The organism is Variovorax sp. 54, assembly GCF_002754375.1.
Lineage (GTDB): Bacteria > Pseudomonadota > Gammaproteobacteria > Burkholderiales > Burkholderiaceae_C > Variovorax.
The window spans coordinates 4,455,693-4,512,090 of sequence record NZ_PEFF01000001.1; the positions used below are offsets into that span (position 1 = coordinate 4,455,693).

At 63.1% G+C, this 56,398-nt stretch carries 53 protein-coding genes and 1 tRNA gene (2 of these 54 only partly in view); 41 read left to right on the top strand and 13 right to left on the bottom strand.

Annotated elements, in window-relative coordinates; genetic code table 11:
• From CLU95_RS20545 to CLU95_RS20570, 6 genes are all read left to right on the top strand, one after another.
• Window positions 1-217, top strand: partial view of a hypothetical protein gene (locus CLU95_RS20545; RefSeq protein WP_099795305.1) — the 3' portion only. Its footprint begins 164 nt before the window's first position; 217 of the gene's 381 nt are visible here — the last part of the coding sequence; its start codon lies beyond the left edge, outside the window; it ends in the stop codon at window positions 215-217.
• Window positions 214-1,329, top strand: a complete 1,116-nt coding sequence (gene hisC / locus CLU95_RS20550; RefSeq protein ID WP_099795306.1) for a histidinol-phosphate transaminase — start codon at window positions 214-216, stop codon at window positions 1,327-1,329. The genes CLU95_RS20545 and hisC overlap by 4 nt, the downstream gene beginning before the upstream one ends.
• Entirely contained in the window at window positions 1,326-1,943 is a 618-nt protein-coding gene (gene hisB / locus CLU95_RS20555; RefSeq protein WP_099795307.1) for an imidazoleglycerol-phosphate dehydratase HisB, read from the top strand. Before hisC ends, hisB begins: the two co-directional genes overlap by 4 nt.
• Window positions 1,944-1,962: 19 nt before the next feature.
• Window positions 1,963-2,622 carry an imidazole glycerol phosphate synthase subunit HisH gene (gene hisH, locus CLU95_RS20560; RefSeq protein WP_099795308.1) on the top strand — a complete coding sequence of 220 codons (660 nt, stop codon included), beginning with the start codon at window positions 1,963-1,965 and terminating at the stop codon, window positions 2,620-2,622.
• A 63-nt stretch (window positions 2,623-2,685) separates the two neighbouring features.
• The gene (gene hisA, locus CLU95_RS20565; RefSeq protein ID WP_099795309.1) at window positions 2,686-3,429 is read left to right on the top strand and encodes a 1-(5-phosphoribosyl)-5-[(5-phosphoribosylamino)methylideneamino]imidazole-4-carboxamide isomerase; all 744 of its coding nucleotides are present in this window, start codon (window positions 2,686-2,688) and stop codon (window positions 3,427-3,429) included.
• 29 nt (window positions 3,430-3,458) lie between these two features.
• Window positions 3,459-4,577: an AAA family ATPase gene (locus tag CLU95_RS20570; protein ID WP_099795310.1), complete on the top strand. Its 1,119-nt coding sequence runs from the start codon at window positions 3,459-3,461 to the stop codon at window positions 4,575-4,577.
• 19 nt (window positions 4,578-4,596) lie between these two features.
• Here the strand turns inward: CLU95_RS20570 and CLU95_RS20575 are convergent, their stop codons facing one another.
• A complete protein-coding gene (locus tag CLU95_RS20575; RefSeq protein ID WP_099795311.1) occupies window positions 4,597-5,517 on the bottom strand; it encodes an amino acid ABC transporter substrate-binding protein in 921 nt (306 codons plus the stop codon).
• Between the two features lie 11 nt (window positions 5,518-5,528).
• The gene (locus CLU95_RS20580; protein WP_099795312.1) at window positions 5,529-6,836 is read right to left on the bottom strand and encodes a dicarboxylate/amino acid:cation symporter; all 1,308 of its coding nucleotides are present in this window, start codon (window positions 6,834-6,836) and stop codon (window positions 5,529-5,531) included.
• Window positions 6,837-6,969: 133 nt separating this feature from the next.
• On the opposite strand from CLU95_RS20580, the gene CLU95_RS20585 reads away from it, so the two are divergent.
• The 9 genes from CLU95_RS20585 (at window position 6,970) to tatC (ending at window position 11,886) form a co-directional block, all read left to right on the top strand.
• Complete coding sequence (locus CLU95_RS20585; protein ID WP_099795313.1) at window positions 6,970-7,803, top strand: D-hexose-6-phosphate mutarotase; 834 nt, start codon at window positions 6,970-6,972, stop codon at window positions 7,801-7,803.
• Between the two features lie 26 nt (window positions 7,804-7,829).
• Window positions 7,830-8,615: an imidazole glycerol phosphate synthase subunit HisF gene (gene hisF / locus CLU95_RS20590; protein ID WP_099795314.1), complete on the top strand. Its 786-nt coding sequence runs from the start codon at window positions 7,830-7,832 to the stop codon at window positions 8,613-8,615.
• Window positions 8,616-8,656: 41 nt separating this feature from the next.
• Window positions 8,657-9,046, top strand: a complete 390-nt coding sequence (gene hisI / locus CLU95_RS20595; RefSeq protein WP_099795315.1) for a phosphoribosyl-AMP cyclohydrolase — start codon at window positions 8,657-8,659, stop codon at window positions 9,044-9,046.
• Entirely contained in the window at window positions 9,043-9,435 is a 393-nt protein-coding gene (locus CLU95_RS20600) for a phosphoribosyl-ATP diphosphatase (RefSeq protein ID WP_056572728.1), read from the top strand. The genes hisI and CLU95_RS20600 overlap by 4 nt, the downstream gene beginning before the upstream one ends.
• A gap of 25 nt (window positions 9,436-9,460) precedes the next feature.
• Window positions 9,461-9,850: a DUF4870 family protein gene (locus CLU95_RS20605; RefSeq protein WP_099795316.1), complete on the top strand. Its 390-nt coding sequence runs from the start codon at window positions 9,461-9,463 to the stop codon at window positions 9,848-9,850.
• Window positions 9,840-10,199, top strand: coding sequence for a histidine triad nucleotide-binding protein (locus CLU95_RS20610; protein ID WP_099795317.1), 360 nt, complete (start codon window positions 9,840-9,842; stop codon window positions 10,197-10,199). The genes CLU95_RS20605 and CLU95_RS20610 overlap by 11 nt, the downstream gene beginning before the upstream one ends.
• Before the next feature lie 65 nt (window positions 10,200-10,264).
• Window positions 10,265-10,513, top strand: coding sequence for a Sec-independent protein translocase subunit TatA (tatA, locus tag CLU95_RS20615; RefSeq protein ID WP_099795318.1), 249 nt, complete (start codon window positions 10,265-10,267; stop codon window positions 10,511-10,513).
• Window positions 10,514-10,532: 19 nt separating this feature from the next.
• Window positions 10,533-10,994 carry a Sec-independent protein translocase protein TatB gene (gene tatB / locus CLU95_RS20620; protein WP_062471652.1) on the top strand — a complete coding sequence of 154 codons (462 nt, stop codon included), beginning with the start codon at window positions 10,533-10,535 and terminating at the stop codon, window positions 10,992-10,994.
• Window positions 10,995-11,067: 73 nt separating this feature from the next.
• The gene (gene tatC, locus CLU95_RS20625; RefSeq protein ID WP_099795319.1) at window positions 11,068-11,886 is read left to right on the top strand and encodes a twin-arginine translocase subunit TatC; all 819 of its coding nucleotides are present in this window, start codon (window positions 11,068-11,070) and stop codon (window positions 11,884-11,886) included.
• 366 nt (window positions 11,887-12,252) lie between these two features.
• On the opposite strand, the gene CLU95_RS30700 is transcribed toward tatC, so the two are convergent.
• Window positions 12,253-14,070, bottom strand: coding sequence for a hypothetical protein (locus CLU95_RS30700; RefSeq protein WP_143606026.1), 1,818 nt, complete (start codon window positions 14,068-14,070; stop codon window positions 12,253-12,255).
• Between the two features lie 377 nt (window positions 14,071-14,447).
• Here CLU95_RS30700 and CLU95_RS30705 point away from each other — a divergent pair, with 377 nt between their 5' ends.
• Window positions 14,448-14,630, top strand: a complete 183-nt coding sequence (locus tag CLU95_RS30705; RefSeq protein ID WP_180288651.1) for a hypothetical protein — start codon at window positions 14,448-14,450, stop codon at window positions 14,628-14,630.
• A 147-nt stretch (window positions 14,631-14,777) separates the two neighbouring features.
• Here the strand turns inward: CLU95_RS30705 and CLU95_RS20630 are convergent, their stop codons facing one another.
• On the bottom strand, window positions 14,778-15,938 hold the full coding sequence (locus tag CLU95_RS20630) for a S1C family serine protease (protein ID WP_099795320.1): 1,161 nt from the start codon (window positions 15,936-15,938) through the stop codon (window positions 14,778-14,780).
• 293 nt (window positions 15,939-16,231) lie between these two features.
• On the opposite strand from CLU95_RS20630, the gene CLU95_RS20635 reads away from it, so the two are divergent.
• Genes CLU95_RS20635 through pdxA form a run of 3 tightly spaced genes read left to right on the top strand, consistent with a single transcriptional unit; the run spans window position 16,232 to window position 19,391 of the window.
• Window positions 16,232-17,584: an MFS transporter gene (locus CLU95_RS20635; RefSeq protein WP_099797406.1), complete on the top strand. Its 1,353-nt coding sequence runs from the start codon at window positions 16,232-16,234 to the stop codon at window positions 17,582-17,584.
• Window positions 17,581-18,354 (top strand): Nif3-like dinuclear metal center hexameric protein, encoded by a 774-nt coding sequence (locus CLU95_RS20640; protein WP_062473645.1) that lies wholly within the window; start codon window positions 17,581-17,583, stop codon window positions 18,352-18,354. The genes CLU95_RS20635 and CLU95_RS20640 overlap by 4 nt, the downstream gene beginning before the upstream one ends.
• Window positions 18,351-19,391: a 4-hydroxythreonine-4-phosphate dehydrogenase PdxA gene (gene pdxA, locus CLU95_RS20645; RefSeq protein ID WP_099795321.1), complete on the top strand. Its 1,041-nt coding sequence runs from the start codon at window positions 18,351-18,353 to the stop codon at window positions 19,389-19,391. Before CLU95_RS20640 ends, pdxA begins: the two co-directional genes overlap by 4 nt.
• Before the next feature lie 18 nt (window positions 19,392-19,409).
• Here pdxA and mscL read toward each other — a convergent pair whose 3' ends face one another.
• Window positions 19,410-19,844 (bottom strand): large conductance mechanosensitive channel protein MscL, encoded by a 435-nt coding sequence (gene mscL / locus CLU95_RS20650; RefSeq protein ID WP_099795322.1) that lies wholly within the window; start codon window positions 19,842-19,844, stop codon window positions 19,410-19,412.
• Window positions 19,845-20,601: 757 nt separating this feature from the next.
• Here mscL and CLU95_RS20655 point away from each other — a divergent pair.
• From CLU95_RS20655 to CLU95_RS20710, 13 genes are all read left to right on the top strand, one after another.
• Window positions 20,602-21,675 carry a polysaccharide biosynthesis/export family protein gene (locus CLU95_RS20655; RefSeq protein WP_099795323.1) on the top strand — a complete coding sequence of 358 codons (1,074 nt, stop codon included), beginning with the start codon at window positions 20,602-20,604 and terminating at the stop codon, window positions 21,673-21,675.
• 139 nt (window positions 21,676-21,814) lie between these two features.
• On the top strand, window positions 21,815-23,098 hold the full coding sequence (tviB, locus tag CLU95_RS20660; RefSeq protein ID WP_099797407.1) for a Vi polysaccharide biosynthesis UDP-N-acetylglucosamine C-6 dehydrogenase TviB: 1,284 nt from the start codon (window positions 21,815-21,817) through the stop codon (window positions 23,096-23,098).
• Window positions 23,099-23,114: 16 nt separating this feature from the next.
• Complete coding sequence (locus tag CLU95_RS20665) at window positions 23,115-24,176, top strand: NAD-dependent epimerase/dehydratase family protein (protein ID WP_099795324.1); 1,062 nt, start codon at window positions 23,115-23,117, stop codon at window positions 24,174-24,176.
• Window positions 24,177-24,297: 121 nt separating this feature from the next.
• Window positions 24,298-25,563 (top strand): oligosaccharide flippase family protein, encoded by a 1,266-nt coding sequence (locus CLU95_RS20670; protein WP_099795325.1) that lies wholly within the window; start codon window positions 24,298-24,300, stop codon window positions 25,561-25,563.
• Window positions 25,564-25,568: 5 nt separating this feature from the next.
• Window positions 25,569-26,816 (top strand): hypothetical protein, encoded by a 1,248-nt coding sequence (locus CLU95_RS30710; protein WP_143606027.1) that lies wholly within the window; start codon window positions 25,569-25,571, stop codon window positions 26,814-26,816.
• The gene (locus tag CLU95_RS20675) at window positions 26,813-27,736 is read left to right on the top strand and encodes a glycosyltransferase family 2 protein (protein WP_099797408.1); all 924 of its coding nucleotides are present in this window, start codon (window positions 26,813-26,815) and stop codon (window positions 27,734-27,736) included. Before CLU95_RS30710 ends, CLU95_RS20675 begins: the two co-directional genes overlap by 4 nt.
• Window positions 27,733-28,803, top strand: a complete 1,071-nt coding sequence (locus CLU95_RS20680) for a glycosyltransferase family 4 protein (RefSeq protein WP_257214683.1) — start codon at window positions 27,733-27,735, stop codon at window positions 28,801-28,803. The genes CLU95_RS20675 and CLU95_RS20680 overlap by 4 nt, the downstream gene beginning before the upstream one ends.
• Window position 28,804: 1 nt before the next feature.
• Complete coding sequence (gene asnB / locus CLU95_RS20685) at window positions 28,805-30,778, top strand: asparagine synthase (glutamine-hydrolyzing) (protein WP_099795326.1); 1,974 nt, start codon at window positions 28,805-28,807, stop codon at window positions 30,776-30,778.
• The gene (locus CLU95_RS20690) at window positions 30,775-31,896 is read left to right on the top strand and encodes a glycosyltransferase family 4 protein (RefSeq protein ID WP_099795327.1); all 1,122 of its coding nucleotides are present in this window, start codon (window positions 30,775-30,777) and stop codon (window positions 31,894-31,896) included. Before asnB ends, CLU95_RS20690 begins: the two co-directional genes overlap by 4 nt.
• Window positions 31,893-32,885 carry a UDP-glucose 4-epimerase family protein gene (locus CLU95_RS20695; protein WP_099795328.1) on the top strand — a complete coding sequence of 331 codons (993 nt, stop codon included), beginning with the start codon at window positions 31,893-31,895 and terminating at the stop codon, window positions 32,883-32,885. Before CLU95_RS20690 ends, CLU95_RS20695 begins: the two co-directional genes overlap by 4 nt.
• Window positions 32,869-33,429, top strand: a complete 561-nt coding sequence (locus CLU95_RS20700) for a sugar transferase (RefSeq protein ID WP_099795329.1) — start codon at window positions 32,869-32,871, stop codon at window positions 33,427-33,429. Before CLU95_RS20695 ends, CLU95_RS20700 begins: the two co-directional genes overlap by 17 nt.
• Window positions 33,430-33,443: 14 nt before the next feature.
• Window positions 33,444-34,016, top strand: coding sequence for an acetyltransferase (locus tag CLU95_RS20705; protein WP_257214684.1), 573 nt, complete (start codon window positions 33,444-33,446; stop codon window positions 34,014-34,016).
• A gap of 31 nt (window positions 34,017-34,047) precedes the next feature.
• Window positions 34,048-34,410: a VanZ family protein gene (locus CLU95_RS20710; protein WP_099795331.1), complete on the top strand. Its 363-nt coding sequence runs from the start codon at window positions 34,048-34,050 to the stop codon at window positions 34,408-34,410.
• A gap of 71 nt (window positions 34,411-34,481) precedes the next feature.
• On the opposite strand, the gene CLU95_RS20715 is transcribed toward CLU95_RS20710, so the two are convergent.
• On the bottom strand, window positions 34,482-36,743 hold the full coding sequence (locus tag CLU95_RS20715) for a polysaccharide biosynthesis tyrosine autokinase (RefSeq protein WP_099795332.1): 2,262 nt from the start codon (window positions 36,741-36,743) through the stop codon (window positions 34,482-34,484).
• Window positions 36,740-37,174 carry a low molecular weight protein-tyrosine-phosphatase gene (locus tag CLU95_RS20720; protein WP_099795333.1) on the bottom strand — a complete coding sequence of 145 codons (435 nt, stop codon included), beginning with the start codon at window positions 37,172-37,174 and terminating at the stop codon, window positions 36,740-36,742. Before CLU95_RS20720 ends, CLU95_RS20715 begins: the two co-directional genes overlap by 4 nt.
• 446 nt (window positions 37,175-37,620) lie before the next feature.
• On the opposite strand from CLU95_RS20720, the gene CLU95_RS20725 reads away from it, so the two are divergent.
• Window positions 37,621-39,624 (top strand): polysaccharide biosynthesis protein, encoded by a 2,004-nt coding sequence (locus tag CLU95_RS20725; protein WP_099795334.1) that lies wholly within the window; start codon window positions 37,621-37,623, stop codon window positions 39,622-39,624.
• Window positions 39,625-39,726: 102 nt separating this feature from the next.
• On the opposite strand, the gene CLU95_RS20730 is transcribed toward CLU95_RS20725, so the two are convergent.
• Together CLU95_RS20730 and CLU95_RS20735 are read right to left on the bottom strand one after the other, a co-directional pair.
• Window positions 39,727-42,786: a YjbH domain-containing protein gene (locus tag CLU95_RS20730; RefSeq protein WP_099797410.1), complete on the bottom strand. Its 3,060-nt coding sequence runs from the start codon at window positions 42,784-42,786 to the stop codon at window positions 39,727-39,729.
• The gene (locus CLU95_RS20735; RefSeq protein ID WP_180288652.1) at window positions 42,783-43,400 is read right to left on the bottom strand and encodes a YjbF family lipoprotein; all 618 of its coding nucleotides are present in this window, start codon (window positions 43,398-43,400) and stop codon (window positions 42,783-42,785) included. The genes CLU95_RS20730 and CLU95_RS20735 overlap by 4 nt, the downstream gene beginning before the upstream one ends.
• 923 nt (window positions 43,401-44,323) lie before the next feature.
• Between CLU95_RS20735 and CLU95_RS20745 the strand changes: the two genes are divergently transcribed.
• The 7 genes from CLU95_RS20745 (at window position 44,324) to CLU95_RS20775 (ending at window position 49,588) form a co-directional block, all read left to right on the top strand.
• Entirely contained in the window at window positions 44,324-45,085 is a 762-nt protein-coding gene (locus CLU95_RS20745; RefSeq protein WP_099795337.1) for a response regulator transcription factor, read from the top strand.
• 160 nt (window positions 45,086-45,245) lie between these two features.
• A complete protein-coding gene (gene petA, locus CLU95_RS20750; RefSeq protein ID WP_099795338.1) occupies window positions 45,246-45,863 on the top strand; it encodes a ubiquinol-cytochrome c reductase iron-sulfur subunit in 618 nt (205 codons plus the stop codon).
• Window positions 45,864-45,877: 14 nt separating this feature from the next.
• A complete protein-coding gene (locus CLU95_RS20755; protein WP_099795339.1) occupies window positions 45,878-47,314 on the top strand; it encodes a cytochrome b in 1,437 nt (478 codons plus the stop codon).
• Between the two features lie 36 nt (window positions 47,315-47,350).
• Window positions 47,351-48,127 (top strand): cytochrome c1, encoded by a 777-nt coding sequence (locus CLU95_RS20760; RefSeq protein WP_099795340.1) that lies wholly within the window; start codon window positions 47,351-47,353, stop codon window positions 48,125-48,127.
• A gap of 95 nt (window positions 48,128-48,222) precedes the next feature.
• Window positions 48,223-48,834 (top strand): glutathione S-transferase N-terminal domain-containing protein, encoded by a 612-nt coding sequence (locus CLU95_RS20765; protein ID WP_099795341.1) that lies wholly within the window; start codon window positions 48,223-48,225, stop codon window positions 48,832-48,834.
• 41 nt (window positions 48,835-48,875) lie between these two features.
• Complete coding sequence (locus tag CLU95_RS20770; protein ID WP_099795342.1) at window positions 48,876-49,454, top strand: ClpXP protease specificity-enhancing factor; 579 nt, start codon at window positions 48,876-48,878, stop codon at window positions 49,452-49,454.
• Between the two features lie 58 nt (window positions 49,455-49,512).
• A tRNA-Thr gene (locus CLU95_RS20775) sits at window positions 49,513-49,588 on the top strand.
• Window positions 49,589-49,692: 104 nt separating this feature from the next.
• Here the strand turns inward: CLU95_RS20775 and CLU95_RS20780 are convergent.
• Window positions 49,693-50,508: a class I SAM-dependent methyltransferase gene (locus tag CLU95_RS20780; protein WP_099795343.1), complete on the bottom strand. Its 816-nt coding sequence runs from the start codon at window positions 50,506-50,508 to the stop codon at window positions 49,693-49,695.
• Window positions 50,505-50,891 (bottom strand): hypothetical protein, encoded by a 387-nt coding sequence (locus tag CLU95_RS20785; protein ID WP_099795344.1) that lies wholly within the window; start codon window positions 50,889-50,891, stop codon window positions 50,505-50,507. The genes CLU95_RS20780 and CLU95_RS20785 overlap by 4 nt, the downstream gene beginning before the upstream one ends.
• Window positions 50,892-51,032: 141 nt before the next feature.
• On the opposite strand from CLU95_RS20785, the gene CLU95_RS20790 reads away from it, so the two are divergent.
• Window positions 51,033-54,188, top strand: a complete 3,156-nt coding sequence (locus CLU95_RS20790) for an ATP-binding protein (protein ID WP_099795345.1) — start codon at window positions 51,033-51,035, stop codon at window positions 54,186-54,188.
• A gap of 141 nt (window positions 54,189-54,329) precedes the next feature.
• Here the strand turns inward: CLU95_RS20790 and CLU95_RS20795 are convergent, their stop codons facing one another.
• Together CLU95_RS20795 and recJ are read right to left on the bottom strand one after the other, a co-directional pair.
• Window positions 54,330-54,677 (bottom strand): zinc ribbon domain-containing protein YjdM, encoded by a 348-nt coding sequence (locus CLU95_RS20795; RefSeq protein ID WP_099795346.1) that lies wholly within the window; start codon window positions 54,675-54,677, stop codon window positions 54,330-54,332.
• Between the two features lie 155 nt (window positions 54,678-54,832).
• Window positions 54,833-56,398 carry the 3' portion of a single-stranded-DNA-specific exonuclease RecJ gene (recJ, locus tag CLU95_RS20800; RefSeq protein ID WP_099795347.1) on the bottom strand. Its footprint extends 156 nt past the window's final position, so 1,566 of the gene's 1,722 nt are visible here — the last part of the coding sequence; its start codon lies beyond the right edge, outside the window; its stop codon occupies window positions 54,833-54,835.

Below are 56,398 nucleotides of genomic sequence, written 5' to 3' on the forward strand. Positions count from 1 at the left end.
CGGCGTGCTCGAAGGCCTGCGCGAGGGCGTCGAATCGTCGCAGCGCAACGGCCAGCTGCCGCCGTTCTGCATCGAAGGCCGCCGCCTCGAACCCGCCATGGCCCGCTCGCTCTACCAGACCGAGCTGAGCCGCAACGCCGACAGCTACGAAGCCGACATGCCCGTGCAACTGGTCATGGCCGGCGCCCTCCGCAACAGCTACCGCTGCACCCGATGACCGTTTCCGATTCTTCCGCTTCCACCTCCGCTTCGGACACCCGCCTGCCGCTCGACCGCATCCGCGCCGACGTGCGCGCCATGCACGCCTACGCGGTGCAGGACGCGCGCGGCTTCCTCAAGCTCGACGCGATGGAGAACCCCTACGGCCTGCCGCCCGCGCTGCAGACCGAACTGGGCGCACGCCTGGGCGCGCTGGCGCTCAACCGCTACCCCGGCGACCGCGGCGCCGACCTGCAGCGCGCGCTGGCCGCCCACGCGGGCCTGCCCGAAGGCTTCGGGCTGATGCTGGGCAACGGCTCGGACGAACTCATCTCGTTGCTCGGCATCGCCTGCGACCAGCCCGGCGCCGCCGTGCTCGCGCCCGTGCCCGGCTTCGTCATGTACGCCCTAAGCGCCCAGCTGCAGGGCCTGCGCTTCGTCGGCGTGCCGCTCACGGCCGACTTCGAGCTCGACGAGGCCGCCATGCTGGCCGCCATCGCGCGCGAGAAGCCCGCCATCGTCTACCTCGCCTACCCGAACAACCCCACTGCCAACCTCTGGGACGACGCCGTCATCGAGAAGATCGTGCAGGCCCAGGGCGCGCAGGGCGGCCTGGTGGTGATCGACGAGGCCTACCAGCCCTTCGCCGCCCGCAGCTACATCGACCGGCTCGCCCGGCACCGCCACGTGCTGCTGATGCGCACCCTCAGCAAGTTCGGCCTGGCCGGCATCCGCCTGGGCTACCTCATGGGCCCCGCCGCGCTGGTCGCTGAGATCGACAAGGTGCGCCCGCCCTACAACATCAGCGTGCTCAACTGCGAAGCCGCGCTGTTCGCGCTGGAGCACGCCGCGGTGTTCGAGGCGCAGGCGCGCCAGATCCGCGAGGGGCGCGACCAGCTGAAGGCCGCGCTGGCTCGGCTGCCGGGCGTGAAGACCTGGCCCAGCGACGCCAACATGATCCTGTTGCGCGTGCCCGATGCCACCCGTACCTTCGAGGGCATGAAGGCCCGCGGGGTGCTGGTGAAGAACGTTTCTAAAATGCATGAACTGCTCGCCAACTGCCTGCGCCTCACCGTCGGAACGGCCGACGAGAACGCGCAGATGCTGGCGGCGCTCGAAGCCTCACTATGACCACCCCCACGACCCCGGGCAGCACCGATCGCATCGCGACGGTCACCCGCAACACCGCCGAGACGAAGATCACGGTCAGCGTCAACCTCGACGGCACCGGCAAGGCCAAGCTCTCCACGGGCATCGGCTTTTTCGATCACATGCTCGACCAGATCGCCCGCCACGGGCTGATCGACCTGGACATCGACTGCGAGGGCGACCTGCACATCGACGGCCACCACACGGTGGAAGACGTGGGCATCACGCTCGGCCAGGCCGTGGCCCAGGCCATCGGCGACAAGAAGGGCATTCGCCGCTACGGCCATGCCTACGTGCCGCTCGACGAAGCGCTGAGCCGCGTCGTCATCGACTTCTCGGGCCGCCCGGGCCTCGTGATGCACGTGCCCTTCACCAGCGGCATGATCGGCACCTTCGACAGCCAGCTCACCTACGAGTTCTTCCAGGGCTTCGTGAACCACGCTTTCGTCTCGCTGCACATCGACAACCTGAAGGGCGTGAACGCGCACCACCAGTGCGAAACCGTGTTCAAGGCCTTCGCCCGTGCCATGCGCGGCGCGCTGGAGCTCGATCCGCGCTCCATCGGCGTCATTCCCTCGACCAAGGGTTCGCTCTGAAATCCCTCGGCGAACAGCTATGAAATCTGTAGCAAAAAATTCCGTCGCGGTTGTCGACTACGGCATGGGCAACCTGCACTCCGTGTCGCAGGCCGTGCGCCATGCGGCCGACCAGGTGGGCGTGGAGGTGTTCGTCACCTCCGACCCCGACGTGGTCCGCAAGGCCACCCGCGTGGTGCTGCCGGGGCAGGGCGCCATGCCCGACTGCATGCGCGAGCTGCGCGATTCGGGCCTGCAGGCGTCGGTGCTCGAAGCCGCGGCCAGCAAGCCGCTCTTCGGCGTGTGCGTGGGCATGCAGATGCTGCTGTCGCGCAGCGACGAGGGCCCGACCGACGGCCTGGGGCTCATTCCCGGCGAGGTCATCAAGTTCGACCTGGCCGGTCGCCTGCAGCCCGACGGCAGCCGCTTCAAGGTGCCGCAGATGGGCTGGAACCAGGTGCGCCAGGCCCAGCCGCACGCGGTGTGGGCGGGCATTCCCGACCAGAGCTACTTCTATTTCGTGCACAGCTTCTACGCGCGCCCGGCGGATGCCCGGCACAGCGTGGGCGAGGCGGATTACGGGGCATGCTTTACCGCAGCCATCGCACGCGATAACATTTTTGCCACCCAGTTCCACCCGGAGAAGAGTGCGGACCACGGGCTGCAGCTGTATCGCAACTTCCTCCACTGGACTCCCTGAACCTTTTTTCCCGACCGGGCCGAACCCTCCACAGCCCGGCTTTCGCACACTCGCGCCACTTCCATGCTCCTCATTCCCGCCATTGATCTCAAAGACGGCCACTGTGTTCGCCTCAAGCAGGGCGACATGGACCAGTCCACCGTCTTCAGCGAAGACCCCGCCGCCATGGCCCGCAAATGGGTCCAGGCCGGCGCGCGCCGGCTGCACCTGGTCGACCTGAATGGCGCCTTCGCCGGCAAGCCACAGAACCACGCGGCCATCAAGGCGATCCTGAAGGAAGTCGGCGACGACATCCCCGTGCAGCTCGGCGGCGGCATCCGCGACCTCGACACCATCGAGCGCTACATCGACGACGGCCTGCGCTACGTGATCATCGGCACCGCCGCGGTCAAGAATCCGGGCTTCCTGAAGGACGCCTGCGTGGCCTTCGGCGGCCACATCATCGTGGGGCTCGATGCCAAGGACGGCAAGGTCGCCACCGACGGCTGGAGCAAGCTCACGGGCCACGAGGTGGCCGACCTGGGCAAGAAGTTCGAGGACTACGGCGTCGAATCGATCATCTACACCGACATCGGCCGCGACGGCATGCTCTCGGGCATCAACATCGACGCCACCGTCAAGCTGGCCCAAGCGCTGACCATCCCGGTGATCGCTTCGGGCGGTCTGTCGAACATGGCCGACATCGACCAGCTCTGCGCGGTCCAGTCCGAAGGCGTCGAGGGCGTGATCTGCGGCCGTGCCATCTACTCGGGCGACCTCGACTTCGCCGCCGCCCAGGCGCGCGCGGACGCGCTGGCCGGCGCCTGACGCCTTTCCCCCTGTACAGGCCGTAGCGCGTGCTCTCCGCGCTCGCCATTGCCAACTACCGCTCGCTGCGCCAGCTGACGGTGCCGCTGGGCCGGCTCACGGTGGTCACCGGCGCCAACGGCAGCGGCAAGTCGAGCGTGTACCGCGCGATGCGGCTGCTGGCCGACATCGCCAACGGCGGCGTGATCCGCTCGCTGGTGCGCGAGGGCGGGCTGTCTTCCACGCTGTGGGCCGGGCCCGAGCGGTTTTCGGCGGCCATGCTGCGCGGCGACGTGCCGGTGCAGGGCACCACGCGCAGCGAGCCGGTGGCGCTGAAGCTGGGCTTCGCCGGCGCCGAGGCCGACGATTTCGGCTACGCCATCGACATCGGCCTGCCGCCGCCGATCCCATCGACCGCCTTCTCGCGCGACCCGCAGATCAAGCACGAGGCGATCTGGAGCGGCCCGTTGCTGCGCCCCGCCACGCACCTCGTCGACCGGCCGATTCCGGCCTTCGCCAGCATGATGACCGAGCACGCCGACCCGCGCGACGCGCCCGAGATGCTCACGCTGCGCGAGCAGATGCGTTCCTGGCGCTTCTACGACCACTTCCGCTCGGACGCCGAGGCGCCCGCGCGCCAGCCGCAGCTGGGCACCTACACGCCCGTGCTTGCCAACGACGGCGCCGACCTGGCCGCGGCCCTGCAGACCATCCGCGAGATCGGCGACGGCGAGGCGCTCGACAGCGCCGTGGACGACGCCTTTCCAGGCGCCCGCATCGAGGTGCATGCGAACGGCGACCGCTTCGAGACGCTGATGCACCAGCACGGCCTGTTGCGGCCGCTGACGGCGGCGGAGCTGTCGGACGGCACCCTGCGCTACCTGCTGTGGATCGCGGCGCTGCTGACGCCCCGGCCGCCCGCGCTGCTGGTGCTCAACGAGCCCGAGACCAGCCTGCACCCCGACCTGCTGCCTGCGCTCGGCCGCCTCATCGCGCAGGCGGCGCGCGTGTCGCAGGTGATCGTGGTGTCGCATGCGGCGCGCCTGATCGCCGCCTTGGACGACAGCGACGGCCTGCAACCGGTGGTACTCGAAAAACGCTTCGGGGAGACCCGCATCGCGAACCTCGACATGAGCGAGATGCCGCGCTGGGAGTGGCCGGCGCGGTAGAGAAGGGCAGGCGGCCGGCCTACTCGGCCTTCACCGCCATCGTCTGGATGATCGTTTCCAGCTGCGCGCTCATCGGCAGATTGAGGCTCTCACCAGAGGGCAGCTTGCGCAGGAACCAGCGCTTGTACTGCCGCTCGATCTCGCCGTCTTCGGCCAGCACCTGGAAGGTGTCGTTGATCACCTTGCCCAGTTGCGCGTCGCCCTTGCGGTACATGATTCCGTAAGGGTCGTAGGAAAGAAAGTCGCCCACCACCTCGTAATCGGCCTTCGCCGCGTCCTGTGCGATCAGGCCGTAGAGCAGCACGTCATCGGTCGCGAAGGCATCGGCCTGCCCGCTCTTGACGAGCCCGAACGATTCCGCATGGTCGCGTGCCACTTTCAGCTCGATGTTGAGCTTGAACTTCTGCGACAGGTCACGCAGCGTCTTCTCGTTGGTGGTGCCGGCCGTCACCGCCACCTTCTTGCCGGCCAGGTCGCGGAACGACTTGATCGGCGAGCCCTTTTTCACCAGCACCTTGGTGCCCGAGACGAACATCGTGGGCGAGAAGCTCGCGCGCTTCTGGCGTTCGAGGTTGTGGGTGGTGGAGCCGCATTCCAGGTCGACCTTGCCGCTGGCGACCGCATCGAAGCGCGAGTCGGAGGTGACGGGCTCCCACTTGATCGTCAGGCTCTTGTTGACCGTGTCTTCGATGGCCGTCACCAGCGCGCGGCACAGCTCGATCGAGTAGCCGATCGGTTCCTTGCGCGCATTCAGGTACGAAAAGGGCACGGACGACTCTCGGTAGCCGATGGTGATGGCGCCCGTCTCGCGGGCCTTGGCCAGCGTGCCGGTCAGGAGCGCCTGTGCCTGCGCGGTTCCGGTCGGCAGGGCCACGAGGGCCGCAGCCGCCAGCAGCAACGCGGCGACAGCGGGTGGCAGGTACGTGCCGATGCGCTTCATGGCCTTGCGCCTCACGCGTGCGCCGGGTGGGCGAGCGTCGCGTTGGCTTCCTCGTCGAGCGCCTTGGCGTTGACCTCGGCGTCGCTCTCGGAGAGCAGCTCGCCTTCCCACTTGGCCACGACGGCGGTGGCGACGGAGTTGCCGACCGCGTTGGTGGCCGAGCGGCCCATGTCCAGGAAGGTGTCCACGCCCAGGATCAGCAGCAGGCCCGCATCGGGAATGTCGAAGTGGGACAGCGTGGCCGCGATCACCACCAGCGAAGCGCGCGGCACGCCGGCCATGCCCTTCGAGGTGAGCATCAGGATCAGCAGCATGGTGATCTGCGTGCTGATCGGCATGTGGATGTTGTAGGCCTGCGCGATGAACAGCACGGCGAAGGTGCAGTACATCATCGAGCCGTCGAGGTTGAACGAGTAGCCCATCGGCATCACGAAGCTGGAGATCTTGCGCTTGACGCCGAAGCGGTCGAGCGCCTGCAGGATCTTCGGATAGGCCGCTTCGGAACTCGCCGTGGCAAAGGACAGCAGGAAGGCTTCCTTGATGAGCACGAGCAGCTTGAAGATTCGCGGGCCCAGGAACAGGAAGCCCGCCAGGATCAGCACGCCCCACAGCACGAACAGGCCGAAGTAGAAGTCGCGCATGAAAACAGCGAGATCCAGCAGGATCTTGAGACCGTTTTCGGCGACGGTGGCGGCCATGGCGGCCAGCACCGCGAGCGGCGCGAGCTTCATGACGTAGCCCGTGATCTTGAGCATGGCGTGCGACAGCTCTTCGATGGCGGCAATCAGCGTCTTGGCCTTGTCGCCCAGCGAGGCCAGTGCCACGCCGAAGAACATCGAGAACACCACGATCTGCAGGATCTCGTTGTTGGCCATCGCCTCGGCGAACGATTTGGGAACCGTGTGGTTCACGAACTCCTTGATCGTGAACTTCGAGGTGGCGATGTTGGTGACGGTGCCGGCGTCCGGTATCACCGCATTGATGTTGGCGCCGGGCTGCAGCACATTGGCCATGACGAGGCCGATGATCAGGGAGATCAGCGAAGCGGTGAGGAACCAGCCGATCGATTTGAAGAACACGCGGCCGACCGATTTGGCGTCACCCATGTGCGCGATACCGACCACCAGTGTCGAGAACACCAACGGGCCGATCAGCATCTTGATCAGGCGCAGAAACACGTCCGACACGATGGCCACGTAGCCGGCGATTTCCTTGGCGGCCTTCTTGTCCGGAAAGCTCGTGAAGATCATGTAACCGACGATGATGCCGAGCACCATGGCGATCAGGATCCAGGCGGCCATGGGCAGCTTTTTCTTCATGCGTATCCCCTTTTGTCGTGTGAGAGTGATTCTTTTCGAGTGCACGGGACCGACCCGGCACAGGGTATCCAAGAAAGGCGGATGCACGCAATGGCCCGCTGTCAGGATGCGGCGGCTGCCTACAATTCCTCACATGGATATCCGCTCGATCGAGTTTCGAGGCCAGCCGGCGTTGCACGCCGAGGCGGCCGATGGCAGCACCCTGACGGTCGCGCTGCATGGCGCCCAGGTGCTTTCCTGGGCCCCGGCCCGCGGTGGGGAGCGACTGTATCTGAGTCCGAAGGCCGTTTTTGACGGCCAAACCGCCATCCGCGGCGGCATTCCCCTGTGCTGCCCCCAGTTCAACCAGCGCGGCATGCTCCCCAAGCATGGCTTCATGCGCAATCTGCCTTGGATTCGCGAGGAATCGGGTGCGCCCGACACGCTGCGGCTCGTGCTGCGCGACAACGACGCCACCCGCCGGCTCTGGCCGCATGCCTTTGAGGCGCGGCTGGACGCGACGCTCGCCGCCGGCCAGCTGCGCACCGCGCTCACCCTGACCAACACCGGCGACGCGCCCTGGCCGTTCTCGGCCGCGCTGCACACTTACCTGCGCGTGGACGACATCGCCACGGCGCGCCTCGAAGGCCTGCAGGGCGCGCCGCGCTGGGACGCCGTGCGCGATGTGCGCCAGACCGAAACGGCCGCCGCGCTGCAGTTCGACGCCGAGTTCGACAGCGTCTATACCGCCCCGGCACAGCCGCTGCGGCTGGTGCAGCCCGGCGGCACGCTCGAAATTACCCAGAGCGAAACCTGCACCGAAACCGTGGTCTGGAACCCCGGCGCCGCGCTCGGTGCGACACTCGCGGACATGCCCGCAGAGGGCTTCCGCCACATGCTCTGCGTCGAAGCGGCCCGCATCGACGAACCCGTCGTGCTGGCGCCCGGCGCCCAATGGCAGGGCTGGCAACAGCTCCGCGTTCTCTGATCGATTTCTCCCTGGTTCACCACCCCATGCTTGCCAAACGCATCATTCCCTGCCTTGACGTCACCGGCGGCCGTGTCGTCAAGGGCGTCAACTTCCTCGAGCTGCGCGATGCCGGCGACCCGGTCGAAATCGCGGCGCGCTACAACGCGCAGGGCGCCGACGAACTCACCTTTTTGGACATCACGGCCACCAGCGACGGCCGCGACCTGATCCTGCCGATCATCGAAGCGGTGGCCTCGCAGGTCTTCATTCCGCTGACCGTGGGCGGCGGCGTGCGCACCGTGGCCGACGTGCGCCGGCTGCTCAACGCGGGCGCCGACAAGACCAGCTTCAACTCGGCCGCCATCGCCGACCCGCAGGTGATCAGCGACGCGGCCCAGAAGTACGGCTCGCAGTGCATCGTGGTCGCCATCGACGCCAAGCGCCGCAGCCCCGAAGACGCCGCCACGCGCGGCGCGGGCTGGGACGTCTACAGCCACGGCGGGCGCAAGAACACCGGCCTCGATGTCGTGCAGTGGGCGACCGAGATGGCGCGCCGCGGCGCGGGCGAGATCCTGCTCACGAGCATGGACCGCGACGGCACCAAGAGCGGCTTCGACCTGGCCCTGACGCGCGCCGTGAGCGACGCGGTCAACGTGCCCGTGATCGCCTCGGGTGGCGTCGGCAGCCTCGACGACCTGGCCGACGGGATCCAGAAGGGCGGCGCCGACGCGGTGCTGGCCGCGAGCATCTTCCACTACGGCGAATACACGGTCGGGCAAGCCAAGGCCCGCATGGCCGAGCGCGGGATTCCCGTGCGCATCGACGCCTGAGACGCGTCCGAAGGGTCTTTCCTATCCTCGACAATATCCCCATGAATTGGCTTGATGAAGTGAAGTGGGACGCGAACGGGTTGGTGCCCGTGATCGCCCAGGAACAAGGCACGAACGACGTGCTCATGTTTGCGTGGATGAACCGCGAGGCGCTCGAAAAGACCGCCGAGCTGGGCCGCGCGGTGTATTTCAGCCGCTCGCGCAACAAGCTGTGGTTCAAGGGCGAGGAATCGGGCCACGTGCAGACCGTGCACGAGATCCGCCTCGACTGCGACAACGATGTCGTGCTGCTCAAGGTGACGCAGCTCGGCCACGCGCCCGGCATCGCCTGCCACACCGGCCGCCACAGCTGCTTCTTCAGCAAGTACGAAAAGGGCCAGTGGACCGTGGTCGAGCCGGTCTTGAAAGACCCGGAGTCGATCTACAAATGAGCGCCACAGTGAACGACGCCCACAACACCTCCGACGCACTCGCCCGCCTGGCCGCGGTGCTCGAAAGCCGCCTGCCCGCGAACGGCGGCGACCCCGAGAAAAGCTACGTTGCCCGGCTGCTGCACAAGGGCCCCGACGCCTTCCTCAAGAAGATCGGCGAGGAAGCCACCGAGGTCGTGATGGCCGCCAAGGACGCCGACCACGGCGGCGACCGCTCGAAAATAGTGAACGAAGTGGCCGACCTGTGGTTCCACACCATGGTGGCGCTGGCCCACTACGGTTTCTCGCCAGCCGACGTCGTCGCGGAGCTCGAGCGCCGCGAAGGCACCAGCGGCATCGAGGAAAAAGCCCTGCGCAAGGTGCAGGCCCGCGAAGCTTCCAACGACTGAATGATGGATTGAAAGGGCATCGACCATGGCCAATGACATCGTGAACGTGGAACCCGACGACTCCCTCAAGACCTGGGGCTGGGTCAGCTACGTGCTGCACCTGATCGTGGCCATCGGCGCGGTCGTGCCGGGCGCGCAGGCCTCCGTGCTGCTGCTGCTCATCGCGCTGCTGATCGACTTCGTGAAGCGCGACGACGCGGCCGGCACCTGGCAGGCCTCGCACTTCAGCTGGCGCATCCGCTCGGTGCTGTGGGCCGGCCTGCTGTACATCGTCACCTCGTGGCTCTGGCTGCTGCTGTTCGTGCCGGGCTGGATCGCCTGGAGCCTGATTTCGCTGTGGTTCCTCTACCGGATCGTGAAAGGCATGATCCGCATGAACGACAGCCGTCCCATGGAACCCAAAGATGTCATCTGATCCGAACTGCGTCTTCTGCAAAATCGTCGAAGGCAAGATCCCCTCGCGCAAGGTCTACGAAGACGACGACCTGTTCGGCTTTCACGACATCTCGCCCTGGGCGCCGGTGCATTTCATGCTGGTGCCGAAGAAGCACATCGCCTCGATGGCGCAGCTCACGCCCGAGGATTCGGCGCTCATGGGCAAGATCATGACGTTGGCCCCCCAGCTGGCGCTGGAGCAGGGCTGCAGGCCCTATCCGGACGGCGGCTACCGCGTCGTCGTGAACACCGGCGCCGAAGGCGGGCAGGAGGTTCACCATCTCCATGTGCACGTCATGGGCGGCCCCCGCCCTTGGCTTCGCGGCTGACCAGGGTTAAGCCAAACTGTCACATTCCCCCCGACTAAAATCGGACACATTCTTAGGAGTTCTCCATGGGTTCTTTTTCCATCTGGCACTGGCTGATCGTGCTGCTCGTCGTGGTCATGATCTTCGGCACCAAGAAGCTGCGGAACATGGGTTCGGATCTCGGTGGCGCCGTCAAGGGCTTCAAGGACGGCATGAAGGACGGCTCGGCCTCCCCCGATGCCTCCACCACGTCGACCCCCACGCAGCAAGTGACCGGCCAGCCGGCCAACAGCGACAAGTCGACGATCGACGTCGAAGCGCGCCAGAAGTCCTGAGCACCGCAGGCACACATCCGTGATCGACCTCGGCATTGAGAAGCTGGCGCTCATCGGCGTCGTGGCGCTGATCGTGATCGGGCCGGAGAAGCTGCCGCGCGTTGCACGCACGGTGGGCGCCCTGCTCGGCAAGGCACAACGCTACGTGAACGACGTCAAGGCCGAAGTCAACCGTTCGATGGAGCTCGACGAGCTTCGCAAGATGAAGACCACGGTCGAGGACGCGGCGCGCGACGTGGAGCACAGCATCCACACTGGCGCCAGCGAGTTCGAGAAGCAGTTTTCCGGCGCGTCCGGCGACACCTTGTCGGCGCTGGCCGAGCCCGAGCAGGCGGTGCCCGAATACAGGCACCCCCGCAAAAACTGGCGCCTGAAGCAGGGCGCCACGCCGAATTGGTACAAGGCGCGCAACGGCGTGCGCACCAAGGCGCTGTCGGGCGCGGCGCGGGTCGCCCGCTTCCGCCCCCACAAGATCAACTGACGCACGCGCGCACGCCCTGCGGCGTTCCCGGGCGCCCCGTGCGCCTGTGTCTCCTACGCTTTCTCCTTTCCCCATGGCCGATTCCGACAACAAGAACAAAGAAGAAGACGAGCTGGCGGGCACCGAGCAGCCGTTCGTGCAGCACCTGGTCGAGCTACGCGACCGGCTGCTGTACTGCGTCTACGGCCTCGCGGTCGCGGGCATCTTGCTGGCGATCTGGCCCGGTCCGGGCGGGCTGATGGACATCATCGCCATGCCGATTCGAGCGCACATGCCGCCCGATGCCAAGCTGATCGCCATCGGCGTGTTCTCGCCGTTCTTCGTGCCGCTCAAGGTGCTGATGATGGCGGCCGTGCTGCTGGCGCTGCCCTGGCTCATGTACCAGGCCTGGATGTTCGTCGCGCCGGGCCTGTACAGCCACGAGAAGCGCTTCGCACTGCCGCTGATCTTCTTCGGCAGCATGCTGGCCTACGGCGGCATCGCCTTCGTGCAGCTGTTCGTGCTGGACAAGATGTTCGGCTTCATCCAGAAGTTCACGCCCGCGGCGGTGGCGGCCACGCCCGACATCTCGTCCTATGTCGAGGCCATCCTGTCGCTGTACATCGCCTTCGGCGTGGCCTTCCAGGTGCCGATCGTGGTGATGCTGCTGGTGCGCTTCGAGATGGTCACCATCGAGAAGCTGCGCTCGTTCCGCGGCTACTTCATCGTGATCGCCTTCGTGGTGGCCGCGGTGCTCACGCCGCCCGACGTGGTCTCGCAGCTCGCGCTGGCGGTGCCGATGTGCCTGCTGTACGAGGTGGGCATCATCGGGGCGCGCTATTTCGCCGGGAAGGGCAAGGCGCCCGAGGGTGAAGAAGAGGGCGCGGGTTCGGGGTCTTCCGGCAGTTCCTGATCCCGAGCGGTGCTATCGCACAAGCCGGATGGAGGCCGAGCTTCCCCCGCTATTCGCTATCTGCTCTCCCGCGCGCAGAATAGGCCGCCGCGTCGACCCCGCGGCTCTTCGTCTTCCACTCGCCTTCTTTCGGTCCGGCGGACGAAGTGGTTGCGCAGAGGCCTCGGGCGCAGGCATCACGTCCACCGGCGTGCGTTTGCGCGACCAGTTGCTCAACGTCGCTGAAGCGAGATTTCTAGCCTTCGCACAGCCTCATGGCCGCATACCGAATCCGACAGCTTGATCGCTTCAAACCGGACTCATCCGTGTATTGCCGGTTGGGCACATTGCCATCTCTCATTTCGTTTCTCCGTACTCCGGAAGCTATCAATTTCTTGCTGTCAGTGAAATCGAGACATGGTCAGTTGGGGCCGGAGGTGCGTATGAAACACCTTGCACATTTACCTTCTGCACACCCGCCCCGAAACCTCGCATCGCGTTGTTTTGCGACGAGTAGCCTGTTAACGATCCGCCGACGAATCGCACATTGCTGAAACTGATCGGGTCCTTGATCTCGTTGTAGCAACCGACCGTCGCGCCGGATGTGTCGGTTTGGGGGGCTCGGATTGTGTAATCCACGTCGGATTGGGATATCCCGGCCCGTGACATGGCCCTCGTGTAGAGGGCGTACGTACCAACGCCACTGCCAGCAGCGCGCACACTGATCTTCGAACGCGTTACATAGACGCTCTGCACAGCGGCGATCGAGTAGCCACGGCAATCTGCATCCAAAGTGAGCTCCGTGACTTGATGTGAGTACGCAATGCGGACGCCTAAGGCCCCGCCGACGGTCTTGACAGCGATCTTTGCGTTCCGGAGGTTGTCCAGCAGCAAGCCAACGTGTGCGGCCTGCACAGGGCCGGCGAACCGTACTGAGCCAGATGCGACGACGTTCGTGCAATTGCGGAACGAGAGGGGTGTCACCGAGTTCGGGGTGCCACGCGAGGTGATGCTGACAGTTTCGACCGTCACGTCACTCACATTGCCTCCCAAGGTACTCTTGGACTTGCCGAGAACTTGGAAGCCGAAGTTTCCTGCTGTGTCAATGACGGCATTGCCAATATGCACCGACTCAACCGTCTGGAAATCATGATTCGGCTCGATATCAAAACCCCCAGGTTCGGTTACAGATCCGATCAAGCCACCCACGCGAAGGGACGTGAAGTTGTCTACAGATACGCGGCGAGCGCTGATGATGCTCATAGCATTGCGCCCATCATCTGCGCTGTTGATGACACTGAACTTTCCGAAAGTCAGGTCGCTTGGAATTTCCGAGCTACTGCTGTAGTCCAGTTGACCGATGTAAATGCCATCACCACGCACCTCGCGCCCCACGAACGTTGGGAAGCTAAGCAGCGATCCACCTGCAATGCAAACGAGGTGGCAATGCTCTTCTGTAGGCTGTACAGCCCGGTTGCCGTCGCCGCGATATTCGACTGCGACTCGACTGACCCCCCTTAGGACCAATCCGACCCAGTTGCCCTGAAAATTGGTCGTGCTGGCGTTTGGCCGCTGCCTGAGCAGCAACTCACCCTCACAAATGATCGACGTTCCGTCATAGCTGTCGCCGTCCAATAGGACCCCTGCATGCAGGAAGCGGCCTGCGGAAATCAGCAGCTTCTTGCTCTTGTTGGCATCGATGGCCGCTTGCAGCGATGCTGAGTCGTCGGTCGTACCGTCACCTTTGGCTCCCCACCACTTCACGTCGGCTGGACCGGTGAAGTCGCGCGTCCAGCGTCTTCCAAGTGCGTCAACGATTGACGTTGCGCCGTCGCTTCCTGAGGTAGCGTCCGCGTCGTTGCGTTGGAATGCTCCCGCAATCCCGAGCTGCGTGATGCGCACGCCTTTCGCGCGTCCCGTATACGCACGCAAGGCGGCATAGTCCAGGAGCGGCAGCGTGCTGTCCAAAATCTTCTGCGCCTCTACAGGGCTGAATCCGCCGATCGCCAACAGACCGGCTGTCGCCAATTTTGGGGGCATCAGTGCCCCGCTGCCCTGCCAGTACGCTAACAAGCCCGCCCACGTCTTCTTGATGATTCCTCGACGGTCGATTGCAGTCAGCGCTGTTGATGTTGCAAGTTCCACAACGTGATCGACGTCCTGCTTCACAGCAGTGAGATCTTCAGGTCGAATCGGATCAGGCATTCATGCTCCCAAAACAAGGGTGTGAACCAAAGCGAACTGTCGCAGCGCATCAAGCACTTCGGTAGACGTCTCAGGGTAAGCAAAAATCACATTCGTGTGCGCCGGCTTGCGCTCTCGGATGGGACGCTCAGCCAGCGACGGCTTGTAGATCTGTGGCACCACGTTGCAGTGTTCGCTGCAGGTCGCAGGCCGAGGGTTCGCAGCACAGTGGTTGAAAACGACGGCCCACACGAACCGCGTCGACCTCGCCATACAGCTGCGAGTTGCAGTCGTTGTTGCAGCCCGTCGGGCGGGAGTCGTCGTAGATGTAGGTGTTCGGCTCACCGTAGCGCTCCGCGAGCTGCACGAAATACGCGATGGACGCCCGGCCTTGTTCAGTGAGCCTCGCATACGGTACCTTCGAAGATGCGACTGTCCGCATCACGGTCGAGATCGATAACGAGGAATTTCGTGTCGGCCAGACTGTGAGTGCCGAGCACCAGTGTAGAACTGGTGGCGAGTTTGACAAGGGGCTGCTCAAGGCGGAGTTTGAGCTGGATCGAGTGATCCTGCTGTCTTGACTGCCCCACTTGGCTGCGGCGTAGCCCTGCGAAGTTCGGCTGCGGTGGAGTCGTTGTGAAAAGAAAATTGCCCTTCGGACCAACGGCCGGAGGGCATATCTGGCGGACTCAGCACAGACTGCCGAAGCCGCTTTCGGGTTGTCTCGTCTACTCGTTGTTAGGCAACTGCTGCCGGATCGGGCTCTTCGGTCGCAGCCCCGGCGTCACGTCCAATTCCATCTTGTCGGTGCCGCGCTGCAGCGCGAAGCGTGAGGTGTCGCCTGGCTTCAGGCCGGCCACGGCGGTCAGCAGGGCCTGCACGCTGTCGGTCTTCTTTTCGCCTACCGAGGTGATCACGTCGCCCGGGCGGATGCCGGCCTTGGCGGCGGGGCCGTTCTGCAGCACGCCGGTGATGATCACGCCCGCGTCGGCCTTCACGCCGAAGGTCTCGGCCAGCTCGGGCGACAGGTCGCTCGGCTCGACGCCGATCCAGCCGCGGCGCACCTGGCCTTCCTTCACGATGCCCTCGAGCACGATCTTGGCCATCGACACCGGAATGGCGAAGCCGATGCCCATGCTGCCGCCCGAGCGCGAGTAGATGGCGGTGTTGATGCCCTGCAGGTTGCCGTTGACGTCGATCAGCGCGCCGCCCGAGTTGCCGGGGTTGATGGCCGCGTCGGTCTGGATGAAGTTCTCGAACTGGTTGATGCCCAGCTGGTTGCGGCCCAGCGCCGAGACGATGCCGCTCGTCACGGTCTGGCCGACGCCGAAGGGGTTGCCGATGGCCAGCACCTGGTCGCCCACCAGCAGCTCGTCGGAGTTGCCCAGCACGATCACGGGCAGCTTGTCGAGCTCGATCTTGAGCACGGCCAGGTCGGTGTCGGGGTCGGTGCCGATCACCTTGCCGCGCGCATGGCGGCTGTCGTTCAGGGTGACCTCGATTTCGTCGGCGCCCTCGACCACGTGGTTGTTGGTGAGGATGTAGCCGTCGGGGCTCACGATGACGCCGCTGCCCAGGCCCACCTGGGGCTGGTCGGCCTGGTCGCCGAAGAAGAAGCGGAACCACGGGTCGTTGCTGCGCGGGTGGCGCTGCGCGGCCTTGCTCGTGTTGATGCTCACGACCGCCGGCGAGGCCTTCTTGGCCGCCGCGCTCAGGCTGCCGGGCGCGGGCACAGCCGGCGTGCCGCTGGGCGCCTCGACGATCGACACCACGCCGCCCAGCGAGGTCGAGCGCTTGTGGATCCATTCAGGCTTGAGCGTCGCGACGACGAAATAGGCCGCCAGCAGGACGGTCACGGCTTGGGCAAAGAGCAGCCAGGTGCGTTTCATGAAAGCTTGATGGAAGAGCGTTGGAAAAGCGCTGAAAGAGGGCGCCGGTTGCAATTGTCCCTCAACCCGCCGGCGCCATAGACCGCGCAGCAGGGTCGAGATTGAAAGGGTATGGGGCTGTGAATGCGGGTTAACCCTTAACATCGACGCGTCGATCCGACCCGGACCGGCCCCTTCAGGCCTCCCGCGCCGCCCACCCGGCGGACGCGGCCAGGCGATTCTTTCGTCGGCGCGCCCCCACTGCCCCTATCCGGTTCCAAGGCAGGCGAGCGGCCACGATGCCCTTGCCTTTCATGACCTCAGAAGCTACCCCCACGGACGGCGCCGCGCCAGCTCCGGCGCGCACGCTCGACGCGCGCGACTACAAGACCCTGGCCCTGTCCGCACTCGGCGGCACGCTCGAGTTCTACGATTTCGTCATCTACGTCTTCTTCGCGACCGTGCTGGGCGCGCTGTTCTTCCCCGCCGACATGCCCGACTGGCTGCGCCAGCTGCAGACCTTCGGCATCTTTGCCGCGGGCTACCTCGCGCGGCCCGTGGGCGGCATCGTCATCGCGCACTTTGGCGACCTGCTGGGGCGCAAGCGCATGTTCACGCTGTCGATCTTCCTGATGGCGGCGCCCACGCTGGTGATCGGCCTCTTGCCCACCTACGCGAGCATCGGCGTCGCGGCGCCCCTGCTGCTGCTGGCGATGCGCGTGCTTCAAGGTGCGGCCATCGGCGGCGAGATGCCCGGTGCCTGGGTGTTCGTCGGCGAGCACGTGCCGGCGCGGCGCTACGGCTTCGGCATCGGCACGCTGACCTCGGGCATCACCGGCGGCATCCTGCTGGGCTCGCTGGTGGCCGTGGCCATCAACCGCTACTACGGGCCCGAGCAGGTGCACGACTTCGCCTGGCGTATTCCCTTCATCCTGGGCGGCGTGTTCGGGCTGTTCTCGGTCTACCTGCGGCGCTTTTTGCACGAGACGCCGGTTTTCAAGGAGCTGGCGGGCCGCAAGACGGTCGCCCGCGAGCTGCCGCTGCGCACCGTTCTGCGCGAGCACCGCCTGGCAAGCGTGTACGTGGGGCTGCAGACCTGGGTGCTGTCGGCGGCCATCGTCGTGGTGGTGCTGTACACGCCCACCTACCTGCAGAAGGTGCACCACATTCCGGCCGCGCTGGCGCTCGAAGCCAATGCGCTCGCCACGCTGACCCTGACCATCGGCTGCGTGATCGTCGGCTGGGCCAGCGACCGCATCGGCACGCGCGCCGTGATGCTGATCGGCTGGGGCGGCCTCTTTGCCACCGCCTATTTGTTCTACACCGGGCTGCCCGGCACGCCGGCCACGCTGTTCTGGCACTACGGGCTGGTCGGCCTGTTCGTGGGCACCATCGCCACGGTGCCGATCGCGGGCGTGCGGGCGTTTCCGGCGCCGGTGCGCTTCACGGGGCTTTCGTTCGCCTACAACATGTCCTATGCCGTCTTCGGCGGCCTGACGCCGGTGATTCTTACGCTCTGGCTGCAGCACGACCCCATGGCGCCTGCGCACTACGTCGCCGCGCTGGCGGCGCTGGGCTTCCTGCTGGCCCTGTGGCCCCTGGCCGCGCGCGGCCACCCGATGCGTGATGGCGCGCCGGCCGCAGGGAGCGCGACAATGTCGCGATGAGCACCACACGCCACGAACTGCTTCACGCATTCGACCTGCTGCTGGCCCCCGGGCGCTTCAAGGATTACGGACCCAACGGCCTGCAGGTCGAAGGGCGCACCGTGGTCCGCAAGATCGTCTCGGGCGTGACCGCCAGCCGCGCGCTGATCGAGGCCGCGATCCACGCCGAGGCCGATGCCATCTTCGTCCACCACGGCCTGTTCTGGCGCGGCCAGGACGGCTGCGTCACCGGTTGGATGAAGCAGCGTCTGGGCCTGCTGCTGGGCGACGACGTCAACCTGTTCGCCTACCACCTGCCGCTCGACGCGCACCCTGAGCTGGGCAACAACGCACAGCTCGGCCTGCAACTGGGGCTCGTGGCGCATCCGGGGTCGGCGGGGCGCTTCGGCGAACAGGAACTGGGCTTCCTGGGCGCGCGCGAAAACGGCGAGAACTTCGCCAGCGCGAAGGCCCTGGCGACCCATGTCGAGAAGGTGCTGAAACGGCCCGTCACGCTGGTCGACACGGCCCACCGCCCGATCAAGAACATCGCGTGGTGTACGGGCGGCGCCCAGGGCTACTTCGAGGCCGCCATTGCGGCCGGCGCCGATGCCTTCATCACCGGCGAGATTTCCGAGCCGCAGGCGCACTACGCGCGCGAGCTGGGCGTGGCCTTCCTGGCTTGTGGCCACCACGCCACCGAGCGCTACGGCGCGCAGGCCGTGGCGGCCCATGTGGCGGCGCAGCTCGGGCTGAAGCACGAGTTCATCGACATCGACAACCCGGCATGAAGGCGCCGATCGCGATCACGCTCGGCGACCCGGCCGGCATCGGCCCCGAGATCATTGCCAAGGCCTTCCGCGACGCGCCCGACGCCGTGCGCGGTGCGTTCGTGGCCGGCGACGTCGGCACGCTGCGCCGTGCGTCGCAGGCGCTCGCGGCGTCGGGGCGGCTGGCGTGGCCTGTCGTGGAGATCGCCAGCGTCGCCGAAGCGGCCACCGTGCCGCCCGGTTGCATCCCCGTGTTGCAGGTGATCGCGCCGCCCCAAGGCATCGAACAAGGGCGGATCAGCGCCGAGGCCGGCCGCGCGGCCGGCGACTGCGTGGTGTGGGCCGCGCGCGCCGCATTGCGCGGAGAGATCTCGGCCCTCGTCACCGCGCCGCTGCACAAGGAAGCGCTGGCCGCGGCCGGCTTTCCGTACCCCGGCCACACCGAGCTGCTGCAGGCCGAGGCCGCCGCTCACCTGGGCCGCACCGTGGCCGATGTGCCCGTGCGCATGATGCTGGCCAACGACGAGCTGCGCACCGTGCTCGTGAGCATCCACATGTCGCTGCGCGATGCCATCGAGGCCGTGCGCTTCGATAGCGTGCTGGACACGCTGCGCATCACCCATCGCGCGCTGACCCACGCTCTCGGCCGGCCGCCGCGCATCGGCGTGGCTGGGCTCAACCCGCATGCGGGCGAGGGCGGCCTGTTCGGTTCGGAAGAGCGCACCATCATCGCGCCGGCCATCGAGGCTGCACGCGCCGAGGGCATTGACGCCCACGGGCCCCATGCGCCCGACACCGTCTTCATGCGCGCGCGCGCCAAGGCTGGCGTGCCGTCCAGCGGCGAGTTCGACGTGGTGATTGCGATGTACCACGACCAGGGCCTGATCCCGGTCAAGTACCTCGGGGTGGAGAAGGGCGTGAACGTGACGCTCGGGCTGCCGCTGGTGCGGACCAGCCCCGATCACGGCACCGCGTTCGACATTGCGGGTCAGGGCGTGGCCGATGCGTCGAGCCTCGTCGAGGCGTTGCGCATGGCGCGAATGCTGGCCGGCGCCTGAGCGCGCGGCCAGAAAGGCTCAGGGGCGCTGCTTCAGGCTGTCGCGGATCTCGCGCAGCAGCGTGATGTCTTCAGGCGTGGCGGCCGGCGCTGCAGGAGCGGCCTCTTCGGTCTTGCGCAGCTTGTTGATCTGCTTGACCATGATGAAGATGATGAAGGCGAGGATCACGAAATTGACAGCAATCGTGATGAAGTTGCCGTACGCCAGCACGGGCACGCCGGCTTTCTTCAGCTCCGCCAGCGTGTTCGTCACGCCCGGCGGCACCGTGCCCAAGGTCACGTAGAGGTTCGAGAAGTCGAGCTTGCCGAACACCAAGCCCACGAGCGGCATGATGATGTCGGCCACGAGCGAGTCGACGATCTTGCCGAACGCCGCTCCGATGATCACGCCGACGGCGAGGTCGACGACGTTGCCCTTGACGGCAAACTCCTTGAATTCGCTGAGGATGCTCATGATTCAGTAAGGGGTCTGAAGACCTGCAGTTGAAAGGGTTGTCAGTATGCCTCTGGAAGCTGGCCGGCAAGACAGGCGGGCGCGCCGGGTGATGCTGGGCCGCAACTGAGGAAGGACCGCCGGCGGCTCCCGCCTGGAGCGGGCGGAGGGTACCCAATTTCCGTGGCTGACTGTTGCCGACTGCGCTTTGGAACGTCTTGTTTCCAATTTCGAGGGATGGGTAGAACCAGCCGGGCGTGTCGCGTTTTACGCTCGGAAAGAGGGCCCGAGGGCCTTGGACAGCCCGTCCGGAAGCATCCTGGAACGCAGGCACAGCCCCATTGACAGTGCACTGCACTGGTACGATGAGAGGGGAGCAGTGGGGAGCGGCCGCGCGAAATCGACCTTCAAGACTTCTGTTTGTCAGAGCGCATTCGTCCCGAATGCGCCGAGTTCTTGCGTGATCCAGCGACGAATTCTGCACCTTTGCCGCCTGAATATTCCAGTTTCAGCGCGACTATGGCTATTCAAATTTTTACATAAATGGTGCCGCGTAGTGGTGGCGATCACAAGTGTTTGAAAAAGAAGCGCGATACAACAGAACGGATGTGCGAGCCTCGCATGCCTCCGGGAATTGTTCTTTCGCCGCTTCATTGTTGTTGATACGACTGACTGACTGACTTTCAAGGGACCTGAATTGAGAAGAGATGCGAAAGCCCTCGCGTGGGTAGCGCTTGCCGGCGCGGTGTTGCTCCAGGGCTGTGCCGTGGTGCCCGGTATGGGGTCGGTGGAGCCGTACGAAGCGGGCGGCGAGTTGCCGTCCCAGTTCCGCTACCTTCCCGACGAAGCGCCTGAAGGCGAAATCACGCCTATCTCACTGGCGCTGGTGCGTACGTTGGCGGAGGTGTCGCCGAAGGGCGTGCCGCCTGAGGTGCAGGCGCTGTTTGGCAAGGGCGCGCGCTACACCATCGGGTCGGGCGACGTTGTGGGTGTGATCGTGTACGACCACCCTGAACTGCTGCCCAACGCGGGTGCCGTGATTTCGCAGTCGGCTGACCCGACTGGCGTGCAGGTGGCACCGGGCTTCATCGTCGATGCAGACGGCGAAATCGCCTTTCCATATATCGGCCGCGTGCGCGTGGCTGGCTTGAGCGAAGGCGATGCTTCCGACCTGATTGGCAAGCTTCTGCGGCCGCATGTTCGCGATCCGCAGGTGACGGTGCGTATTCAGTCTTTCAGAAGTCGGCGTGCTTATTTGGAAGGCGAAGTACGCACGCCGGGCTCGCAGATCTTCACCGACGTGCCCATGACGTTGAGCGAGGCGATCAACCGCGCTGGCGGGATGACGTCCAATGCCAACCAGTCGGCCGTCACCCTCATCCGCGATGGCCGTTCGGTTCCCATCGACATGACCCGACTGCGCGAAGCGGGCTACGACGGGAACGGCATTCCCCTGAAGAACGGCGACACCATTCGTGTGGCGCACCGGGAGGACTCGAAGGTCTTCGTCATGGGCGAAATCATGGCGCCGGTCGCCCTGTCCATGCGCAGCAATGGTCGCTTGAGCTTGAGCGAGGCGTTGGGTGAGGCCGGGGGACCGATGACAACGACCTCCAACGCTGGCCAGATCTACGTGATTCGCCAAGGCGCGACCGGCGCACCGGCCATCTTTCATTTGAATGCCAAGAACCCGGCAACGATGGCACTGGCAAGCCAGTTCCGGTTGCAGTCGCAGGACGTCGTGTACGTCGATCCGGTGCCACTGGTCAAGTGGAACCGCGTGGTCAGCTTGATCCTGCCATCCGCTACGGTGGTCAACAACGCGAGCGAGGTTTACAGCAGGCATCGCTAATCGAGTCTGGATCCAAGCCGAGTTTTCGAAGTTCACGGCGTGGTCCAAGTTGCTCTGAAATCAGCGGCCGCGAATGCGGTGCGGCGACATGACTCTTCTCAGAGCCTGTCGCCAATTTTTCGTCTCCAGTGCTTTCAACATGCAAGTCATTCAATCAACTCAACCTATCGCGATCATCGGTCTCGGCTACGTGGGCCTTCCCCTTGCCGTGGAGTTCGGCAAGAAGCGACAAGTGATCGGCTTCGACATCAATGCCAAACGCATCGCAGACTTGCAGCGGGGGCACGACCGCACTCTTGAAACGACTGCTGACGAGTTGACGGCGGCCAACCAATTGGCATTCACCTCACAGGCCGATGATCTGCGCGATTGCACTGTATTCATCGTGACAGTCCCCACGCCGATCGACAGCGCGAACCGTCCCGATTTGACGCCACTGATCAAGGCCAGCGAAACCGTTGGAAAGGTGATGCGAGCAGGCGCCATTGTGATTTTCGAGTCGACGGTATATCCCGGCGCCACCGAGGAGGTGTGTGTTCCGGTTCTCGAGAAATTCAGCGGCAAGAAGTTCAATGTGGATTTTTTCTGCGGTTACAGCCCCGAGCGCATCAACCCCGGTGACAAGGAGCACCGCCTGCCCAGCATCAAGAAGGTAACCAGCGGCAGCACGCCGGAAGTCGCCGAGGCTGTAGATCAGATGTACCGTCAGATCATTACCGCGGGCACTCACAAGGCCAGCAGCATCAAGGTGGCCGAAGCTGCCAAGGTGATCGAGAACACGCAGCGTGATGTGAACATTGCGCTGATGAACGAGTTGAGCCTCATTTTTCACAGGCTTGGCATCGACACGCTTGAAGTGCTGCAGGCAGCCGGCACCAAGTGGAACTTCCTGCCTTTTCGTCCGGGACTGGTGGGTGGGCACTGTATTGGCGTGGATCCGTATTACCTCACCCACAAGGCGGTCGAGGTTGGTTACCACCCGGAAGTGATCCTGGCCGGTCGCCGGATCAACGACAACATGGCGAGCCATGTCGCGGACGAAGTCATCAAGCTGATGCTGCGCAAGAACGTGCCGGTTTTGGGCAGCAAGGTGCTGGTGCTGGGCCTGACCTTCAAGGAAAACTGCCCCGACGTGCGCAACACCAAGGTGGTGGATATCGTGCGCACCTTGCAAGGCTACAACACCCAGGTGGACGTGTTTGACCCATGGGTTGATGCCGTTGAGGCCGAGCACGAATATGGCCTGCAATGTTTGCCCGATCTGCCTGTAGATGGTGAGTACGCGGCCATCGTTCTTGCTGTTGGTCACCAGCAATTCGTCGCCTTGGGCGAGTCGGGCATCAAGGCCTTGGGTCAACCCGGCGCCGTACTGTTTGACGTCAAGAGCATCTTGCCCTTGGGCGCAGCGGACGGTCGACTCTAAATCTGAAGACATTGGCATGAGCAATATCACCCAAGAACAACCCTCCGCATTCGATTTACTGAAGTCCCGCCTCGTAGGTGAACCGCACACTTGGCTCGTAACTGGAGTAGCTGGCTTCATCGGCAGCAACTTGTTGGAAGTCCTGCTCAAGCTGAACCAGCGTGTCGTTGGACTAGATAACTTTGCGACAGGCTATCAGCACAATCTCGACGAAGTGCAGTCTTCGGTTAGCCCGACGCAGTGGGCCAACTTCCGCTTTATTCAGGGCGACATCCGTAGCTTGGACGACTGCCAGCGCGCCTGCGTGGAGGTGGACTATGTGCTCCATCAGGCCGCTTTGGGTAGTGTTCCGCGCAGCATGGCTGACCCTATCACCAGCAATAGCGTCAACATCACAGGCTTTCTCAACATGCTTGTGGCCGCGCGTGATGCGAAAGTCACGAGTTTTACTTATGCCGCTAGCAGCAGCACCTATGGGGATCATCCAGCGTTGCCCAAGGTTGAAGACACCATCGGCAAGCCACTCAGTCCATATGCCGTGACCAAGTATGCGAATGAGCTGTATGCGGACGTATTTGCGCGTTGTTACGGGTTTAACGCCATTGGGTTGAGGTATTTCAATGTGTTTGGAAAAAGACAGAGTCCCAATGGGGCTTATGCGGCAGTTATTCCGAAGTGGACGGCATCCCTTTTGAAGCGTGAGGTTGTTCGCATCAATGGCGATGGAAAAACGAGTCGCGATTTTTGTTATATCGAAAACGCCATTCAAGCCAATCTCTTGGCAGCCACCACCGATAACTTAGAGGCGAAAAATCAGATCTATAACGTTGCGGTAGGTGGTCGAGCGACACTCAATGAGCTCTTTGCGTTGCTTCGCGATGAGTTGGTTGAGCACGGAGTTAAGCCTGATGCCCAGCCGATGTACCAAGATTTTCGAGCAGGTGATGTGCGCCACAGCCAAGCAGATATCAGCAAGGCGGCGCGCTTGCTGGGCTACCAGCCCAGTCATACCTTGGCAGAAGGCATCCCCGGTGCAGTCGCATGGTACTCATCCCATGCGGAGCTCCTTGGTGTATGAGCCGCCTTGTCATTGACAGCGCTGGTGTCATCTTTGGGGCACAGGGAGGCGAGCACGCCTCTGGAAACAACTTGCCCACGGAGCAGGCCGCGGTATTGCAAACGACCAACCTGCCTGACTGATGCGCCTCTCCCACATTACCTGGAACCTGGGGGGGCTGGCGTTGCCGCTAGGGGTGGCTGCGCTCACCGTTCCGTCTCTTATCGCGAGGCTCGGGCACGAGCGCTTTGGCTTGTTGGCACTGGCCTGGGGTCTGATCGGTTATGCCGGAGCCATGGACTTGGGGTTGGGGCGTGCGTTGACGCAAATGGTTGCCCGTTTGCGAGGGGAAAAAAACTACGCGAGCATTCCCGACGTATTGATGACGACGGGACGCATCACGCTCGTTACCGGGCTCATCGGCGGTGTACTGATTGCGGTGATCGCCCTGGCGGGAGGGCATCGCTGGATTCGTGTGGAAGCTACGTCATCTCATGAAATTCTAGTGGCCATGCTCCTGCTTGCCGTAGCGTTGCCGGCCCAGGCCATGAGCGCGACTTATCGTGGCTTGAACGAGGCTTTTTTGAATTTCAGGGGAATTAGTTTACTGAGGGCTGCGCTGGGTGTTGTGAATTTCGCCGGGCCCTATGCCATTTCTTTTTTTACGACACAACTGCCTTGGTTGGTGGCGTCTCTGGTCGTTAGTCGTTTGCTGGCTTTGTTTGCTTATCGCCGGCTCGCTCTTCGATGCATGCAAAAAGAATTGGAAGTTCAGGGGCGAGCCAAATACTCCAGCACGATTGCACGTTCATTGTTTTCATTTGGCGGATGGGTAACGATTAGCAGCATTGCCAGTCCCATATTGGTGCAGGCTGATCGCTTTGTGATTGGAGCCACGTTGTCGGCCGCCGCAGTTTCTGTGTATGTCCTGCCCTACGAGGTTGTTGTTCAAAGTTTGATTTTGGTTGGCGCCGTGTCCTCAGTGATGTTTCCGGGCTTAACGAAGATTATTCAAGAGCAGCCAACCTTGTGGCGGGGTTATTTCAACAAATGGTTGGCGCGAGTCGCGGCATTGATGTTTCTTGTTTGCTTGACTTTGGCAATCTTGTTGCCTGTTTTGTTGCCGTTGTGGATCAAAGACGGCTTGAATCCAGAGTCAATCTTGATTGGGCAGGTGCTTTGCATTGGTGTTTTGGCTAATGCGATAGGCTCAATGTTTTATGCACTTTTGCATGCGCAAGGAAAGTCTTCTGTCACCGCAAAAATCCATCTGCTTGAATTGCCTTTTTTCTTGATTTTGTTGATGATTGCGATTGATCGCGTTGGGGTGCTCGGAGCTGCATGGGCATGGGTTATTCGGATGACGGTAGACGCAGCTGCACTTGCTTGGATGGCAAGAAATAGGTAAACAGTATGCGAAAGATTTTTAAGTCGTCTGTTTTCCTTCTTCTTGTCAGCGCAATCGTTTTCCCGACGGTCTTTTCTGAAGCGAAGCTCGTGCTCTTGATTGCAGCCGTTTTTTCTGCACTAAACTTGATGCTTCGGAAACCCATCGCGATACGAAGGGAATCTGAGCTTCTTTGGATAGCATTTCCCTTGCTAGGGCTTTTGTGGTCTTTGTATGGGGTGGCGGTTGGCAATCCGGGGGCTGTTCGCGTTTTAAGTGTAATGTTTGTCTATCCGATAATTTTTCCAATTTTGGCATTTTGCTATAAAAATGGAGATCAGGATGGACTGGTTAGGTCAATGAGGGTGTCGGCTCTTCTTTTGATTGTATTGAATTTTTCATATATATATTATTCCACTTTTGGCGGTGGAGGGTGGATTGTTGATTTTATGCAGGGGCTATTTGATGAGGCTGCTGTTGTGGATGATGCGAGTGATTATTTTAAATTCACATTGCCAAACGTTTCCTCGCTCCTGTTTTTGATTCCTTTTTTTCTTGCGTCGGTGCTGACAAATTATTCGGATCGAAAGATTTTGGATGGATTGTTGACCGTCGGATTAATCATTATCGGCGTCTTGTCTGGGAGGCGTGCGCTAATGATTTCTGTTTTTCTTGGGCCAATTTTGGCTTATTTTTTGACGTGGCGAAGCCAGAAGAAGAGCGGCAGGCGTGCCGGTGTAAGTAGATTTGTTGGTCCGTTGATTTTGTCGTGCGTTCTGGGGTTTGTTATTTATTGGTTTTTTATGTCATTTGATCGCGCTGAATTTTATCAAGTTCAGTTGCTTTCAATTTTTGACTTTGAGGGTAATGAGAGTAATGTGGAGCGACGATTGCAGTTCAATGCGCTTTTGCAAGGGTTGCAAGAGAGCATTTTTTTTGGCGAAGGGGCAGGTGCTGCTGCAAGTTATTCTAGATCGACAGAGCAACCTTGGGCATATGAACTTTCCTATCTTGCCTTTGCGTTCCAGTATGGCCTGATTGGATTTTCTATCTACGCGGCAGGCGTGCTCTTCATGGTTTCCCGGTTGATCAAGATAGTAAACTTCGTTGGTCGAAAAGACTTTGTCTTTTGTGTTCTTTGTGGGTTTTTCTCTTTTTTGATTGCTAATGCAACAAATCCATATCTTAGTAAGTTTGACTATATGTGGGTATTCTTTATTCCGTTCGCGCTTATGAATCTTGGTGCACCGAAAAGTGCAGGACAGCTTCGATGATTGATGTTGTTGTTGTTAATTGGAATGCGGGGAATCAATTGATTGATTGTGTTGAATCTATTGATCGACATGCGCGGGAATTGACCTCTCAGATTTTTGTGGTGGATAATGCTTCCACCGACAACTCCTGGAAATTTGTTGAAGATTTTCCTGGTGTGAAGCTGATTCATGCAGGGGAAAATCTTGGCTTTGGTCGGGCGTGCAATTTGGGGGCGAGAAATAGCAAAGCACAATATTTGCTTTTTCTAAATCCAGATGCGGCTCTGCGTGAAAATTCGCTGCAGAGAGCATTGAAATTCATGGCTGATCCAGCTAATTCTCAAGTGGGAATTTGTGGCGTACAGCTAGTGGATGAGTCCGGTCATGTAGCGCGCAGTTGCGCGCGCTTTCCTTCTGCTGCGGCCTTCAGCGCGCACGCGCTTGGCTTGGATCGCGTATTTCCCGCACTGGGAGTTCACATGACCGAATGGAGCCATGAGGAAGTACGGGATGTAGACCATGTCATTGGGGCCTTCTTCCTGGTTCGGCGCAGTTTGTTTGATGCGTTACACGGATTCGACGAGCGATTCTTTGTTTATCTGGAGGATGTGGATTTCTCCCGTCGGGCTCATCTTTCTGGTTGGCACAGCGTGTATCTGGCCGACGTGCAAGCCTTTCATGCGGGAGGCGGAACGTCGCGGCAGGTGAAGGCGCGGCGATTGTTCTATTCGTTGCGCAGTCGTCTGTTGTATGCGTGCAAGCATTTCTCGTGGCCAGGGGCTGCCTTGGTCTTGTTTGTGACGCTGGCCCTTGAGCCCATTTCCCGTTCGGTCTTGGCCTTGGTCCGTCGTTCGTGGACGGGTTTTCGAGAGACCTGGACTGCTTATGGCCTCTTGTGGCGATGGTTGCCTCAATGGGCCCTCAGGGGGGTGACCCGTTGAAGCCGATCAAGGTCTTGGCACTGACCAAGTACGGGCGCGTTGGCGCCTCTTCTCGTATGCGGTCCTGGCAGTACCACCCTTGGCTTGAGCGTGCCGGGATTCAGGTGACTGCTCAAGCCTTGTTGTCGGATGAGCAATTGGGTGACCGCTACCAGCGTGGTGCTTATCGCTCGTCGGACTTGATGCGAGCCTATACAGCGCGCCTGCGGGCCATGCAGAGGCGGCAGGAATTCGACGTTGTCTGGATCGAAAAAGAGGCACTGCCGTGGGTGCCGGTTTGCCTCGAGCGAGTCTTGTTGCGCGGCACGGCTTATGTGCTCGACTATGACGATGCCATTTTCCACAACTACGATCTGCATCGCTGGAGTTGGGTCCGCAGAGGCTTTGGGCGGCGTTTGGACAAGCTGATGGCAACGGCCCGCTTGGTCGTCGGCGGGAATGGCTACCTGGCACAGCGTGCACGAGATGCAGGTGCACCGTGGGTGGAAGTGATTCCCACGGTGATCGATCTGGACAGATATGTGGTCAGGTCGAATAGGCCCGAGGGCGTTCCAACAGTCGTGTGGATTGGGTCCCCTTCGACGTCGCGATATTTGAGCGAACTAGCAACTCCCTTGGCAACATTGGCGCAACGTATCCCGTTCAAGCTGCGCGTAATCGGAATCGAGCTGGAGATCAAAGGCGTTGAGGTGGAGTGCATACCCTGGACAGAGGCATCCGAGGTTGCGGCCATCGCAGAGTGCGATGTTGGGGTGATGCCGCTATCTGACTCACCGTGGGAGCGGGGCAAATGCGGCTACAAGTTGATTCAGTACATGGCTTGCGGCTTGCCAGTGGTGGCAAGTCCTGTCGGTGTCAATATCGAGATCGTGAAGGAGGGTGAGAACGGCTGGCTGGCCGGTACTGCGGACGACTGGGTGGCGCGTCTGCAGCATTTACTAAGTGATCAAGCTGCCCGGGAGCGTATGGGGCAAGCGGGCAGGGCGAAGGTTGAAGCTTCGTATTGCATTCAGAAGACGGCACCAAGAATGGTCCAGTTGCTTCAACTCGTTGCGCAAGGGAGATAGTGTGTGTGGTTTTTCGGGATTTTTAGGGAATTGGAACGACGTCGCTACTCCTGATGCGGTATTGCGTCGAATGACCGACGCAATTGCTCATCGCGGCCCGGATTCAGATGGCCATTGGTTTGACGAGGCGGCGGGTATTGCGATGGGTCACCGCCGTTTGGCGATCGTGGATTTGTCCCCCGCTGGGGCGCAACCCATGGTGTCGGCCAGTGGGCGGTGGGTGTTGATCTTCAATGGTGAGATATACAACCACTTGGACCTGCGCGTCGAACTTGGGCAGCATCAGGGTGGGCTTGCATGGCGAGGGCATTCAGACACCGAAACGTTATTGGCCTGTTTCGATCGCTGGGGCATTCGCGCCACGGTCGAGCGGTCGATCGGCATGTTCGCTTTTTCCGTTTGGGACAGGCAGGCACGCACACTCACACTCGCGCGCGATCGCTTGGGCGAGAAGCCGCTTTACTATGGCTGGCAGGGCCGAGGCCGTGCTGCGGTGTTCCTGTTCGGCTCCGAATTGAAAGCACTGCACGCCCACCCGGCGTTCGGTGCGCAAATCAATCGAGATGCTCTGTGCTTGTTCATGCGACACAACAATGTGGGTGGGCACCATTCGATTTACGAGGGCATTCACAAGCTTTTGCCTGGCAGCCTCTTGAGCGTGTCGCAGGCTGCTCCTGAGCCCGCCTTCCAGACCTACTGGTCGAGTGCAGCGGCAGCGCAGCGCGGCATGGCTCAGCGGTTCGAAGGCAGCCCAACAGAGGCTGTCGATGAACTGGAGGTCTTGCTCAAAGATGCGGTGCGACGACAGATGATGGCGGACGTGCCGCTTGGCGCCTTCCTTTCGGGTGGGGTCGATTCCTCTACCGTGGTCGCGCTGATGCAGACGCAAGCCAGTCGTCCGGTGAAGACCTTCTCGATCGGTTTTCACGAGGCAGCTTACAACGAGGCTGAGCACGCCAAGGCAGTGGCTCAACACCTTGGCACCGAGCACACCGAGATGTATGTCACGCCAGAGCAGGCTCTGGCCGTCATTCCGAGTCTGCCCGGCCTCTATTGCGAGCCGTTTGCCGACTCTTCGCAAATTCCCACGTTCTTGGTGAGCCAGCTTGCGCGTCGCCACGTCACTGTGTCGCTCTCAGGTGACGCCGGAGACGAATTGTTTTGCGGCTACAACCGCTACTCGCTTGCTGCGAGTTTGTGGCATCGGCTGTCGGCCGTGCCGCAGCCGATGCGGCGTATGGTGGCCCGTGGGCTCACGAGCGTGTCGCCAGGGCGCCTGGACCGAATTGCTGCTCATACCCCCCTCGGGCGTCGCTGGGCGAATGTTGGGGACAAGTTGCACAAGGGGGCGGGTGTGATGACGGCCAGCTCGGTGGCTGAACTCTATCGCAGCATGGTCTCTCATTGGCTTCGTCCTGAAGACGTGGTGCTGGGCGGCACTGAGCCAACCACTGCGCTCAATGACTCGGCGCCGGCTCTGGCCGGGCTAGGCGACATCGAACGCATGATGGCTCTCGACCTCCAGACCTATCTGCCCGATGACATTCTGGCCAAGGTGGACCGGGCTGCCATGGGGGTGAGCTTGGAAACGCGTGTGCCTTTTCTTGATCACCGCGTGGTGGAGTTCGCATGGCAGCTGCCCATGGAATACAAACTGAGTGACGAAAACAAGGGCAGCACGACCAAGTGGGCCTTGCGGCAGGTATTGTTCAGGCATGTGCCCAAGGCACTGATTGAGCGCCCCAAGATGGGCTTTGGCGTGCCCATTGCCGATTGGCTGCGCGGCCCGCTGCGCCCTTGGGCAGAAGATCTGCTCAGCGAGGCGCGCCTGAAACGCGACGGCTATTTCAATCCCGCGCCGATTCGCAAAAAATGGGCCGAGCATGTGAGTGGTCAGCGCAACTGGCAGCAGCAACTGTGGTGCGTGCTGATGTTTCAGGCATGGTTGACAGAGCAGGTGCCGGTGACACCATGAAGCGATTGATGTTCGTCATTTCGGAAGACTGGTACTTCGTTTCCCATCGTCTTCAATTGGCGTTGCACGCGAAGGCCGCAGGGTATCGCGTCGCCGTCTTGTGCCGCATTTCGAGTCACGCCGAATTGCTCGAAAAATCGGGCATCGAGGTTTTTCCGTGGTTCTTGGAACGGCGCTCCAAGAACCCGTTAACCGAATGGCGGGCATTGAAAGAAGTGCGAGCCGCCATCCACGTATTTCAGCCTGACGTTTTGCACGCAGTGGCACTTAAGCCCGTCCTGTACAGCGCAATGGCAGGTAAGTCCAAAAAATCTGGGGGCAGAGTGTTTGCACTCGCGGGCTTGGGATACGTGTTCTCCTCGCAGAAGATGCTCGCACGGTGCTTGCGCCCGTTCATCGTCCAAGCGTTCCGCGCCGCATTTCGCAATCCGGCCACACGTCTGATTTTGCAGAACCCGGACGACGCGCAGGTGCTGTCGGATGCGAAGGTCATTGCGCCCGAAAGAATTCGCCTGATTCGTGGCGCGGGTGTGGATACGAGTGCGTTCCCCGCGACATTGGAGTCCGACCAGCAGATGCTCGTCGTGCTGCCGGGGCGGATGCTGTGGGACAAGGGCGTGGCCGAGTTTGTGGAGGCCGCGAGGCTCTTGCAACAACGCGGCATCCGTGCGCGATTCGCTTTGGTGGGCGGCCGCGATGATCACAACCCATCATGCGTTCCGCTGCAGACCCTGAAAGCCTGGGAGGCGGAAGGTGTGGTCGAGTACTGGGGAAATCGCAACGACATGCCCGCGGTGCTGGCCGAGGCCCACGTGGTGTGTCTGCCTTCCTATCGTGAAGGATTGCCCAAAGCGCTGCTCGAAGCCGCCAGCAGTGCAAGGCCGATCGTCACGTTCGACGTGCCCGGCTGTCGGGAGGTCGTGGTTCATGGCAAGAATGGTCTCCTGGTTCCGTTCGGTGACGTCCCGGCCTTGGCCGATGCCCTCAAGATGCTGATGGCCGATCGTGCGATGCGAGAGCAGATGGGCGCCCAAGGGCGTCTGATGGTCGAGCGGGAGTTCTCGCAGGAATTTGTTGCGGCGAAAACCATGCAGGTGTGGGAGGAGGTGGTCGCGTGAGGGTTCTTGTCACCGGTGGGACCGGCTTCGTAGGAGGTGCGCTCATTCAACAGTTGATCGTTAGCGCTTCGACTGAAGGGGGGAGGCCTGCGGCCTCGTTCGACATCGTTGCCGGAGTCCGGCAACCGAGCCAGCGTCTGCCAGAGGCGATCAAACAGTGCGCGGTAGGCGATTTGTCCCGCGACACCGACTGGAGCGAAGCACTGCGAGGTGCCGATGCAGTCGTCCATTGCGCTGCCCGGGTGCACGTGATGCAAGACACTGCGGAAGATCCGCTGAGCGCCTTCCGTTCCGTGAATGTTGAAGGTACGCTGAACCTGGCTCGGCAGGCTGCAGCGGCGGGGGTGAGACGTTTTGTCTTTGTCAGCTCAATCAAAGTAAACGGCGAAGCGACGGCGGTCGGGCAGCCTTTTCGGGCGGATGATTCCCCGGCGCCGCAGGATGCCTATGGAATCTCCAAGCACGAAGCGGAGGCAGGTCTGCGTCAGCTGGCCATTGATTCGGGAATGGAAGTGGCCATAGTTCGTCCGCCGTTGGTCTACGGGCGCGGCGTCGGGGCGAACTTCCGAGCCATGATGGGCGCGGTCGCGCGTCGCTTGCCCCTGCCGTTGGCGCTCATCAAGCACAACCGCCGGAGTATGGTGGCGCTGGGCAACCTGGTCGATCTGCTGTTTATCTGCATATCTCATCCGGCCGCCGCCAACCGGACTTTTCTGGTCTCGGATGGGGAAGACCTCTCGACATCTCAATTGCTACAGCGCCTCGGGCAGGCGATGGGGCGACCGGCGCGGCTTGTACCTGTGCCGGTGAGCTGGCTGGAGTGCGGCGCGGCCTTACTGGGCCGGCGAAGTGTCGCACAGCGGCTCTGCGGTTCGCTGCAGGTGGATATCTCGGACACAAGACAACGACTGGGATGGGTGCCGCCTCTCAGTGTCGACGAGGGTTTGAAGAGGGCGACAGAAGGGTATTTGAATGAAGCGTCTGTTTGATTTGATTCTTGCACTGTGTGCGGCCATAGTGTTGTTGCTGCCGGTAGCCCTCGTTGCGCTGGCTGTACGTCTCACGTCGCGTGGCCCAGCCCTCTATTGGTCCGACCGCGTTGGCAGTAATAACCGGATCTTCAAAATGCCGAAGTTCCGAAGCATGCGAGTGGGCACGCCTGCGGTCGCCACGCACCTGCTGTCCGACCCCAAGGTGTACCTGACGCCCATCGGCCCTTTTCTCCGCAAGAGCAGCCTCGATGAGCTGCCGCAGTTGTGGAGCATCCTGGTCGGTGACATGAGTTTTGTCGGGCCGCGCCCGGCACTGTTCAATCAAGCAGACCTGATCGAGCTGCGGACCCGGCGTGGCGTGCATCTGTTGGTGCCGGGCCTCACTGGTTGGGCCCAGGTCAATGGGCGCGACGAGTTGCCGATCCCGGTGAAGGTCCAGTTCGATGTCGATTATCTTCAGCGCCAGTCTTTGGGATTCGATATCCGCATTCTTTGGCTTACCTTCGTCAAAGTGCTCAGGCGCGATGGCGTGACGCATTGAGTACAAGGATGACGATGAAGCGTTTGCTGATCATTGGCACGGGTGGTCACGGCCGCAGCATTGCGGAGGCGGTCTTGTTGCGCGACGACTATCTGTTGGCGGGCTTTCTCGACGACGCGGCCGAGTCCGAGCAACGCTTGTGGGAATGGCCGGTGTGGGGAAAGACCTCTTTGCTGAGCGCATGCAGGGACCGGGTCGATGCGGTGTTCGTGGCCATCGGCAACAACGCGCTGCGCGAAGCCTTGCACGAGCGTGTGCAGGAGCAGGGGCTGGCCTTGGCAACGGTGCTTCACCCGACTGCCACCATATCGCCGAGGGCCGCTGTGGGGCAGGGCTGCGCTGTCATGGCTGGCGCGGTCGTGGGCACCGGCGCTCAACTGGGCGAAGGCGTGATAGTGAACTGTGGCGCGGTAGTCGATCATGACTGCACAGTGGAGCCGTTCGGCCATCTGGGCGTAAATGCGGGAATGGCCGGTAGCAGCGTGCTCGGGCGTTGTGCGTGGATGCCTGCGGGCTCAACGCTCGCCTATGGGGTCAAGGTTTCTGCAGGGCGTGTACTGCGAGCGGGCGAAGTGGTCGATGCTTGACGATGCCGGTGCCTGAAAGAGTGGCAAGCAGATGAAGTCGAAAATCGGCCTCCTATCGCGCTGGATTTTTTGGGCCTGTGCTTTCGCGATTCTTGTGCTTTCGCTCGCGCCGCCCTCGACGCCCATGCCTACTACGGGCTGGGATAAGAGCAACCATGTGCTGGCCTTCGCGACGCTGGCCTTCTTTGCGCACCAGGCCTGGCCTGGGCGCATATCGCTGGTAGTGCCGAGCCTGCTGGCTTACGGTGCGCTCATTGAGGTGTTGCAGTCTTTCACGCCTGATCGATACGCCGAATGGAGCGACCTTTGGGCTGACGGCCTAGGTCTGCTCATCGGGGAAGTCTTCGTGCGGCTGGCGCGGTGGCTGGCGGCTCGGCGACAAACCGGTCGCTGATTTTCCTTGCGTTTCAGAGGCTCGCTGGAGGAGCCGATGGAGATGGCTCGGCCTTGACCGCGTCCTGCTGTCTATTCCGAAGCCGCTCCAGCTTCTTTGTACTTGTATTCGGTGTAGCGGTAGCCACCGTACTTATAGCCATAGCTGCCATAGTGCCTGCGCGAAAGGTCCATGCCGTTGAAGACCACGCCGTTGACTTGCTGGCCCGCATGCGCGAGGCGCTTGACGCTCTCATTCAACTCGCCCAATTGAGTCAGGTTGTCACGGGCGACCAGCAGCACAGCACCTGCATGAGCAGCGACTGCCGCGGCATCGGCAGCCACCAGCACCGGCGGGCTGTCGATCACCACCAAGTCGTAGCGTTCCGAGAAGTCGTTCAGTAGTTCACCCAGTGCAGATGACAGCATCATGTTCGCGGGGTTGAAGGGATAGGCGCCGGTCGTCAGGACATCGAGGTTTGGGATCACTTGGGCATGGATCGCCTGCTCGGGCGTCATGTCGCCCGCCAGCACATCTGCCAAGCCGCCCTTGCGCGGAAGCCCGAAGGCTTTTTGAAGATGTCCCTTGCGCAGGTCGGCGTCGATCAGCAGGACGCGCTTGCCGGCCTGCGCCATGATGACGGCGAAATTGCCGGAGACGAAACTCTTGCCCACACCAGGCGTAGCGCCGGTGATGAGTACGCGGTTGTTGCCGCTCTCCATCAAAGTCAGTTGCAGGGACACGCGCAGATTGCGCAGGCTCTCGATGGCAAGGCTCTCGGGAGAGGTTACTGCCAGCAATTGCACGCCCTTCGCGCCGCCGGCTATGTGTTCCAGAATCGTTTCCTGCTCGATGGCCAGTGGCACGACGGAATAGACGTTGAGGCCGAGGCGGTCCTCGATTTCCTGTGGGTTGCGAATGCCGCTCGAGAGCTTGCTACGCAGGATGGCAAATGCAATGCCAGCCAGCAGCCCCAGCACCAGAGACAGTGCGATGACCAGCGGCTTCTGCGGTTTGACCGCCTTTCTGGGCTCGACGGCTATGTCGAGCAGTCGCACATTGCCGATCTTGCCCTCCTTCACGAGCCGCAGCTGCAGCGAACTGTCGAGCATCGACTTGTAGAGCTCGCCATTGACGCGGACGTCGCGCTCCAAGCGGAGCGCATCACGTTGCACGGTCGGCATAGCGCTGACCTTCGTTTCGAGGCTGTTGATCTCATGGCGGATGGCCGCAATTTGACCATCGAGCATCTGAACCTTCGGATTGCTCGCGGTGAAGCGCGACAGGAGCTCTCGCCGCAGTTGCTCGGACTCAAGCAATTTTGTCTGGAGCTGCACCGACAGTGACAATGCCGCTTTTGCCTCTTCGTCGAAGGCCACAGTGCCATTCTGATTGCGGAAGCGAGCGTAGGAGTCCTCTGAGTTTTCCAGTTGCCGCTTGAATTCAGGCAGCTGTCGGTCAAGGAACTCGATGGTCTTCTCTGCCTCGGCAGCCTTCCGCTCGACATTTTGGCGCACGTACTGGGTACCAATCTCGTTGAGCGTGCGACGCAGACGATCACGATCGCTGTCTTCGAGAGAGACGCTGATCACATTCGATTGCTTGCCTTGTTCGCCAAGTTGCACACGTTTCTGCAAGTCTTCAATCGTGGCCAGCAGCGATGCACGCGAAACAAGGAATTCGGCGCCAGGCTTGCCGTCGAGCCGCGAAACCACCAATGTGATCGTCCCATCCTGCACCTGTTGGTTCAGGACCTTCCCGACGGTCCCGGTCAACGGTTCGGTGAGGTCGGGGTGGCTCAGCGTGTACTGACCACCCGCCATTGCGGTAATGGTGAAAGGCTTCTGATCTTCCAGCGCGGAAGGTACGTCAAATTTAGCAATGTCGACGGATTCGGTGCCAGAAACGTACCCTCCCATGCCAAGAAAACCCGGGCTCGACAGTTCTTTCGCGCGCCTGGAGAGCCATTCGCCGATAAACGGCAAATAGCGCGGCTGTGCATCGATGTACAGCTGCTTCGCCTCAACGGCTCCTCCAATGACCATCCGAGAACGGATGATTTGAATTTCGCCGGTGGCCGGCGTTTTCACATCAAAAAGACTTGCGGTGTCGCCGAGAAAATTCTTGGCGTCGGGGGCGGCATCTTCGACCTGAATCAGAAGGTTGGATTGATAGATCGGTGTGGCCAGGAGTGCGTAAGCCGTACCGATCGCGAGGGCGACCGCGGTGATGCCCGCCACCAGCCACTTGCGATCGAGCAGGATATCGAAGTACTCGGACAGATGAATTGCATCGTCGTCATCGTCACGTGCAAGTGCTGAGGAGGGGGCCGTTGTGGAGGCAGAAGGGATCATGAGAGTTTGCGAATGCGTTCTGCCCAGGCTTGGGCGCCATCGGCGATGAGTTGCAGGGCCTGCTCGAAGGCCGGGCGGCCCATGCGATATGGATCGGGAATATCAACGCGTGCGACTTCGCCCAATCGGAACAGTTTGCCCCGGGTCAGCGGATGGCGCTGACCGATGTGAATCCGCTGGGCTTCATCCATCGCAAGAATAAGATCGGCCTGCTGGCACATCTGTCCTGTGAGTTGGCGCGCACGGTGGCCCTCGATGTCGATGCCGCGTGCAGCCATTAATTTGCGTGCGATCGGATCTGCGGGGTGACCGACCAGAGCGCCCGTCCCGGCAGACGTGACTTGAACCTGTGGCAATGCTGCAGCGATCAGTGCTTCCCCCATGGGACTGCGACAGATGTTGCCAATGCATACCACCAGAACGGATTTCATGAGACTTGGCTCCCTGCGAAGGCTTGTGCCTCTGTTGTCAGACTCAACGTATTGCGTGCCGCGTACTTCATATCCAGCATGAATCATGCGTCGTACAGAAACTCCCTCACCAATTCTTGGTTGAGCGATTGGATCGCGCCATCTAGACAAGAGAGATAAAGGCTGGGCACGCCCTTGGCATTGTAGTCAGGGCGTTTGTGGCTACTGCCCGGTGCTGTTGCCACGCGGCGGGCATTCTCTGCACCCCGCATCGATCTTGGTCGCAAGGGTGCAGTGGGTCGAAGGCGCGGATGAGCGCTCCGTGACCAAAGTCATGTCGATGCACAAGATACAAAAAATGACATCTTGAATGTCGCGAATCCCCTGAATTGGGGGGGAGGGGTGGGTACCCTTCGCGGACAATTGTTGCAGCGCGGCACCCTGTAGGTGCCGCAGGAGTTTTCAGTGTGATCAATCGTTTGGCTGCCCCCTTGCTTGCCTTGCCGCGCCCGGTGAAGCGCATGCTGGCTCTAGGGGTCGATGCGATGCTCTGCGTCTTGTGTGTCTGGTTGGCATTCAGCTTTCGCTTCGAGCAATGGATGGCACCGCGCGGCGTTCAGTGGTCGGCTGTCGCGGTGGCCGTTGCCCTTGCGCTCCCCCTCTTTGTGGTTTTCGGGCTCTACAGAGCCATCTTCCGATATGCAGGCACGGCTGCAGTCATGGCTATCGTGCGCGCGTGCGTATTGTTTGGCCTCGGCTATGCTTTGATCTTCTCGGTGGTCGGTGTGCGAGGAGTGCCGCGAACGGTCGGTTTACTCGTGCCGCTGCTTTTGTTCCTGGCCATCGCCGGCTCGCGCATGTTTGCGCGCTATTGGTTGGGTGGTCTCTACATGAGCGCTCTGCAGCGCAAGCAACTGCCTCAGGTGGTGATCTACGGTGCCGGTAGCGCGGGTTTGCAACTGGCTGCGGCGTTAGCTCAAAGTCGGGACATGGTCGTCCGCGCTTTCGTTGACGACGACTCGCATCTCCAGGGCAACACGATCAACGGCCTGCGCATTCAATCCTCGGATTGGCTCAGCAGCAACGCCGCCAGCTGGGGCATCACGGACGTACTCTTGGCGATGCCTTCAGCCAGCCGCGGGCGCCGTGTTGAAATTCTGAACCAGTTGTTGCCATTGCATCTGCATGTACGGATGCTTCCGGGGCTGCTCGATCTGGCCAATGGCAAGGTGCAGGTCAATGACCTGGTCGAAGTCGACATCGAGGACTTGCTGGGGCGAGATCCGGTCGAACCGGTGGCGGACTTGCTGCACAAGCACATTCGCGGCCAAGTGGTGCTGGTCACCGGAGCCGGTGGCTCCATCGGCAGTGAGCTGTGCCGGCAGATCGTTCAGCTGTCGCCTTCCACGCTGCTGCTTGTGGAGCTGAGCGAGTACGCGCTCTATGGCATCCATCAGGAACTGGAGCAGTTGGCGCCGAACGTACGTATCGTTCCGCTGCTCGCCTCGGTGTGCGACGTCGCGCGGCTACGCGAAGTGATGCGCGCCTGGCGCCCTGACACGGTCTATCACGCGGCGGCGTACAAGCATGTGCCGCTCGTCGAGCACAACCCGGCAGAGGGTGTGCGAAACAACGCGATGGGCACGCTCACTACGGCGCGGATTGCCATGGAGTGCAAGGTTCCCAACTTTGTCCTGATCAGTACCGACAAAGCTGTGCGGCCTACGAACATCATGGGAGCCAGCAAGCGGGTCGCTGAAATGGCGTTGCAGGGATTGGCCCAGCAGAGTTCGGACACATGCTTCTCGATGGTCCGCTTCGGTAACGTGCTTGGTTCCAGTGGCTCGGTAGTGCCGTTGTTTCGCAAGCAGATCGAGGCGGGTGGCCCGATCACGCTGACGCATGCAGACATCACGCGCTATTTCATGACCATTCCTGAAGCCGCCCAGTTGGTGATTCAGGCGGGCGCGATGGCGCAGGGCGGTGATGTCTTCGTGCTCGATATGGGCGAGCCGGTGAGGATCATCGACCTCGCCCGCCGACTGGTAGAGCTTTCAGGGCGCACCGTCCGTGACGAGCATTCGCCGGATGGCGATATCGAGCTGCAGGTGACCGGGTTGCGACCTGGAGAGAAGCTCTACGAAGAGCTCCTGATCGGTGACAGCGCGATGCCTACGGTACATCCTCGTGTCATGAAGGCACATGATCCCTGTCTGCCTTGGAATGAGCTCTGGCGCCAGTTCGAGACACTGAATGCAGCACTCGAAAGCAGCGATGTGCCGATGCTGAAGCGGACGCTGACGCAGATGCTGCCCGGCTATCGGCCGCATGCGGAGGTTGTGGATTGGGTGCACATGGAGCGTCACCGTGTGCGTGACGGGGCTCAGCTGCACGCGGCGGCAGTCGGCGCTGCGCAGGTGGGTGAGGCCGACCAGTCGCCCACGCCGAATCAGATTGCCGTGGCAATCTGATTCGATAGAACTGCTTCATTCTTTTCCCGCTCCGACTCGCCGGGGAGGATGCTGAGATCAAGAGCCCCGATCCGGGGCTCTTTTGTTTTCAGTCGGTGTCGCCTACTGCGCCCGTTTGAAGTCGAGGATGTTGTCCCCCGCCTTCGGTGCCTTGTCGTCGGCTGGTGAGAAGTTGAAAGCCTTCGGATCCCGTATCGATGTCATCTCGAACAACGGGTTGATCCGTCCCAGCTTGGCGCCACCATCCCGCACCAGCGGAGCCCAGGCAAAGTTCGCAGTGAACTTGCTCGAGCGCGGCAGCAACGCGTCGAAGGGAATGGACACGTAGATGCCCTTGTCGAAGCTACCTTCGCCGAACTGCGCGGCGGACACGTTGGTCTTGGTGGCCCAGGCGCCGATCGTCACGCCGTTGTCGAAGCGGCGGCTGATGTCGAGGGTGACGCCACGATCGCCTGCAAGGTACTGGCCTGCGCTGATCCTGGCCTGCACGCCGTTCCAGCCGGTGTCCCAATAGAGCGTGGCGTGGCCGGTGTTGACCTTGTAGTCGCGCAGGCCGAGGTCTTGCGCGAAGTCGCGCTGGCGCACATGGTTGATGTCGATGCCGAAGGCGAACTTGCTGCGCCACGGGCGATACAGCCACTCGGCGCCCACGCCGGCAAACATCGACTCAAGGGCGCCGCCGTAGACGCTGTAGTACTGGTCTTCGTTCAGCCGGCCCACGTGGGTCAGCTGAAACACCGGCATCGTCAACCGCTTGGTCGTTGCGTACTCGCGCTGGTAGGTCCGCACGCGGGGAAGGTTGCTGGGCGCCGTGTAGGTGAACTTGTCGAAGTTGTCGAGCAGGCGCCAGTTCAGCGCGGCATTCACCCAGGTGCTCGGCGTGAAGCGGTACTCCGCAGTGGCCGAGACGCCGAGTTGGTAGAGCAGGAAGGCATCGGGGCCGCCGAGGATCTGCGAGAAGCTCGGGGTCAGGCCGAAGGTGAGTTTTTCTGTGCGCCGTTCCCAGGGAGCCATGGCCGGTGTCTCGCCGGGCGATGCGGTGGCGGTGGCTGTTGTGTCGGCGGGTGTGCGCGGTGGCGATGCCGGCACGTAGAGCCCGTCTTCGGTCCGGCCGCGCGGCGGCGCGTAGTCCTCGCGTTGGTCCGCGGCGCGCAGTTCTGCGGGCGTCTGCGCCTGGTAGTGCGCTGTCACCCACTCGCTGCGATTGACAACCTGCGTATGCAGAGCCAGTCCGCGCTCGTTGTAATGAAGGACGAAGTGCTTGATCGACGCCGGTGCATCGCGGTGCATGACGGCAATGACCTGCTGCACGCGGGCCTCGCGGTACACCGTGTGGCTCTCGGTGATCCAGACGTGTGCGCTGTCGCCTTGCGGCGCGATGCGTTGCACGGTCCATTCGGTGCGTGCCTGGATCTCCGCAGCGGTGGTGGCCCAGCCGGGTGGATTGGCCGGAGCCTCCGGCGTGAAGCGGGGCGGCGGCGGGTCTGCGGGTTTGCCGGACCGCATGTTCGCCATGTTGGTGGACAGGGTCAGGCCCACCATCACCTTGTTGCCGCGCTCCAGGCCGGCGGTGAAGGCGACGCCGGGCGAGTAGCGATATTCCAGGCCAACGTTGAAGGGTGAGCGCTGAACCTGGTTGTTCTGCTGAGGCTCGTTCTTGTAGTTGTTGCCTTCGTACTCGAGCTTGACCGTCAAGGGATCCCAGGGCGTGCGCCATTCGATACCGCCGAACAGCGCGGCGGGGCCCCGGAAGAAGGCGTTGAAGTTCGCTTCACCGCCCGTCGCGGAGCTCACCGTGCGCGTTCTGAAGCGATTGCTCAGGGCTAGCAGGGGATTGCGGATGTTTCCGCTGTTGCCCAAGTATCCCCAACCGATGCCGAGGCTGAAGTCGAGATCACCGTACCGTTTGTTAGCGACCAGGTACTCGGAAGAAAAGAGTCCGGTGCCCCCAAGGTCGCGAAAGCCCAGCGCCAATTCCGGCGCATAGGCCGATTCGCGCAGCAGCCGCACCTTCACGTCGATGCTCTTGTCCTTGTAGCTCTGGCCTGGAGTGTTGGCGAAATAGGTGCGGTTGCTGACCGAGGTGTAGCGAAAGCCGGCCTCCAGCCAATCCAGCGGCTGGAACATCACGTTCAGCCGCGTATAGGGCGACACGTGGCTGATCGACGTGCGGAAATCGCCGGCTTCGCCCATGCGTGCCGTGGGCGTTTGGAGAAGACCTGTTTCGCCCCAGTCGTTGCTGCTCGTGCGAGGTGCCTTGTATTGCGGGGCCGATGCGTCGGGGCGCACGGAGATGACGCTTTCCGGCGGAACCGACGGTGGGACGGATGTACTGATTGAGGTGGCCGGCTTGGCAGCTGCAAGCGCGACAGTCGTGGTGCCGAGCGCTGCTGTCTGAGGCGAAGGGCCTTGTGTAGCCAGGAACTTGACAATGCCTTCCGATGCGTCGACCAGCTCGGTCATGCCGCGCGGCGCTGCCCAGATCCATGCGCCAGGAGCCGGTTCATCGGAGGGGTGGCCATTCCAGGGGGCGATACCTACGCGAGAAGTCCGGCCGTCGGGTTGTGCAACCCATGCCCAGTCGTGGGTGCTGTCGGGTGCGCAGGCGATGACGTAGTCCCAGGCGGTCCGGCCGGCTTCGTGCGCCACGTGGCACAGCTCGCCATTGGGTCGGACAACCGCGATGGTTTTCAATTGCGCAGAGGGCGCGACGAGCTGCTGGCCGGCCGACAGCAGAGGATCTTGATCTGGGTGTGCTTGTAACCAGCGGGGGTCCACGATGCCCAGTGCCACACGGCCGGTGACGGGCAGGTTCTGCAGCCACGTGATGAGCTTCAGCCGATCGAGTTGCTCGGAACGCGGTGCGCGCCTGCTGGCTGCCTCGAGGCGCACGAGCAGGGTGTTCTTCAGGAACTGTTGGGCCAGCCGCTCCTGCGGCACGCGCCAAGCCAGTCCGGGCGCTGCGGTGCCTTCCGGCTGACGCAGCAACCAAGTGCTCAGCCGCTCGCCGGGGCGCACTTCAGCATCATTTGCGGGCTCGACGGTCGCTGTGTTCTGCGACGGCTCCGCCAGCGCACCAAGGCTTGCCATCAGCGCGCAGGCAAGGGCCGTTCGACGGGGCCAGTGCGGGGGGCTGATGGCTCGCAGGAAAGGGGGGCTCATGTACCAGCGCGCGCCGCGGTGCCGGCTGCTGGTGCGGGGGGTGTCCACTGTTCGAAGCTCATGCAGAGGTCGCGGGAAATACATTGCTCCGAATACACGACCTGGGGTGCGCCAGAAGCAAACGAAACGCCGAAGCGCGCGGGAGGAACGGAGGCTGCCGCAGGGCGAGACACGCTGCGTTCCTCATACCAGCGCAAGGAGTTTGCAGGCGCACCGGCAAGAGCGCTGTCGGTGGGCGGTGCGATCGATGTGCGCGCGATGTCGTCGCGAATGCCGAAGCGATAGCCGGGCATCAGGTCGCGTTCTCGAGCGTAGGTCTGTGTGGTGTTGGCGGCTTGAGTTTGCCAAGCAGGTGGATTGGCAAGCCGAACGTCACGCCAGTCGATGGACAACCCGGTCGTGCCGACCAGTTGACCATTCAGCAGTCGGACCACCTCACCCGAGCCGCTGTACCAAACCTCGACAGACCCTTCGGCGCGTTGGTCGATGTAGCCGAGCACCATGAAAACGACGCGCCCATTGACGCTGGTTCTCAGGTATCGATAGCTGGGATTGAAATTGGGCTGGGTTGCTGAGGACTCACCGCTATACAACAAGCGAGCCGAATCCAGCATGGCTGAAGTTCCGGAGGAGCAACCGCCAACGCCCAAGAAAAACGTTGCCAAAAGGCAACGTTCTAAGAGTCGCGTGGCGGAAGCAACGCGCGGACTTTTCAGCGAATGCCCTCCTTTCAGGAGGGCAACCAGCATTAACGCGTGCCGGTGGTGCCCGTGCCGGTGGTGCCCGTGCCGGGGACGAAGAAGCCGCCGCCGCCGTTACCGCCGTTGCTGCTACCAAGTGCAACCATCAGTGCGCCAGCACCTCCCACGGCGCCCCATTGGGCGTTGGACAGGCCGCCAAGGCCGCTGGCGGTTGCATTCGGAGCGCCAGCGGGGCCCGGTGCAAATGCGCGAGTGTTGTTGCTTGCGGGCGCAGGGGTAACCTGCGTTTGGGCAAAAGCCGACGAGATTGCCAGGGTGGCAAGGGCGACGGTCGCAATCAGTTTGTTCGTCTTCACAGTGATCCTCTCAAAGGGTTTTTATGCTCTTGACATGAGGTTAGCAGCATCAGAAGTGTGCCGCAACTAATTCAGCCTGCGGAATGGGGCGTTTGCCACGGCATCCGTGTAACCGCATATTGCCTCGATTTTTGCTGGTGAATGTGACCGGTGCATGTGTATCTCAATGCTACGTAACGTTCCGCCCAGGACGGCCGTAACGACGGCGACTGGCGCGTACCTCTATCGGGACAGCTCCGGTCGTCGCAGTCGCATTTCTTCAATGAAATCAACGTGCTGGCCAAAACGCCGTTGTGATGGGTCGCGCGGCCGACTCCCGGGCATCGTTCCTGCAGTACCCCGAAACGAAAGTTGACATTCAAGGTGCGCCGCGGGGCGCAACAAGGGGATATGCGTGATTCGATTGTCTGAGGGCGGGGTGATGGACGGTGTGCGGGTGTGCGTAGGCGCGGCAGATGGCGTGATCGGAGGCGTGTGCTCATGATGAATCACCTGTCCGCCCACAGCGCGCATTCGGCGCCGGCACTCACCGGGCGATACGCCGCCTTGGGCTGTGCCTTCTTCGGCGCCTTGATCGTCGAGGGTGACCTGGCTCTGGCCGAGCGCATGCGGCGCCTCCTTTGCGACCTGGCCCCGGGGCGTCGCGTCGTGATTGCCTCCACACGCGCGGAAGCGACCCATCTATTGGCGGCGCTGCCCTACGATCTGGTGCTGGTCGACATGCACCTGTCCGATGACGGCGGGGTCGCACTCCTGTCGGATCTGCGGAGGGCCTACCCGCAGATCGACGCCATCGCCATGTCGAAGGACGACGACCGCCTGCTGGTCGAGGCCGCGATCTCGTCGGGAGCCTCCGGCTACCTGCTCACGAGCACCGACGATGCCGAGCTCTCTTTCTTGCTGCGCTCCATCGAGCGCGGCGGTTCGCCGATCGATGCACGCGTCGCGCGTCGCGTCCTCGGCTTGATTGCGGCGTCTGCGAAACCGGAGGGTGTCGAGTTCGCATTGCGCGACGGCGACACGGTCTCGCCCCCGATGCCTGCTCCCGGGCTGCTGTCACCTCGGGAGCTCAATGTGCTGCGCTTGATCGCGCAAGGCTGGAGCAACCGGCAGATTGCCGAAGCGATCTGCCTCTCGATCAACACGGTCGAGTTCCACGCCAAGCGGATCTACCGCAAGCTGGCCGTCAAGTCGCGAACCCAAGCCGTTCGACAGGCGACCCAGTACGGGCTGCTGAGCTGAGCACTGCGGGTTGCTGAGCACTGTCGCGCACGCGCTGCGGCGCCGTGCGGGCGCGCCGCAATCATTGAAAAACCCTTTTGCGCCCCGCTACAATCTCGGGTTGACCTTGCTGTGGCAAAGGTCAGCCCCTGCTCCAGCGAAGAAGACTTAGAGGATCCCCATGAGTGACATGACCTCCGGCTCGCCCCGGATCGACACAAGCAAGCGGACGTGGTTGATCGCATCCAGCTGTGCCGGCGTAGCGGGCGGCGTGGCCACCGCAATCCCTTTTGTGAGCACATTCCAGCCGTCTGAAAAGGCAAAAGCCGCGGGCGCCGCGGTCGAAGTGGACATCTCGGCCCTCAAGGTCGGTGAAAAAATCACCGTCGAATGGCGCGGCAAGCCCGTCTGGATTCTCAAGCGCACGCCCGAACAGATCGCCGAACTCGCCAAGCTCGATGGCCAGCTCGCCGATCCGCTCTCCAAGCGCCACCCCGACGAATTCACGCCCAAGTACGCACAGAACGGCCAACGTTCGATCAAGCCCGATGTGCTGGTCGTGGTCGGCATCTGCACCCACCTCGGCTGCTCGCCGGTCGACCGCCTGCAGGCTGGCCCGCAACCCTCGCTGCCGAACGACTGGGAAGGCGGTTTCCTCTGCCCTTGCCACGGTTCCACGTTCGACCTCGCCGGTCGCGTCTTCAAGAACAAGCCCGCTCCTGACAACCTTCCTGTGCCTCCGCACATGTACCTGTCCGACACGCGCCTGCTCATCGGCGACGACAGCAAGAAGGCCTGAGGGAGACCACGAACATGGCTGAATTTCACGAAGTTTCCCCCAACGCCCCCGCAGGCGAGAAGCTGCTCAACTGGGTCGACAACCGCTTCCCGCTGACCAAGCTCTGGAACGACCAGTGGGGCAAGTACTACGCACCGAAGAATTTCAACTTCTGGTACATCTTCGGCTCGCTCGCGATGCTGGTCCTCGTGATCCAGATCGTGACCGGCATCTTCCTCGTGATGCACTACAAGCCCGACGCGAACCAAGCGTTCGCATCGGTCGAGTACATCATGCGCGACGTGCCCTGGGGCTGGCTGATCCGCTACATCCACTCGACGGGCGCCTCGGCGTTCTTCATTGTGGTGTACCTGCACATGTTCCGCGGCCTCATGTACGGCAGCTATCGCAAGCCGCGCGAGCTGATCTGGGTGTTCGGCTGTGCGATCTTCCTGTGCCTGATGGCCGAAGCCTTCATGGGTTACCTGCTGCCCTGGGGCCAGATGTCCTACTGGGGCGCTCAGGTCATCGTGAACCTGTTCGCTGCCATCCCGTTCATCGGTCCTGACCTGGCCCTGCTGATCCGCGGCGACTACGTCGTGAGCGACGCCACGCTGAACCGCTTCTTCAGCTTCCACGTCATCGCCGTGCCGCTGGTGCTGCTCGGCCTCGTGGTGGCCCACCTGATCGCGCTGCACGAAGTGGGTTCCAACAACCCCGATGGCATCGAGATCAAGGCCAAGCGCGGCCCCGACGGCCATCCGCTCGACGGCATCCCGTCGCACCCGTACTACACGGTGCACGACATCTTCGGCGTGGTGGTGTTCCTCACGATCTTCTCGGCGGTGATCTTCTTCGCGCCTGAAGCCGGTGGGTACTTCCTGGAGTACAACAACTTCATCCCGGCCGATTCGCTGAAGACGCCGAACCACATCGCGCCCGTCTGGTACTTCACGCCGTTCTATTCGATGCTGCGCGCCACCACCGACGACATGGTCAACGTGTTCGCACTGATCATTGCCGCGGCCGCCATCTGGAACTTCATCAAGGGCAAGTCGGGCATGGGCCTGAAGATTGCCGCCGTGGTCGTGGCCGCGGTCGCGATCTTCCTGCTCAAGACTTTCGACGCCAAGTTCTGGGGCGTGGTCATCATGGGCGGCTCGGTCATCATCCTGTTCTTCCTGCCGTGGCTCGACCACAGCGAAGTCAAGTCGATCCGCTACCGTCCGAGCTGGCACAAGTATGTCTACGGCGTGTTCGTGTTCCTGTTCCTGATCCTGGGCTACCTGGGCATCCAGGCACCCGGCGTCTGGGGCAACCTGGTCATCGGCTCGTTCGCCCTGGACATCGCCCAGACCATCTCGCAGATCGGCACGCTCTTCTACTTCGGCTTCTTCCTGCTGATGCCGTGGTGGAGCAGCAAGGGTGAATTCAAGACCGTACCCGAGCGCGTGGTCTTCACCGCCCATTGATGCGCGAGAAGTGCAAGAGAGCTTGAGAGAAACACGATGAAGAAAAGAATTTCCGGCTGGCTCGCTGTCATGGGTCTGGCGTTGGGCCTGACCTTCTCCGCGGCCGCATCCGCCGAATCCGGTGGTCTGGCGTGGGACAAGTCGCCCAACAAGACCACCGACGTGGCTGCACTGCAGAACGGCGCCAAGCTGTTCGTCAACTACTGCCTCAACTGCCACTCGGCCGCCTTCATGCGCTACAACCGCCTGCAGGACATCGGCATCAGTGAGCAACAGATCAAGGACAACCTTCTGTTCACGACCGACAAGGTCGGCGAAACCATGAAGGCCAACATCGACGCGCGCCAGGCCAAGGAATGGTTCGGCACCACGCCGCCCGACCTGACGCTGGTTGCACGTTCGCGCGCCGGCCACGGCGGCACGGGTCCCGACTACCTGTACACCTTCCTGCGCAGCTTCTACCGCGACGACACCAAGGCCACGGGCTGGAACAACCTGCTGTTCCCGAGCGTTGCCATGCCGAACCCGCTGTGGGAACTGCAGGGCGAGCGCCTGCCGATCTACACCAAGGTCGAGCAGCACGGCCATGCCACCGATGTGTTCTCGGGCAAGTGGGAACAAGTGACCCCCGGCACCCTGAACCCGGTGCAATTCGACAGCGCGGTCGGCGACCTCGTCGGTTACCTGCAGTGGATGGCCGAGCCTGCGCAGAACACCCGTGTGCGCATCGGCGTCTGGGTGCTGCTGTTCCTGGCCATGTCGGTGGTTTTCGTATGGCGACTGAACGCCTCGTACTGGAAAGACGTCAAGTAATTCCGTTCACGCCGATCGGGCGCCTCGTGCGTCCGGTCCCACAGAGTGGGTTGCTCAGGCGACCCACTCTTTTTGATTTTTAGGAGTCTCTCGCCATGATGGTCTTGTATTCAGGAACGACCTGCCCCTTCTCCCACCGCTGCCGCTTCGTGTTGTTCGAAAAGGGCATGGATTTCGAGATCCGCGACGTCGATCTCTACAACAAGCCCGAAGACATCAGCGTGATGAATCCGTACGGTCAGGTGCCGATCCTGGTCGAGCGCGACCTGATCCTGTACGAGTCGAACATCATCAACGAGTACATCGACGAGCGCTTCCCGCATCCGCAACTGATGCCCGGCGACCCGGTCGACCGCGCCCGCGTGCGCCTGTTCCTGCTCAACTTCGAGAAGGAACTGTTCGTGCACGTCGCCACGCTCGAGAACCGCACCGCCAAGGGCAACGACAAGGCGCTCGAAAAGGCACGCTCGCACATCCGCGACCGCCTCACGCAGCTCGCACCCGTGTTCCTCAAGAACAAGTACATGCTGGGCGACAACTTCTCGATGCTCGACGTGGCCATCGCGCCGCTGCTGTGGCGCCTCGACTACTACGGCATCGACCTCAGCAAGAACGCGGCACCGCTGCTGAAGTACGCCGAGCGCATCTTCTCGCGCCCGGCCTACATCGAAGCACTGACGCCTTCCGAAAAGGTCATGCGAAAGTAAGTAAGCTGCGTGCTTGCTTCTTTCGTTTTTCGCCGTCCTTCATGATCAACGCGCTCGAGTCCTCTTCCACCCGCCCGTACCTTATTCGGGCGCTGTACGAGTGGTGCACCGACAACGGGTTCACGCCCTATGTCGCGGTGCTGGTCGACGACACCGTCCAGGTGCCGCGCGAGTACGTGAAGAACGGCGAGATCGTGCTGAACATCAGCTTCGACGCGACCAGTTCGCTCAAGCTCGGCAACGACTTCATCGAGTTCAAGGCCCGCTTCGCCGGCACGGCGCGCGAGATCAGCGTGCCGGTCGGCCGCGTGATCGCGATCTACGCCCGTGAGAACGGTCAGGGCATGGCGTTTCCGGCACCGGTGCCGGCCGCCACGTCGGACGATGGTGGCGATGACGCTGCCACGGCCACTTCTTCGCCGAACAACGCGCCGCGCATGCCGCTGCGCGATGCCTCGCGCGGCACCGAAGGCGACGCCAGCAAGGTGTTCCATCTGGTGACGGGCGAAGAGGGCGACGAGACGGTCGAGGCCGGCTCGGAGCCTTCCGATCCAACCGACGAGCCGCCGCGCCCGCCGGCTGGCGGCGGCACCCGGCCGTCGCTCAAGCGCGTCAAGTGACGACGCGGTCGGCCCAAAGCCGGCCGCTTAGAATCACCGCCAGCACTGCTTTCTTTCAGCCGCTTTAGCTCAATTGGTAGAGCACCCGCCTTGTAAGCGGAAGGTCGTCAGTTCGATTCCGACAAGCGGCACCAAATCAAAGCCCGGTCACGTCTACAGACGTCCGGGCTTTTTCTTTGCCTGCCTCGACCTGTTCGGCGATCCGGACGGACCGCAGAAGGCGACGGGCCGCTGCGCATCACCCCACGTCCACCGTCACCCGCAGGAACGTCGCGGCGATCAGGCAGGTGTTGGGGTACTGGCTCTGGTTCTGGCTCTGGAACAGCGTCACCAGTTCCGCACGCAGTTCGTCGGTGCGCCCCGCCTGGGCTGCCGCGTCGAATGCGTTCATGGTCGGGCCATAGAACTGCCGGAACGTGTCGACAAATTCCTCCGCGGAGCCTTTGAAGTCGAAGATGTAGCTGTCGCGTTCCCAGCTGATCGCCTCCGAGGCAATGCCCACCGCGCCAAAGCGCTCGAGGATGTTCGGGGTCGAGCCCCAGCCCATCGGGCTCACGAAACCTTCGGGCGGCGGGGGCGCATACGACGAACTGATCTTCAGGATCTGCGCCACCAGCGTGGGGTCGTTCGGAATCCAGTTGCCCATGAGGATGCGCCCGCCCGGACGCGTGACACGCACCATCTCCCGTGCCACGTCAAAGGGCTTGGGCGCGAACATGGCGCCGAACATGCTGATGACGAGATCGAAGGACGCGTTTTCGAGCCGCAGCTCGCAGGCATCTCCTTCCTCGAACCGGCAGCTCGCCGACAGCCCGGCCTGGGCCGCCCGCCGGTTGCCTGCGGCGACCAGGTTGGCGGCAATGTCGACGCCCAGCACCTGCGCGCCGAGCTTGGCGGCCGGGATGGCGGTGTTGCCATCGCCGCAACCGAGATCCAGCACCTTCATGCCGGGCGTGATGTGCGCGTGCCGCACGACGTCTTCACCGCTCTCGCGCATGCTCTCGGCGATGCGGGTGAAGTCGCCTTTTTCCCAGAGGGCCTTGTTCGGGTTCATGACTTCACCTTCTCGATCATGTGGTTGATCACGTGCGAGTGCTCGTGTTGCGGGCTGAACATCACGATCTCCGCGTCGGCGTCGACCTTGACGTTGTGACCGGGCGGCCAATAGAACAGGTCGTTGGTTTTGACGGTCTCCTGTTCCCCGGCGTCGTCGGTGGTGGTGATCTGGCCCTTGAGCACGAATCCCCAGTGCGGGCACTGGCACGAGTTGTGGTTCAGGCCTTGGAAGAGCGGCGTCGTGTCGACGCCCGCCGACAGCGTGAAGTACTCGCCGCTGATCTTGCTGTAGCCGGTCGCGTCGCCGAAATCCAAACGCTGCCGGATCAGGGCACCGGGAATTTCCATCTTCACGTCGACTGCGTCTTTTGCGATATGCATGAGGTACTCCTTGAAGGTCCGCGGGCGCGGGATGGGGCGTCTATTCGTTGCACCCGCCAGATTCGATAGACGGCATACTCATCCTCCACGCCTGGCGTTCCTGAAACGTTCCCGGCCTAGTGCCGGTGGAAAGGAATCGCGATGTCGCTCCCACCGACTCCGTCGTCCGATGCCGTGTCGATCCGGCTGCTGGGCCCGTTCCGCCTGAGCGTGGGGGTGGCCGGGGATGACCCGCAGACGCCTGCGGTGCCGCTGACCCGGCGGGCCGCCGAGTTGCTGCAACTGCTGTCCTTGCAGCCCGACCGCAGCCTGGCGAACGAGCAGGTGGTGGAAGCCCTGTGGCCACACCTGGACCCCGACGCGGGCAGCGCCAACCTGCGCAAGGCCGCGCACCATGCGCGCCAGTTCATCGGCCAGCCCGACGCACTCGTGTTGCGAGGCGGCCGGGTGTTCCTGCTGCCCGACCATGCGGTGGCGTGCGACGCCGACCGCTTCGAGCGCGCCGCGGACGAGGCCCTGGGCGGCGGCGATCCGCAGGCGTGCAAGGCGGCCGCGCAGCTCTACAGTGGCGACCTCCTGCCGGACGCCCGCTACGAAACCTGGACCGAAGCGCCGCGCCAGCGCTTGCGCGACAAGTTCCTGCGGCTGTTGCGCCAGACCGGCGACCTGGAACGGCTGGTGCGCGAAGACCCCACCGACGAAGCGGCCCATGTCCAGTTGATGCGCGAGGAGCTGGCGGCCGGGCGACGCTCTTCGGCGCTGCGCTGGTACGGCCACCTGCGCGACCACCTGCAGCAGACCTTGGGCATGCGCCCCGGTCCGCCGGCCGAGGCGCTGTACCGCGAGTGCGTGGCGGGCCTGGAAGGCGCTGCGCCGCGCTTCGTCGGCCGCGCCATGGAACTGGTGCGCGTGCTGGGATGGCTGCGCGCCAGTCTCGCGAGCCGACCGGGGGGCGCGGTGGTGCGCGCGCCGGCGGGGATGGGCAAAACCGCGTTCTGCCGCCGCGTCGCCGAAGAAGCGCGGGGCCTGGGTTGGCAGGTGCGCTCGTTGCAGGCCAGCGACTGGACCCGGCCCTACGGCATCGCGGCCGACTTGGTGGAGCCTTTGCTCGGCGAACTGCCCGATGCGGCACAGGCCATCGGTGCGCATGCCCAGGCCGTGCTGGCGCAGATGACCGCCTCGGGCGACGTGAAACCGCTGGCCATGCCGCTCGGGCGCCACCAGCTGGTGGGCGCCGTGCGCCGGCTGCTGCTGGCCACCGCCTCGCAAAAACCGGTGCTGCTCATCGTCGACGACGCGCACGCGGCGGACGACGCGAGCGCCGAGACGCTGACGCAACTGGCGGCGAGCGGCCCCCCGGTGTTCGTGCTGCTCGCGTGCCGGCACGCACTGCCGCCCCTGCTGGACCGGAACACCTCACGCTTGCTGCGCGCCGGCCAGCTGGAGGCCCTTGAACTGGGGCCGCTGTCCGAGGAAGAGGCTGCGTTGCTCGCGGCCCGCTCGGCCGCCGCACCGATGGCGGGCGAGGCCGCCACCGCCATCGCGCGCCGTGCCGAAGGCTTGCCGTTTGCCGTGATCGAACTCGCGCGCGGTGCTGCCATGTCAGACGGCGCCACGGGGGCGATGCCCCGCAGCGTGTCGTCGGCCCTGGCCGAACGCCTGTGCGACCTGGACCCCGGCGCGACGGAGGCTGTGCGCCGGTTGGCGCTGTCGGCCGAAGACTTCGACGTGGCCACGGCCGTTGCGCTGGCCGCCGACGAGGGCCACGACGCGTTGGCGCGGCTCGACCAGGCGCTGGCCTCGGGCGTGCTGGTGGTGGCTGAGGGCCGCTACCGCTTCCGCCACGCCCTCGTGCGGGAAACGCTGGCCGAAGGCATCCCGCCACACCGGCGTGTGCTGTTGCATCGCGACGTGGCGGCGCGGCTCGCGCAAGGCGGTGCGGCACCGGGCCTGGTGGGCCATCACTGGCTCGCTGCGGGCGATGCCGAACGGGCGATGCCATATGCGTTGGCGGCTGCGCGCCAGGCCTTTCGCCTCGGTGCCTGCGAAGACGTGTTGCGCCACGTCGAGCCGCTGCTCGTGCACCGGCCGGCGCAGCCGGAAGCACTGGCGCTGCGTGCCGAGGCCCTCGACGCCCTGGGCCGGCCCGGCACCTTGGCTGCCTACGACGCGGCCGCCGCCGTCGCACCCGAAGCGCTGTCGCACGAATTGCGCGCCAAGCGCGCCCTGGCGCAAGTGAAGATGAGCGACCCGCCCGGTGCCCTGCAGTACCTGAAGGATGTGCATCCCACCACGGTGGCGGGGCGCCTGGCCGAAGCGCTGGCGTACAGCGGCGCGGCGGCCCTGGGCTTCGGGGACCCCGCCGAAGGCACGCGCCGGTCGGCCGAAGTGCGTCGGATTGCCTTGGAGACCGGCGACGAAGGCACGCTCGTGATCGCCTCCTGGTCGCAGGCCGCGGCGGCGCACGCGCGCGGTGACCTGCACGGCAGTGTGTGGGCCGACCTCAAGGAGACGAGCCACCTGCCGCAGCTGGCGGTGCGCGTGTTCGACGGCCACCTGTGCATCACGCAGCGCTTTCTGTACGGCTCGCGGCCGTATGCCGATGTCATCTCATTCGCCAATGCGCTGGCCACGGAAGCGCAGCGGCTGGGCGCGGCGCGTGGGCATGCATTCGCGGTCACGCTGCGCGGCGAAGCCTGGCTGCTCAGCGGCCAGCTCGACGCCGCCGAGCAAGACCTCGTGGCGGGCGGGCGCATGCACCGCGCGATCGGCGGCGCGACGGGCGAAGCGCTGTCGCTGCAGCGCCGCTCCGAACTGGCGATCTACCGCGGGCAGATGGACCGGGCGCGCGGCCTGCTCGACGAAGCGCTCGACGTCGCGCGCCAGTCCGACGTCGGCTTCCACCTGCTGGACCGCATCTACGGCACCCGCATCGCGATGGCCACGCAGCCCGACACCGCGCTGGGCGTGCTGGAGGAAGCCGAGGCCAACGTGCGCGGCCCGTTGGAAAGCTGCCCCGGCTGCCGCATCACCTTCGCCATCCCGGCCACCATCGCGGCCGCGAGAGGGCACGCGCTGGACCTGGCGGCCGGCCACCAGCAGCAGTCCGAATACCTGGCGAATGTGGTGATGAAGCTGCCGGCCTGGTACGCGTCGCTGCACGAGGCGCAGGCCCACATCGAACGGGCCAGGGGCCGTGTCGCGGCTGCGCGCGAAGGCTTTGCTGCGGCAGCGCGGGAGTTCCGCGCCTGCGGCCATGCGCCGGACGCCGCACGCTGCCGGGAATTGGCCGGCTAGAAAGTCCGGGCAGCACCCGCGTGACGAACGGAGGATGGTTTGGCAGATGGCCCGGCGATGCCCCTCAGTACCGTTGCTGGGTGCCTTTCAGCGGGGTCGCAAACAACCGTGAGGCGCCCCCCCGCATGCGTCAAGCCGGTCTCACGCCTTGCGCACGAATTCCGACTTCAGCTTCATCGCGCCAATGCCGTCAATCTTGCAATCGATGTCGTGATCGCCATCGATCAGGCGGATGTTCTTCGCCTTGGTGCCGACCTTCACGACCAGCGACGAGCCTTTGACCTTGAGGTCCTTGATGACGGTGACGGTGTCGCCGTCGTTCAGCACGTTGCCGACCGAATCCTTGATGACCCGGCCCTCATCGGCCGCGCTTTCGGCGGCAGTGCCCGAAGCGGACCATTCATGACCGCATTCGGGGCAGACAACGTTCAGGCCGTCTTCGTAGGTGAATTCCGAATGGCATTGGGGGCAAGGGGGCAGAGTGCTCACGGCGGTAGGTGGGGTCCGTATCGGTTGAAGGGCGTGGATGTTAGCCTGCCCTCATGGACGCAGGTCCTGTGGGTCCGGCAGCAACGAGCGTGAAGTTTCGGAAGGCGCCATCGTGTTCGCGCCCGTGGAATCCGAGGCCGTTCAGTTCGGCCGCGTCAGACCTCCGCCCCCTCAACGAGAAAGCGCAGCCGGCGCACGCCCTGCCATTCATCCGCATCGAGCCGAAAAGCCAGCTTCACGCGCGGCGGCAGCGGCTCGGTGTGGCTGAACCAGATCGCGTCGATCGGCTGGCCCTGGTGCTTGAGCTTGAGCGCCAGGTGCTTTTCGCCGACCAGCCGCTGCGACACCACCTCGACCTCTTCGCTGAAGGTGGGCGGCGCGAAGCCCTGGCCCCAGACCTCGCGGTGCAGCGTGTCGACGAGGTCGATGCGCATGTACTCGCGCGCGATCGGCCCGTCGGTTTCGATCTGCCGCGTGAGCGCGGCTTCGGCCAGCCATTCACCGGCAACCTGCGCCAGCGCGCGCTCGAAGACGGGAAAGTGCTCGCGCGCCACGGTGCAGCCCGCCGCCATCGCGTGGCCGCCGAAGCGCAGCAGCACGCCGGGGTGGCGCTTGGCGACGAGGTCGAGCGCGTCGCGCAGGTGAAAGCCCGGAATCGATCGGCCCGAGCCCTTCAGCTCCTGCTCCTTGCCCGGTGCCGCGCTGGCCGCGAACACGAAGGTCGGGCGATGGAAGCGGTCCTTGATGCGCGAGGCCACGATGCCCACCACGCCTTCGTGGAAGTCTGCGCCGAACACGCTGATGGCCGGCGGTGGCGCATCGACGCCTTCGCCGTCCGCGGCGAACAGCGACTCGGCCAGCAGCAGCGCCTGGTCGCGCATGCCGCCTTCGATGTCGCGCCGCTCGCGGTTGATGCCGTCGAGCATGCGCGCGAGTTCGTCGGCACGGCCGGCGTCGTCGGTCAGCAGGCATTCGATGCCGAGCGTCATGTCGGCCAGACGGCCGGCCGCGTTGATGCGCGGGCCGAGTGCAAAGCCGAAGTCGAAGGTCGTCGCAGCCGAGGCGGTGCGCCCCGCGGCCTTGAACAGCGCCGCCACGCCGGCCGGCATCGCGCCCGCGCGGATGCGGCGCAGGCCCTGTGCCACGAGGCGGCGGTTGTTGGCGTCGAGCTTCACCACGTCGGCCACGGTGCCGAGCGCGACCAGCGGCAGCAGCGCATCGAGCTTGGGCTGCGTGGCGGTGTCGAACACGCCGCGCGTGCGCAGTTCGGAGCGCAGCGCGAGCAGCACGTAGAACATCACGCCGACGCCGGCGATGCTCTTGCTTTCGAACTCGCAGCCGGGCTGGTTGGGGTTGACCATCACGTCGGCCAGCGGCAGCTCGGGGCCGGGCAGGTGGTGGTCGGTCACCAGCACCTGCAGGCCGCGCGCCTTGGCGGCGGCCACGCCCTCGACGCTGGCGATGCCGTTGTCGACGGTGATCAGCATGTCGGCCCCGGCGTTGGCCACGCGCTCGGCAATCGGCGGCGTCAGGCCGTAGCCGTCGACCACGCGGTCGGGCACGAGGTAGCTCACGTGCTTTGCGCCCAGCAGGCGCAGGCCGCGCACGCCGACCGCGCAGGCAGTGGCGCCGTCGCAGTCGTAGTCGGCCACGATGCACAGGCGTTTGTCCTGCGCGATGGCGTCGGCCAGCAGCACGGCGGCTTCGCGCGTGCCGCGCAG

Bases quoted from the DNA above. Each gene is read 5' to 3' on its own strand.
- CLU95_RS20670 (WP_099795325.1), top strand. From the start codon at position 24,298: ATGCGCCTCTCCCACATTACCTGGAACCTGGGGGGGCTGGCGTTGCCG.
- CLU95_RS20635 (WP_099797406.1), top strand. From the start codon at position 16,232: ATGACCTCAGAAGCTACCCCCACGGACGGCGCCGCGCCAGCTCCGGCG.
- CLU95_RS20705 (WP_257214684.1), top strand. From the start codon at position 33,444: ATGAAGCGTTTGCTGATCATTGGCACGGGTGGTCACGGCCGCAGCATT.
- CLU95_RS20765 (WP_099795341.1), top strand. From the start codon at position 48,223: ATGATGGTCTTGTATTCAGGAACGACCTGCCCCTTCTCCCACCGCTGC.
- CLU95_RS20630 (WP_099795320.1), bottom strand. From the start codon at position 15,938: ATGAAACGCACCTGGCTGCTCTTTGCCCAAGCCGTGACCGTCCTGCTG.
- CLU95_RS20790 (WP_099795345.1), top strand. From the start codon at position 51,033: ATGTCGCTCCCACCGACTCCGTCGTCCGATGCCGTGTCGATCCGGCTG.
- CLU95_RS20715 (WP_099795332.1), bottom strand. From the start codon at position 36,743: ATGATCCCTTCTGCCTCCACAACGGCCCCCTCCTCAGCACTTGCACGT.
- CLU95_RS20690 (WP_099795327.1), top strand. From the start codon at position 30,775: ATGAAGCGATTGATGTTCGTCATTTCGGAAGACTGGTACTTCGTTTCC.
- CLU95_RS20735 (WP_180288652.1), bottom strand. From the start codon at position 43,400: ATGCTGGATTCGGCTCGCTTGTTGTATAGCGGTGAGTCCTCAGCAACC.
- CLU95_RS30700 (WP_143606026.1), bottom strand. From the start codon at position 14,070: ATGCCTGATCCGATTCGACCTGAAGATCTCACTGCTGTGAAGCAGGAC.
- CLU95_RS20600 (WP_056572728.1), top strand. From the start codon at position 9,043: ATGAGCGCCACAGTGAACGACGCCCACAACACCTCCGACGCACTCGCC.
- hisC (WP_099795306.1), top strand. From the start codon at position 214: ATGACCGTTTCCGATTCTTCCGCTTCCACCTCCGCTTCGGACACCCGC.
- CLU95_RS20720 (WP_099795333.1), bottom strand. From the start codon at position 37,174: ATGAAATCCGTTCTGGTGGTATGCATTGGCAACATCTGTCGCAGTCCC.
- tatA (WP_099795318.1), top strand. From the start codon at position 10,265: ATGGGTTCTTTTTCCATCTGGCACTGGCTGATCGTGCTGCTCGTCGTG.
- CLU95_RS20710 (WP_099795331.1), top strand. From the start codon at position 34,048: ATGAAGTCGAAAATCGGCCTCCTATCGCGCTGGATTTTTTGGGCCTGT.
- CLU95_RS20785 (WP_099795344.1), bottom strand. From the start codon at position 50,891: ATGCATATCGCAAAAGACGCAGTCGACGTGAAGATGGAAATTCCCGGT.
- CLU95_RS20700 (WP_099795329.1), top strand. From the start codon at position 32,869: ATGAAGCGTCTGTTTGATTTGATTCTTGCACTGTGTGCGGCCATAGTG.
- pdxA (WP_099795321.1), top strand. From the start codon at position 18,351: ATGAAGGCGCCGATCGCGATCACGCTCGGCGACCCGGCCGGCATCGGC.
- mscL (WP_099795322.1), bottom strand. From the start codon at position 19,844: ATGAGCATCCTCAGCGAATTCAAGGAGTTTGCCGTCAAGGGCAACGTC.
- CLU95_RS20770 (WP_099795342.1), top strand. From the start codon at position 48,876: ATGATCAACGCGCTCGAGTCCTCTTCCACCCGCCCGTACCTTATTCGG.
- tviB (WP_099797407.1), top strand. From the start codon at position 21,815: ATGCAAGTCATTCAATCAACTCAACCTATCGCGATCATCGGTCTCGGC.
- CLU95_RS20675 (WP_099797408.1), top strand. From the start codon at position 26,813: ATGATTGATGTTGTTGTTGTTAATTGGAATGCGGGGAATCAATTGATT.
- CLU95_RS20755 (WP_099795339.1), top strand. From the start codon at position 45,878: ATGGCTGAATTTCACGAAGTTTCCCCCAACGCCCCCGCAGGCGAGAAG.
- hisA (WP_099795309.1), top strand. From the start codon at position 2,686: ATGCTCCTCATTCCCGCCATTGATCTCAAAGACGGCCACTGTGTTCGC.
- CLU95_RS20730 (WP_099797410.1), bottom strand. From the start codon at position 42,786: ATGAGCCCCCCTTTCCTGCGAGCCATCAGCCCCCCGCACTGGCCCCGT.
- hisF (WP_099795314.1), top strand. From the start codon at position 7,830: ATGCTTGCCAAACGCATCATTCCCTGCCTTGACGTCACCGGCGGCCGT.
- CLU95_RS20610 (WP_099795317.1), top strand. From the start codon at position 9,840: ATGTCATCTGATCCGAACTGCGTCTTCTGCAAAATCGTCGAAGGCAAG.
- CLU95_RS20760 (WP_099795340.1), top strand. From the start codon at position 47,351: ATGAAGAAAAGAATTTCCGGCTGGCTCGCTGTCATGGGTCTGGCGTTG.
- hisH (WP_099795308.1), top strand. From the start codon at position 1,963: ATGAAATCTGTAGCAAAAAATTCCGTCGCGGTTGTCGACTACGGCATG.
- CLU95_RS20605 (WP_099795316.1), top strand. From the start codon at position 9,461: ATGGCCAATGACATCGTGAACGTGGAACCCGACGACTCCCTCAAGACC.
- hisI (WP_099795315.1), top strand. From the start codon at position 8,657: ATGAATTGGCTTGATGAAGTGAAGTGGGACGCGAACGGGTTGGTGCCC.
- CLU95_RS20780 (WP_099795343.1), bottom strand. From the start codon at position 50,508: ATGAACCCGAACAAGGCCCTCTGGGAAAAAGGCGACTTCACCCGCATC.
- CLU95_RS20745 (WP_099795337.1), top strand. From the start codon at position 44,324: ATGATGAATCACCTGTCCGCCCACAGCGCGCATTCGGCGCCGGCACTC.
- hisB (WP_099795307.1), top strand. From the start codon at position 1,326: ATGACCACCCCCACGACCCCGGGCAGCACCGATCGCATCGCGACGGTC.
- CLU95_RS20575 (WP_099795311.1), bottom strand. From the start codon at position 5,517: ATGAAGCGCATCGGCACGTACCTGCCACCCGCTGTCGCCGCGTTGCTG.
- CLU95_RS20580 (WP_099795312.1), bottom strand. From the start codon at position 6,836: ATGAAGAAAAAGCTGCCCATGGCCGCCTGGATCCTGATCGCCATGGTG.
- petA (WP_099795338.1), top strand. From the start codon at position 45,246: ATGAGTGACATGACCTCCGGCTCGCCCCGGATCGACACAAGCAAGCGG.
- CLU95_RS30710 (WP_143606027.1), top strand. From the start codon at position 25,569: ATGCGAAAGATTTTTAAGTCGTCTGTTTTCCTTCTTCTTGTCAGCGCA.
- CLU95_RS20585 (WP_099795313.1), top strand. From the start codon at position 6,970: ATGGATATCCGCTCGATCGAGTTTCGAGGCCAGCCGGCGTTGCACGCC.
- tatC (WP_099795319.1), top strand. From the start codon at position 11,068: ATGGCCGATTCCGACAACAAGAACAAAGAAGAAGACGAGCTGGCGGGC.
- CLU95_RS20665 (WP_099795324.1), top strand. From the start codon at position 23,115: ATGAGCAATATCACCCAAGAACAACCCTCCGCATTCGATTTACTGAAG.
- CLU95_RS20655 (WP_099795323.1), top strand. From the start codon at position 20,602: ATGGGGTCGGTGGAGCCGTACGAAGCGGGCGGCGAGTTGCCGTCCCAG.
- CLU95_RS20640 (WP_062473645.1), top strand. From the start codon at position 17,581: ATGAGCACCACACGCCACGAACTGCTTCACGCATTCGACCTGCTGCTG.